Annotated in this window: 47 protein-coding genes and 1 tRNA gene (2 of these 48 only partly in view); 28 read left to right on the top strand and 20 right to left on the bottom strand. The window is 72.0% G+C overall.

The features are described from left to right. Positions 1-159, bottom strand: the beginning of a protein-coding gene (locus BLT82_RS08250; protein ID WP_093653200.1) for a hypothetical protein. Its footprint begins 741 nt before the window's first position; the window shows 159 of its 900 coding nt (coding positions 1-159); its start codon is at positions 157-159; its stop codon lies off the left edge, out of view. Between the two features lie 266 nt (positions 160-425). Here BLT82_RS08250 and BLT82_RS08245 point away from each other — a divergent pair, with 266 nt between their 5' ends. Further along, complete coding sequence (locus BLT82_RS08245; RefSeq protein WP_093653199.1) at positions 426-1,196, top strand: S1 family peptidase; 771 nt, start codon at positions 426-428, stop codon at positions 1,194-1,196. Positions 1,197-1,262: 66 nt separating this feature from the next. On the opposite strand, the gene BLT82_RS08240 is transcribed toward BLT82_RS08245, so the two are convergent. After that, the gene (locus BLT82_RS08240) at positions 1,263-3,122 is read right to left on the bottom strand and encodes a glycoside hydrolase family 35 protein (RefSeq protein WP_093653198.1); all 1,860 of its coding nucleotides are present in this window, start codon (positions 3,120-3,122) and stop codon (positions 1,263-1,265) included. Positions 3,123-3,295: 173 nt separating this feature from the next. Here BLT82_RS08240 and BLT82_RS08235 point away from each other — a divergent pair, with 173 nt between their 5' ends. From BLT82_RS08235 to BLT82_RS08215, 5 genes are all read left to right on the top strand, one after another. Beyond that, on the top strand, positions 3,296-4,183 hold the full coding sequence (locus BLT82_RS08235; RefSeq protein WP_093653197.1) for a helix-turn-helix domain-containing protein: 888 nt from the start codon (positions 3,296-3,298) through the stop codon (positions 4,181-4,183). Between the two features lie 11 nt (positions 4,184-4,194). Then, positions 4,195-4,530: a chorismate mutase gene (locus BLT82_RS08230; protein ID WP_093653196.1), complete on the top strand. Its 336-nt coding sequence runs from the start codon at positions 4,195-4,197 to the stop codon at positions 4,528-4,530. A gap of 44 nt (positions 4,531-4,574) precedes the next feature. Continuing rightward, complete coding sequence (gene pepN / locus BLT82_RS08225) at positions 4,575-7,073, top strand: aminopeptidase N (RefSeq protein WP_208867772.1); 2,499 nt, start codon at positions 4,575-4,577, stop codon at positions 7,071-7,073. Between the two features lie 439 nt (positions 7,074-7,512). After that, positions 7,513-8,826 (top strand): pyridoxal phosphate-dependent decarboxylase family protein, encoded by a 1,314-nt coding sequence (locus BLT82_RS08220; RefSeq protein ID WP_093653353.1) that lies wholly within the window; start codon positions 7,513-7,515, stop codon positions 8,824-8,826. Then, entirely contained in the window at positions 8,823-10,259 is a 1,437-nt protein-coding gene (locus BLT82_RS08215) for a lysine N(6)-hydroxylase/L-ornithine N(5)-oxygenase family protein (protein WP_093653195.1), read from the top strand. Before BLT82_RS08220 ends, BLT82_RS08215 begins: the two co-directional genes overlap by 4 nt. 60 nt (positions 10,260-10,319) lie before the next feature. On the opposite strand, the gene BLT82_RS08210 is transcribed toward BLT82_RS08215, so the two are convergent. Then, entirely contained in the window at positions 10,320-12,113 is a 1,794-nt protein-coding gene (locus BLT82_RS08210; RefSeq protein WP_093653194.1) for a bifunctional metallophosphatase/5'-nucleotidase, read from the bottom strand. A gap of 110 nt (positions 12,114-12,223) precedes the next feature. Here BLT82_RS08210 and BLT82_RS08205 point away from each other — a divergent pair, with 110 nt between their 5' ends. The 4 genes from BLT82_RS08205 to BLT82_RS08190 all read left to right on the top strand — a co-directional run bounded on the left by BLT82_RS08205 (position 12,224) and on the right by BLT82_RS08190 (position 15,922). Further along, the gene (locus BLT82_RS08205; protein ID WP_093653193.1) at positions 12,224-12,937 is read left to right on the top strand and encodes an SIMPL domain-containing protein; all 714 of its coding nucleotides are present in this window, start codon (positions 12,224-12,226) and stop codon (positions 12,935-12,937) included. A gap of 139 nt (positions 12,938-13,076) precedes the next feature. Then, positions 13,077-14,513, top strand: a complete 1,437-nt coding sequence (gene pyk, locus BLT82_RS08200) for a pyruvate kinase (RefSeq protein WP_093653192.1) — start codon at positions 13,077-13,079, stop codon at positions 14,511-14,513. Positions 14,514-14,627: 114 nt separating this feature from the next. Then, entirely contained in the window at positions 14,628-15,212 is a 585-nt protein-coding gene (locus BLT82_RS08195; protein ID WP_093653191.1) for a hypothetical protein, read from the top strand. 26 nt (positions 15,213-15,238) lie between these two features. Further along, the gene (locus BLT82_RS08190) at positions 15,239-15,922 is read left to right on the top strand and encodes a hypothetical protein (protein ID WP_093653190.1); all 684 of its coding nucleotides are present in this window, start codon (positions 15,239-15,241) and stop codon (positions 15,920-15,922) included. Between the two features lie 34 nt (positions 15,923-15,956). Here the strand turns inward: BLT82_RS08190 and BLT82_RS08185 are convergent, their stop codons facing one another. Then, positions 15,957-16,745 (bottom strand): hypothetical protein, encoded by a 789-nt coding sequence (locus BLT82_RS08185; protein WP_093653189.1) that lies wholly within the window; start codon positions 16,743-16,745, stop codon positions 15,957-15,959. 79 nt (positions 16,746-16,824) lie between these two features. Then, positions 16,825-16,907 (bottom strand) — tRNA-Leu (locus BLT82_RS08180). A gap of 93 nt (positions 16,908-17,000) precedes the next feature. On the opposite strand from BLT82_RS08180, the gene BLT82_RS37075 reads away from it, so the two are divergent. Continuing rightward, positions 17,001-17,669 carry an ANTAR domain-containing response regulator gene (locus BLT82_RS37075; RefSeq protein WP_167745984.1) on the top strand — a complete coding sequence of 223 codons (669 nt, stop codon included), beginning with the start codon at positions 17,001-17,003 and terminating at the stop codon, positions 17,667-17,669. Positions 17,670-17,777: 108 nt separating this feature from the next. Here the strand turns inward: BLT82_RS37075 and BLT82_RS08170 are convergent, their stop codons facing one another. The 6 genes from BLT82_RS08170 to BLT82_RS08140 form a co-directional block, all read right to left on the bottom strand. Further along, on the bottom strand, positions 17,778-18,494 hold the full coding sequence (locus BLT82_RS08170; protein ID WP_093653187.1) for an ABC transporter ATP-binding protein: 717 nt from the start codon (positions 18,492-18,494) through the stop codon (positions 17,778-17,780). Further along, on the bottom strand, positions 18,494-19,618 hold the full coding sequence (locus BLT82_RS08165) for an ABC transporter ATP-binding protein (protein WP_093653186.1): 1,125 nt from the start codon (positions 19,616-19,618) through the stop codon (positions 18,494-18,496). The genes BLT82_RS08170 and BLT82_RS08165 overlap by 1 nt, the downstream gene beginning before the upstream one ends. Before the next feature lie 2 nt (positions 19,619-19,620). Further along, positions 19,621-21,450: a branched-chain amino acid ABC transporter permease gene (locus BLT82_RS08160; protein WP_208867771.1), complete on the bottom strand. Its 1,830-nt coding sequence runs from the start codon at positions 21,448-21,450 to the stop codon at positions 19,621-19,623. Continuing rightward, positions 21,447-22,376 (bottom strand): branched-chain amino acid ABC transporter permease, encoded by a 930-nt coding sequence (locus tag BLT82_RS08155; protein WP_093653185.1) that lies wholly within the window; start codon positions 22,374-22,376, stop codon positions 21,447-21,449. Before BLT82_RS08155 ends, BLT82_RS08160 begins: the two co-directional genes overlap by 4 nt. Before the next feature lie 95 nt (positions 22,377-22,471). Further along, positions 22,472-23,710, bottom strand: a complete 1,239-nt coding sequence (locus BLT82_RS08150; protein ID WP_093653184.1) for a branched-chain amino acid ABC transporter substrate-binding protein — start codon at positions 23,708-23,710, stop codon at positions 22,472-22,474. 812 nt (positions 23,711-24,522) lie between these two features. After that, positions 24,523-24,951 carry a hypothetical protein gene (locus BLT82_RS08140; protein ID WP_093653182.1) on the bottom strand — a complete coding sequence of 143 codons (429 nt, stop codon included), beginning with the start codon at positions 24,949-24,951 and terminating at the stop codon, positions 24,523-24,525. A gap of 242 nt (positions 24,952-25,193) precedes the next feature. Between BLT82_RS08140 and BLT82_RS08135 the strand changes: the two genes are divergently transcribed. After that, a complete protein-coding gene (locus BLT82_RS08135) occupies positions 25,194-27,149 on the top strand; it encodes a Xaa-Pro dipeptidyl-peptidase (protein WP_093653181.1) in 1,956 nt (651 codons plus the stop codon). Between the two features lie 5 nt (positions 27,150-27,154). On the opposite strand, the gene BLT82_RS08130 is transcribed toward BLT82_RS08135, so the two are convergent. Together BLT82_RS08130 and BLT82_RS08125 are read right to left on the bottom strand one after the other, a co-directional pair. Next, positions 27,155-27,646: a PaaI family thioesterase gene (locus BLT82_RS08130; RefSeq protein ID WP_093653180.1), complete on the bottom strand. Its 492-nt coding sequence runs from the start codon at positions 27,644-27,646 to the stop codon at positions 27,155-27,157. 62 nt (positions 27,647-27,708) lie between these two features. Continuing rightward, on the bottom strand, positions 27,709-29,988 hold the full coding sequence (locus BLT82_RS08125) for an FdhF/YdeP family oxidoreductase (RefSeq protein WP_093653179.1): 2,280 nt from the start codon (positions 29,986-29,988) through the stop codon (positions 27,709-27,711). A 181-nt stretch (positions 29,989-30,169) separates the two neighbouring features. Between BLT82_RS08125 and polA the strand changes: the two genes are divergently transcribed. Beyond that, positions 30,170-32,827, top strand: a complete 2,658-nt coding sequence (gene polA, locus BLT82_RS08120; protein WP_093653178.1) for a DNA polymerase I — start codon at positions 30,170-30,172, stop codon at positions 32,825-32,827. Positions 32,828-33,158: 331 nt separating this feature from the next. Here polA and BLT82_RS08115 read toward each other — a convergent pair whose 3' ends face one another. Then, positions 33,159-34,010 carry a DUF4184 family protein gene (locus tag BLT82_RS08115; protein WP_093653177.1) on the bottom strand — a complete coding sequence of 284 codons (852 nt, stop codon included), beginning with the start codon at positions 34,008-34,010 and terminating at the stop codon, positions 33,159-33,161. Between the two features lie 225 nt (positions 34,011-34,235). On the opposite strand from BLT82_RS08115, the gene BLT82_RS08110 reads away from it, so the two are divergent. The 3 genes from BLT82_RS08110 (at position 34,236) to BLT82_RS08105 (ending at position 37,326) form a co-directional block, all read left to right on the top strand. Continuing rightward, the gene (locus tag BLT82_RS08110) at positions 34,236-35,945 is read left to right on the top strand and encodes a lytic transglycosylase domain-containing protein (RefSeq protein ID WP_093653176.1); all 1,710 of its coding nucleotides are present in this window, start codon (positions 34,236-34,238) and stop codon (positions 35,943-35,945) included. Between the two features lie 233 nt (positions 35,946-36,178). Further along, on the top strand, positions 36,179-36,316 hold the full coding sequence (locus BLT82_RS36255) for an SPW_0924 family protein (protein WP_107490235.1): 138 nt from the start codon (positions 36,179-36,181) through the stop codon (positions 36,314-36,316). Between the two features lie 17 nt (positions 36,317-36,333). Beyond that, positions 36,334-37,326 carry a cell envelope lipid trafficking protein PgfA gene (locus tag BLT82_RS08105; protein ID WP_093653175.1) on the top strand — a complete coding sequence of 331 codons (993 nt, stop codon included), beginning with the start codon at positions 36,334-36,336 and terminating at the stop codon, positions 37,324-37,326. A gap of 26 nt (positions 37,327-37,352) precedes the next feature. On the opposite strand, the gene hrpB is transcribed toward BLT82_RS08105, so the two are convergent. Together hrpB and BLT82_RS08095 are read right to left on the bottom strand one after the other, a co-directional pair. Beyond that, positions 37,353-39,842 (bottom strand): ATP-dependent helicase HrpB, encoded by a 2,490-nt coding sequence (hrpB, locus tag BLT82_RS08100; protein WP_093653174.1) that lies wholly within the window; start codon positions 39,840-39,842, stop codon positions 37,353-37,355. Position 39,843: 1 nt separating this feature from the next. Further along, positions 39,844-40,674 carry a class I SAM-dependent methyltransferase gene (locus tag BLT82_RS08095; RefSeq protein ID WP_093653173.1) on the bottom strand — a complete coding sequence of 277 codons (831 nt, stop codon included), beginning with the start codon at positions 40,672-40,674 and terminating at the stop codon, positions 39,844-39,846. Between the two features lie 381 nt (positions 40,675-41,055). Between BLT82_RS08095 and rpsA the strand changes: the two genes are divergently transcribed. The 4 genes from rpsA (at position 41,056) to BLT82_RS08075 (ending at position 44,952) form a co-directional block, all read left to right on the top strand. Further along, on the top strand, positions 41,056-42,549 hold the full coding sequence (gene rpsA / locus BLT82_RS08090; protein WP_017947549.1) for a 30S ribosomal protein S1: 1,494 nt from the start codon (positions 41,056-41,058) through the stop codon (positions 42,547-42,549). 200 nt (positions 42,550-42,749) lie between these two features. Continuing rightward, a complete protein-coding gene (locus tag BLT82_RS08085) occupies positions 42,750-43,688 on the top strand; it encodes a PAC2 family protein (RefSeq protein WP_093653351.1) in 939 nt (312 codons plus the stop codon). 91 nt (positions 43,689-43,779) lie between these two features. Then, positions 43,780-44,391, top strand: coding sequence for a dephospho-CoA kinase (coaE, locus tag BLT82_RS08080; protein ID WP_093653172.1), 612 nt, complete (start codon positions 43,780-43,782; stop codon positions 44,389-44,391). A gap of 198 nt (positions 44,392-44,589) precedes the next feature. Beyond that, on the top strand, positions 44,590-44,952 hold the full coding sequence (locus BLT82_RS08075; protein WP_093653171.1) for a tetratricopeptide repeat protein: 363 nt from the start codon (positions 44,590-44,592) through the stop codon (positions 44,950-44,952). Positions 44,953-45,017: 65 nt separating this feature from the next. Here the strand turns inward: BLT82_RS08075 and BLT82_RS08070 are convergent, their stop codons facing one another. Beyond that, positions 45,018-45,293, bottom strand: coding sequence for a DUF6343 family protein (locus tag BLT82_RS08070; protein ID WP_093653350.1), 276 nt, complete (start codon positions 45,291-45,293; stop codon positions 45,018-45,020). Positions 45,294-45,550: 257 nt separating this feature from the next. On the opposite strand from BLT82_RS08070, the gene BLT82_RS08065 reads away from it, so the two are divergent. After that, on the top strand, positions 45,551-46,024 hold the full coding sequence (locus BLT82_RS08065; protein ID WP_093653349.1) for a DoxX family protein: 474 nt from the start codon (positions 45,551-45,553) through the stop codon (positions 46,022-46,024). A 70-nt stretch (positions 46,025-46,094) separates the two neighbouring features. Here BLT82_RS08065 and BLT82_RS08060 read toward each other — a convergent pair whose 3' ends face one another. Further along, the gene (locus BLT82_RS08060; protein WP_093653170.1) at positions 46,095-46,430 is read right to left on the bottom strand and encodes a hypothetical protein; all 336 of its coding nucleotides are present in this window, start codon (positions 46,428-46,430) and stop codon (positions 46,095-46,097) included. 188 nt (positions 46,431-46,618) lie between these two features. On the opposite strand from BLT82_RS08060, the gene BLT82_RS08055 reads away from it, so the two are divergent. The 5 genes from BLT82_RS08055 to BLT82_RS08035 all read left to right on the top strand — a co-directional run bounded on the left by BLT82_RS08055 (position 46,619) and on the right by BLT82_RS08035 (position 54,139). Beyond that, positions 46,619-47,566, top strand: coding sequence for a slipin family protein (locus BLT82_RS08055; RefSeq protein WP_093653169.1), 948 nt, complete (start codon positions 46,619-46,621; stop codon positions 47,564-47,566). 187 nt (positions 47,567-47,753) lie between these two features. Then, positions 47,754-50,585 carry a DEAD/DEAH box helicase gene (locus BLT82_RS08050; RefSeq protein ID WP_093653168.1) on the top strand — a complete coding sequence of 944 codons (2,832 nt, stop codon included), beginning with the start codon at positions 47,754-47,756 and terminating at the stop codon, positions 50,583-50,585. Then, positions 50,582-51,910 carry an SWIM zinc finger family protein gene (locus BLT82_RS08045; protein ID WP_093653167.1) on the top strand — a complete coding sequence of 443 codons (1,329 nt, stop codon included), beginning with the start codon at positions 50,582-50,584 and terminating at the stop codon, positions 51,908-51,910. The genes BLT82_RS08050 and BLT82_RS08045 overlap by 4 nt, the downstream gene beginning before the upstream one ends. A 58-nt stretch (positions 51,911-51,968) precedes the next feature. Further along, positions 51,969-53,357, top strand: coding sequence for an amidohydrolase (locus BLT82_RS08040; RefSeq protein WP_093653166.1), 1,389 nt, complete (start codon positions 51,969-51,971; stop codon positions 53,355-53,357). Positions 53,358-53,497: 140 nt separating this feature from the next. Continuing rightward, positions 53,498-54,139, top strand: a complete 642-nt coding sequence (locus BLT82_RS08035; protein WP_244291881.1) for a chaplin — start codon at positions 53,498-53,500, stop codon at positions 54,137-54,139. A 157-nt stretch (positions 54,140-54,296) separates the two neighbouring features. Here the strand turns inward: BLT82_RS08035 and BLT82_RS08030 are convergent, their stop codons facing one another. Continuing rightward, positions 54,297-54,965, bottom strand: coding sequence for a DUF2293 domain-containing protein (locus tag BLT82_RS08030; RefSeq protein WP_208867769.1), 669 nt, complete (start codon positions 54,963-54,965; stop codon positions 54,297-54,299). Positions 54,966-55,072: 107 nt separating this feature from the next. Between BLT82_RS08030 and BLT82_RS08025 the strand changes: the two genes are divergently transcribed. Further along, positions 55,073-55,804, top strand: coding sequence for a DUF7873 family protein (locus BLT82_RS08025; protein WP_093653164.1), 732 nt, complete (start codon positions 55,073-55,075; stop codon positions 55,802-55,804). Positions 55,805-56,249: 445 nt separating this feature from the next. On the opposite strand, the gene BLT82_RS08020 is transcribed toward BLT82_RS08025, so the two are convergent. Continuing rightward, positions 56,250-57,461 carry a pyridoxal phosphate-dependent aminotransferase gene (locus BLT82_RS08020; RefSeq protein ID WP_093653163.1) on the bottom strand — a complete coding sequence of 404 codons (1,212 nt, stop codon included), beginning with the start codon at positions 57,459-57,461 and terminating at the stop codon, positions 56,250-56,252. 102 nt (positions 57,462-57,563) lie between these two features. On the opposite strand from BLT82_RS08020, the gene BLT82_RS08015 reads away from it, so the two are divergent. After that, positions 57,564-57,671, top strand: partial view of a winged helix-turn-helix transcriptional regulator gene (locus BLT82_RS08015; RefSeq protein ID WP_093653162.1) — the 5' portion only. The gene runs 639 nt beyond the window's last position; the window shows 108 of its 747 coding nt (coding positions 1-108); the start codon lies at positions 57,564-57,566; the stop codon falls past the right edge of the window.

The following is a 57,671-nucleotide window of genomic DNA, read 5'->3' as shown; positions in this document are numbered from 1 at the left end:
GAGGTCGTCGCCGTCGGCGAAGGCGACGTCGGCCGGGGCGACGCTGCTGTCGTAGGCGCGCACACCGTCGTACGAGAGCCGCTTGTGCAGCGCCGTGATCGCCGCCCGCACCGTGTCGAGGTGCGGGAAGCCGTGCACGACCTCGCTGCCGTTCGCCACGCCCGAACCCCCTGTGGGTGCTGTCCGCGGCCGGTTCACCACCGGCCGGGAGGACGGCCGGACCCTCCCAACTCTACGGCGCGCGACGGCACCTCGACGGTTGCCCGCGGTGCTGTCGAGGGGTCATGTCTGGCCGAAATGTGCTCCTTGTGGGGCTGATGTGACGCTCCCCATAATCCGAACACGCCTTGACGGGCCCATGTCACTACCCATGGCACGGGCCCGCTCGCGCGCACGCGTCAACCCCCCACGAAAGAAGGCAGACCTTGAACAAGTTCGTTCGCGCCCTCAAGAGATGCGCGGTCGTCGGTGCCGTCGTCCTCGCGGCCGTCAGCCTCCAGCCCAGCTCCGCGTCCGCCGCCGCCCCGCCCGTCGTCGGCGGAACCCGCGCCGCACAGGGAGAGTTCCCCTTCATGGTCCGGCTCTCCATGGGCTGTGGCGGCTCCCTGCTCACCCAGCAGATCGTCCTCACCGCCGCCCACTGCGTCGGCGCCTCCGGCAACAACACCAGCATCACCGCCACCGCCGGTGTCGTGGACCTCCGGAGCTCCAGCGCCATCAAGGTCCGGTCGACCAAGGTCCTCAGGGCCCCCGGCTACAACGGCGACGGCAAGGACTGGGCGCTGATCAAGCTCGCCCAGCCGATCAACCTGCCGACGCTGAAGATCGCCGAGACGACCGCGTACAACAACGGGACCTTCACCGTCGCCGGCTGGGGGGCGGCCCGCGAGGGCGGCGCCCAGCAGCGCTACCTGCTCAAGGCACAGGTCCCCTTCGTCTCCGACGCCTCCTGCCGCCAGTCCTACCCGAGCCTGATCGCGGGCGAGGAGATCTGCGCGGGCTTCCCCCAGGGCGGCGTCGACACCTGCCAGGGCGACTCCGGCGGCCCCATGTTCCGCCGCGACAACGCCGGCGCCTGGATCCAGGTCGGCATCGTCAGCTGGGGCCAGGGCTGCGCCCGGCCCGACTACCCCGGTGTCTACACCGAGGTGTCCACCTTCGCCTCCGCGATCAAGTCCGCCGCGGCGACGCTGTAACCCCGCCGCGCGCCCCTCGCGCCGCGCCGGCCGCGCACTGAAACCCTGAGCGCGGTGGGGAGGCCGTCACCCCAGGCGTAGGTCCTCCCCGCCGCGTTCCAGCTCCAGCACCCACACCTCGTTGGTTCCCGCGCGCAGCACCGGACCCGGGACGAACAGCGACTCCTGCGGCCCCGCCGACCAGTACCGGCCCAGGCAGAAACCGTTCACCCACACGAATCCCCGTGTCCAGCCCGGCAGTTCCAGCGCCGCGTCCCCCGGAGCGGCGATCTCCGCGACGGCCCGGTACAGCCCGGGCACACCACGGCCGGCACTCCCGAGGCCCGGCCCGCCCAGGGACCCCACCGCACCGGTGACTTCGCCCCGCGCAGCTCCGGAGCCCGCCCCGTCCTCGCCCCCGCCCTCCGCCGGTGCGTCCGCCGTCCGAGGCTCCACAGCGCGGAACGCGACCTTCCCGCCGCCCTCGCCGACCGCGTCCAGCCGCAGCCCCCGCGCCCGGAACCCGTGCAGATACTGCCGCTCGTGCCGCACCCCACCGGTGATGCCCTTCGGCTCCGCCAGCCGCGGCCCGTAGTTGACCCGGCCCAGCGACTCCACCCACAGCTCCACCGCGGCGGGTCCTGCGACCGGCTCCGTCAGCACCGCCTCCTCCGCCGCGAGCACCCCCGCCCGGACCCCGTCCACCGTCACCACCGCAACATCCCGAAGCCCGCTCACCGACAGCGGGTACGGCCGCCGCGGCCCCGGCACGTCCACCCGGTACCGCACCAGACCCCGGTCCACGCCCAGTTCCTCGAACGTCGGCGGAACCGGCGCGGTGACCTCCTCGTCCCCGAGGACCTCCAGCACCTCCGCCAGCGGAACCCACCCGTCCACCACCGCGGTCACCGAGCCCCCGATCCGCACCGGCGGCGCCGGCACCTCAGGCAGCGGACCCTCCGCGTACCGCGCCAGCACTTCGCGGAAGCGCCTGAACTTCTCCGTCGGCAGCCCTGCCTCGTCCACCGGCGCGTCGTAGTCGTACGACGTCACCGTCCCGCGCAGCGCCCCGTCGTGCAGCTCGCCCGAGCGGTTCGCGCCCGCCCAGCCCCCGAAGTTCGAACCCCCGTGCGCCATGTAGATGTTGACCGACGCCCCGCACTCCAGGACCTCCCGCAGCGCGTCCGCCGCGTCCCCGGGCTCCCGCACCGCACGCTCCGCACCCCAGTGCTCGAACCAGCCGCACCAGAACTCCATGCACATCAGCGGACCCGACGGCCGATGACGCCGCAGCACCGCGAAGGCCTCCCGCGCGTCCGACCCGAAGTTGGCCGTCGCGAGCACCCCCGGCACCGAGCCCCCCGTGAGCATGTGGTCCTCCGGCCCGTCCGACGTGAACAGCGGCACCGTCACCCCGCAGGCGTGCAGCAGATCCACCACCCGCCGCAGATACGCCCGGTCCGAGCCGTAACTCCCGTACTCGTTCTCCGCCTGCACCAGGACCACCGGGCCGCCCCGGTCGATCTGGCGCGCCACGACCTGCGCAAGCAGCCGCCGGAACCAGCGCTCCACCTGCCCCATGAACTCCGCGTCGTCCGTCCGCACCCGCCTCCCCAGCGGACCCGTCACCCAATGCGGCAGGCCCCCGTTCTCCCACTCGGCGCAGATGTACGGGCCCGGCCGCACGATCGCCCACATCCCGGCCGCCGCGACCGCGTCCAGGAACCGGCCCACGACATCGACGTCGGCGAACGCGCCCGGAGCCCGCTCGTGCAGATTCCACGGGACGTACGTCTCCACGCAGTTGAGCCCCATCGCCCGCAGCATCGCCAGCCGGTGCCCCCACTGCCCCTCGTGCACCCGGAAGTAGTGCAGGGCCCCCGACAACAGCCGCACCGGCCGCCCGTCCAGCAGAAAATCCCCGTCACCGACCGCGAACCCAGCCAACGCCCCGCCCTCTTCCACCCACCCGGCCCGAGACCGGGCGTCCGCACCGGCACCGCGGCCGCCCTCACTCGTACCCCGCCCGGCCACGATCGCCTCTGGCGGTACGGCGGTCCATGGACAAAGATCGGCGCTGTTTGGACACAAAAGCGATCCGGACCGGGAGGCCAGGGGGCATGTACCACACCTGGATGCGCTACTTCACGCCCAGCCCCGTCCACCACCGCCTCGGCCTCGTCTGCCTCGGCGTCGGACTCCAGCACGGCGCCCTCCCCACCGTCGGCCCCCGCACGCTCGACCACCACGTCGCCGTACTGATCAGCGGCGGCGGAGGCTGGTACCGCGGCACCGACGGCAGACGTCTCACCGTCACCGCACCCGCCGTGCTCTGGCTCACCCCCGGCGTCCCCCACCACTACGCCCCCGACCCCGCCACCGGCTGGGACGAGAGCTTCGTCGACTTCGCCGGCCCCGCGACCGCCACCTACACGGAACTCGGCTACATCGAACCCGACCGGCCCGTCGTCCCCCTCTCCGACGCCGCCCCCGCCCGCGCCGCCGTCGGCCGCATAGCCCGCGCCGCCCGCCGCGGCAACCCCCTCCTCGAAGTCGAGACCGGCGCCGCCGTCCACGAACTCCTCGTCGCCCTGCGCCGCGCCCGCGCCGGCGTCGGCCCCGACGGCGACCCCGTCCTCCAGGCCCTCGCCCGCGACGCCTTCACACCGCTGTCCGTCGCCGAGCACGCCGCCCGCCACGGCATGACCCCCGCCGAGCTGCGCACCGCCGTACGCCGCGGTGCGGGCTGCAGCCCCAAGGACTACCTCCTGCGCATCCGGCTCGGCCGGGCCAAGGAACTCCTCGCAGCCACCGACCTCCCCGTCGCGGCCGTCGCCCGCCGCGTCGGCTACGACGACCCCGCCTACTTCTCCCGCCTCTTCACCCGCCGTGTCGGCGCCGCTCCGATCCGCTTCCGCGAACAGCAGGGCCGCTCCGTCCCCGGCGGCTGGAGCAACCGCATCCCGGATCCCGAACACCCCCCGACCATCACCGCGCGGCCGACGTAAGCTCCCACCCCATGACCACCAGCGAGACGAGCGGTACCGACGACTCCGTCCTGGCCGAGCTCACCAGGCTGCGCGAAAGCATCGACAACATCGACGCGGCAGTCGTCCACATGCTCGCCGAGCGCTTCAAATGCACCCAGCAGGTGGGCCACCTCAAGGCCGAACACCATCTCCCGCCCGCCGACCCGGCCCGCGAGTCCCGCCAGATCGCCCGGCTGCGACAGCTCGCGGAGAGCGCGAAGCTCGACCCCGGCTTCGCCGAGAAACTACTGAACTTCATCATCGCCGAGGTCATCCGCCACCACGAGCAGATCGCCGACGCCCCCGGCACCGCCGGAAAAGGCTGATCAACCGACATACCCCGTGTACGGGACCGGGGCCATCAGGCAGCATGGCCCCCATGCCCGTACTCACGCATGACGAAGCGCAGACCCGAGCCCAGCTCCTGGACGTCCGCCGCTACTCGGTCGAACTCGACCTCACCACCGGCGAGACCTTCGAGTCACGCACCGTGATCGGGTTCACCGCCCGCGCCGCCGGCGACACCTTCGTCGAGCTCAAGCCCGCCACCCTGCGCTCCGTCACCCTCGACGGACGGCACCTCGACCCGGAGAAGCTCGCCGACAACCGGCTCCCGCTCACCGGACTCACCGAGGGCGATCACGAACTGTGCATCGACGCCACCATGCACTACTCCCGCACCGGCGAGGGCATGCACCGCTTCACCGACCCCGCCGACGGCGAGACGTACGTCTACACCCAGCTCTTCCTGGACGACGTGCAGCGCGTCTTCGCCGCCTTCGACCAGCCCGACCTCAAGGCGGTCTTCGAACTGTCGGTGACCGCGCCCGAGGGCTGGACCGTCCTCGCCAACGGCGTCACCACCGACCACGGCGACGGCCGCTGGACCGCCGCCCCCAGCCCCCGCATCTCCACCTACCTCGTCGCCGTCGCCGCCGGCCCCTGGCACTCCGTACGCACCGAGCACCGGGGCCTGCCCTTCGGCATCCACTGCCGCCGCTCCCTCGCCCCCCACCTGGACGAGGACGCCGACGAGATCCTCGACATCACACGGCAGTGCTACGACCGCTACCACGAGAAGTTCGAAGAGCCCTACCCCTTCGACTCCTACGACCAGGCCTTCGTACCCGAGTTCAACGCCGGCGCCATGGAGAACCCCGGACTCGTCACCTTCCGCGACGAGTTCGTCTACCGCTCCGCCGTCACCGACACCGAACGCCAGACCCGCGCCATGGTCATCGCCCACGAGATGGCCCACATGTGGTTCGGCGACCTCGTCACCCTCCGCTGGTGGGACGACATCTGGCTGAACGAGTCCTTCGCCGAGTACATGGGCTACCAGACCCTCACCGAGGCCACCCGCTTCACCGACACCTGGACCGACTTCGGCATCGGCCGCAAGTCCTGGGGCTACGACGCCGACCAGCGCCCCTCGACCCACCCCGTCGCACCCGACCCGGACAAGGTCCCCGACACGGCCTCCGCGCTCCTCAACTTCGACGGCATCTCCTACGCCAAGGGCGCCTCCGCGCTCCGCCAGCTCGTCGCCTGGCTCGGCGAGAAGGACTTCCTCACCGGCATCAACATCCACTTCGCGCGCCACCGCTTCGGCAACGCCACCCTCGCCGACTTCATCGACTCCCTCGCCGAGGCCACCGACCGCGACGTGCACACCTGGGCCGCCGCCTGGCTGCGCACCACCGGCGTCGACACCCTCACGCCGCGGATCACCGCGGACGCCGGCACCTGGCGCCTCGACATCGACCAGGACGGCAGCCGCCCCCACCGCGTCGCCGTCGGCACCTACGACCGCGACCCCGTGGACGACCGCGCGCTCCTCCTGCGCGAACGCTTCGAGATCGACGTCCCCCAGAGCGAGAGCGGCACCGTCCGCACCGGCCGCCGCCCCGACCTCGTCGTCCTCAACGACGGCGACCTCACCTACGCCAAGATCCGCCTCGACGCCGCGTCCGAGGAACCGGCCCTGCGCAGCCTCTCCGGCATCCCCGACGCGCTCACCCGCGCCGTCGTCTGGAACAGCCTCCGCGACATGGTCCGCGACGGGCAGCTCGCACCCGCCGCGTACCTGGAGACCGCCCGCGCCCACCTCCCGCACGAGCGCGACCTCGCCGTCGTCCAGGGCGTCCTCGCCTTCGCCGGCACCCAGATCGCCGACCGCTACCTCGCGCCCGGAGACCGCCCCGCCGCGCTCGCCCTGCTCACCGACCTCACCCGCGACCTCATCCGCCGCACCGAGGACGGCAGCCATCCCGACCTGCGCCTCACCGCCGTACGCCACTTCATCGACGCCGCCGCGCAGCCCAACGGGCTCCACGACTGGCTCGCCGACGGCAGCGTGCCCGGCGGCCCTGCCCTCGACGCCGAGCTCCGCTGGCGCGTCCTCGGCCGGCTCGCCGTCCTCGGCGCCACCGACGAGGCCCAGATCGCCGCGGAACTCGACCGCGACCCCAGCGCCACCGGGCAGGAAGGAGCGGCCCGCTGCCGCGCCGCACTGCCCACCCCGGAGGCCAAGGCGGCCGCGTGGTCCCGGCTGTTCGAGACCGACGACCTGTCCAACTACGTCTTCGCCGCGACCGCGCAGGGCTTCTGGCAGCCCGAACAGGCCGAACTCGTCAGCGAGTACGTGCCGCGCTTCTTCCCGGCGGCCGTCGCCCTAGCTGACCGGCGCGGGCCGGCGATCGCGGAGGCGGCCGGGCGCCACGCCTTCCCGCTCCACGCCGTGGACGCGCAGACGCTGCGCCTCGGTGAGGAGTGCCTCCGCGACGCGACGATGATCCCGCTGCTGCGGCGCAAGCTGGTGGACCAACTGGACGACCTGCGCAGGGCACTGGGGGTGCGGGGCGCGTAGCCCGCCCGCACCGCGCACGGCCCGGTCGCCCAACCCCCGGGCCGTGCGCCTGAGAAGTGCCCGCCGACCGCTGCGGGAGCCCGCGCACGGACACACCCTCCCCGCGGCCCGCGCGCATCCCGTCCGGCGGCGCCCCGCGCGGGCAACGCCGCACCACGGTGAACGCGTCCCCGGGCGGGCACGCCACGGCCCCAACGCCCCACAACAGAAAACGCGTACCACTTTCGGGTTCCGATCGTTGAGTCTGCGGGCAGTCCACCCCGACCCCCGTACACCCTGGCGGAGGCCCGTCCGCGCTCCGCAAGGGCCACGCCGACGTCCCCGAAGGACCCGCATGACGACGCCGCCGCGCCTGACGTCGAGCCGCAGCCCCGGCGAGGGCCTCCCGCCGCTCGCCGGGGGCATCGACGGGCCCGACGCGCTGCGGCCCCTCCTCGGTGTGGTCCTGGACGCCCTCCGCGCGGGGGCCGTGGCGCGAGGCGGGCCGCTGCCGCCCGGCGGGCCCGAACTCCTGACCGCGGCCGTGGCCGAGACCGTCGCCCCCGCCATCCCCGACCACGGCCACGGCGCCGAGGAAGCCCTCCGCAGCCTCGTCGAGGCCCTGGCGTACGGCGCCGCCGACCCCGCCGACCCCCGCTGCGCCGCCCACCTCCACACCCCGCCCCTCGCGCTCGCCGCCGCCGCCGACCTGGCCGCGTCCGCGCTGAACCCGTCCCTGGACTCCTGGGACCAGGCACCCGCCGCATCCGCGCTGGAGGCCGAGGTGACCCGCGCCCTGGCCACCGAGGTGTACCCGCGCGCCGCTCGCCCCGACGCCCTCGTCACCACCGGCGGCACCGAGGCCAACCAGCTCGCCGTCCTCCTCGCCCGCGAGCGCCACGGACCGGTCCGGATCGTCTGCGGCACCGGCACCCACCACTCCGTACGCCGCTCCGCCTGGCTCCTCGGGCTGCCCGAGCCCGTCACCGTCCCCGCCCCGGACGGCACCACCGACCTCGCCGCCCTCGACGACGCCCTCACCGCCCTGCACGGCAGCCCCGCGCTCGTCACCGCCACCGCCGGCACCACCGACGCCGGACTCGTCGACCCGCTCCCCGGCATCGCCGACCTCTGCGAACGCCACGGGGCCGAACTGCACATCGACGCGGCCTACGGCGGCCCGCTGCTGTTCAGCCCCCGCCACCGGCACCTGCTGCGCGGCCTGGACCGCGCCCACTCCGTCACACTCGACCTGCACAAACTGGGCTGGCAGCCGGTCGCCGCCGGCATCCTCGCCGTCCGCGACGGCACCCGGCTCGCGCCGCTCGCCCACACCGCCGACTACCTCAATCCGGACGACGACACCGAGGCCGGCCTGCCCGACCTCCTCGGGCGCTCCCTGAGGACCACCCGCCGTCCCGACATCCTCAAGATCGCCGTGACCCTGCGGGCCCTCGGCCGCGACGGCCTCGCGGACCTCGTCGACCGCACCTGCGCCGCCGCCCAGGAGTGCGCCGACCTGATCGAGAAGCACCCGGCCCTCGAACTCCACCGCCGGCCCGTGCTGACCACGGTCCTCTTCCGGCCCCGCGGCGCGAGCGACGCCACCGTCGCCCGCCTGCGCCGCCGGCTCCTGCACGACGGCCGCGCCGTCCTCGGCCGCGCCCACGCGGACGGCAGGCTCTGGCTCAAGGCCACCCTGCTCAACCCCCACACCACCGCGCACGACCTCGACACCCTCATCGCACTCGTGGAAGGCAGCAGCACCCGATGACCGGCACGCCCGCCCCCGGCGCCCACCCGACCGACCGGCCCCACGACCTCGTCGGCATCGGCATCGGGCCCTTCAACCTCTCCCTCGCCGCCCTCGCCCACGGGCTGCGGACCGGAGGCGACGCGGGCGGCCTCTCCACCGCCTTCTACGACCAGCGCCCCGCGTTCCACTGGCACCCCGGACTGCTCATCGACGGCACCACCCTCCAGGTCCCGTTCCTCGCCGACCTCGTCACCCTCGCCGACCCCGCCAGCTCCTGGTCGTTCCTCAGCTACCTCAAGGACCGCGACCGCCTCTTCCCCTTCTACTTCGCCGAGCGGTTCCACCTCGAGCGCGCCGAGTTCGACGCCTACTGCCGCTGGGTCAGCGAGCGGCTGCCCGGCCTCCACTTCGGACACCAGGTCGACGCCGTCCGCTGGAACCCGGAACGCTCCCTGTTCGAGGTCGACTTCACCCGGCTCGACCCGCACGGGGGAGCGGAGTCGCTGGGGCGCGCCCACGCCCGGCACATCGCCGTCGGCATCGGCACCGAACCCCACGTACCCGAATCGCTGAAGCCCCTCGTCGACGCCCACGGCGTCCCCGTGATCCACTCGGCCGACTACCTCGAACACCGCCAACGGCTCCTCGCCGCCGGGCACATCACCGTCATCGGCTCCGGCCAGTCCGGCGCCGAGGTCTTCCTCGACGTCCTGCGCGCCCGCCCCGCCGGCGCCGAGCGGGTCCACTGGCTCGCCCGCACCGAGGCGTTCGCGCCCATGGAGTACTCGAAACTCGGCCTGGAGCACTTCACCCCCGACTACACCCGCTACTTCCACGCCCTGCCCGAGACCGTGCGGGACGGCCTCGTCCCCCGGCAGTGGCAGCTCCACAAGGGCATCGACACCGACACCATCGCGGCCATCCACGACGAGCTGTACCGCCGCGCCCTGCACGCCGGCTGGCCCGACGCCGTCCTCACCCCCGGCGTGCGGGTCCGCACCGCCGGCCGCGTCGCCACCACCAAGGTCGAACTGCACCTGGAACACCTCCAGCAGGGCACCCGCTCCCGGCTCACCACCGACGCCGTCGTCCTCGCCACCGGCTACCGCGAACGCCCCCTCGACCGGCTCCTCGTCGGCCTCGACCCGTACATGCGGCGCGACGCCTCCGGCAGGCCCCGCATCGACGAGCACTTCCGGCTCGTGCTGGACCCGGCGGTCAGCGGCTCCGTGTACGTGCAGAACGCGGAGCGGCATACCCACGGGGTGGGCGCACCCGACCTCGGGCTGGCCGCCTGGCGCAGCGCGACCATCCTGAACTCCCTCACCGGCAAGGAGCCCTACCCGCTGCCCCGCCGCACCGCCTTCACCAGCTTCGGCCTCGAACGGCGCGAGGCGCCCGGCATCCCCGGCCAGGCGCCCCGGCTCACCCCGCTCGAGGAACGGCGCTGAAGCACGTTGCGAAAGCGGCCCGTCCGCCCGCAGGGCGGGTCGGGAGGGACTCTCACAGCACTAGAAGACCGGAACTCCGTCCCGGGTCAGCTTCCAGCCCACGGACGCGAACGCCGCCGGATCCACCGTGCCCTTCGCCTGCACCCACTGGATGATCGTGTTGCGGATCTCGTCCGAGTTCGACCACAGCTGCCGGGCCCCGGCGACGTGCGGGAACGCACCGCCGCCACTGGCCCGGTAGTTGTTCACCGCCAGCACGAACTCCGCCGCCGGGTCCAGCGCCTCGCCGCCGAACGCGAGGTTCACGATCCGCGACCCGGCGGGCTTCGAAATGTCGATCTCGTACGTCAGACCCGCGACGGCGTCGTAGTTGTAGTCCGGAATACCGTCGGCGTTCGTCAGCTTCGCCGTGTCCACCGGCGCCCCGGCCGGCGTCTGCACGTAGTACCGCGCCGAGTACTCCAGATAGTCCTTCAGCTGGGCACCGGTCATCAGCCGCGCCTCCAGCGTGTTCTCGAACGGGTAGAGGCCGGCCGCGTCCCGGATCGTCACCTGCCCGGCCGGTATGGCCGCCGTGCGCGAGAAGCACGACGCCTGCGACAGCACCGGCAGCGCCGCCCACTGCCCGCCCGCCAGCGCGGCCTTCACCGTCTCCGCCTGCACATGGTTGATCAGGTCGATGATCGGCTCGTCCTTCCACGGCGCGTCCGCCGTGGCCATCGCCGCCGTGGACGTGCCGATCACCTGGTTGACGTACGCGACGACCTTCTCGTGCTCGTCCCCCAGCAGCCTCGTGATCCGCGGGTCCTCCGCGACGGCGTTGGAGTTCAGGACCTTCGCCCCCACCTTCGCCACCGACCACCGGCCCCGCTCCCACACGAGGTCGAAATCGAACAGGGTCAGCCGCTGGCCCCACTTCAGAGGCTCGGACAGCACGACCGGCCTGCCCGTCTCCTCGTTGGTGACCGTGTACTCGGCGATCTCGGTGTGCGCGTGCCCCACCAGGATCGCGTCGATCCCCGGCACCTGCTCGGCCACCAGCGCCGCGGCGTTCTCGATGTACGGCAGCTGGTCGCCGTACGAGGACGTACCGCTGGAGCCGGAGTGCGCCGACACGATCACCACGTCCGCGCCCATCGAGCGCAGCTTCGGCACCCACTTCGCCGCCTGCTCCTCCAGGCCGGGGAACACCATCCTGCCACTGACGTTGGCCTTGTCCCAGATCGCGATGCCCGGGTTCGTCAGCCCCAGGACCGCCACCCGCACATCACGCCCGTGCGGCGTGCACAGCCGGTGCATGCTGAACGGCGGGAACGCGGGCCGCAGCGTCCTCGCGTCCAGGGCGTTGGCACCGAGCAGCGGGAAGTCGCACTGCTCCTGGAACTTGCGCAGCACCGGGATGCCGTAGTTGAACTCGTGGTTGCCGAGCGCGGCGGCGTCGTAGCCGATGGCGTTCATCGCCTGCGCCATGGGGTGCACCGGACCGCGGCGGGCGGTGATCGGGTCGACCTTCGCGTAGTAGTACGACAGCTGAGTGCCCTGGATCGTGTCACCGGCGTCGATGAGGAGCGTGTTGCGCCGGCCCTTGTCCTTGCGCACCTGCTCCACCAGCGTGGAGATCTTCGCCAGGCCGACGTCGTTGTGGGCCTTGTCGTCGAACTCCCGGTCGGTGAAGTAGTCCCAGTTGAAGACGTTCCCGTGCAGGTCGGTCGTGCCCATCACGGTGAACGAGTACCGCTTCTCCCGCCCGCCCCCGCCATGGGCCGCGGCGGGCGCCGCGGCACCGCCCGCGATGGCGACCCCGGCCCCGGCGGCGGCCGAACGGCCCAGGAACGTCCTGCGATTGAGCGGCATGTGCTCTCCCTCGTTCAAGTGACACTACGCGCGTGGAACAACGCGCGTAGAGTCTGGCGCAGGGCGGCCCCGTGCGAAAGTGTCGGAGACGGATCAGCGAGGGAGCCCACATGACCGGTGACAAGCCGCAGCCCGTCCACCCGCCCTTCGGCACCCCCGAGATGCCGAGGGTCGCGGTACGAGGGGAGGCCCGGCTGGAGGTCGACCCCGAGATCGCCACGATCGGTGTCACCGTCGGCGCGCGCGGCACGGACCGGCGCACCGCCCTCGAGGACCTCACCCGACGCAACGCCCAGGTCCTGGACCTCGTCAAGTCCTACGGCGACGCCGTCGAGAAACTCGAGACCGGCGCCTTCTCCATCAGCCCGGAACCGGCCCGGCACGGCCGCGGCGACCGCGTCCGCGCCTACCACGGCCGCGTCCACATCACCGCCGTCCTCGCCGACTTCACCGCACTCGGCGAACTCACCACCCGCCTCGCCGACCTCGAACTCACCCGCGTCGACGGCCCCTGGTGGGCCCTGCGCCCCGACTCGCCCGCCCACGGCGAAGCCCGTCGCCAGGCCGTCCTCGGAGCCGTCCAGCGCGCCCGCGAATACGCCGGCGCCCTCGGCGCCCGCCTGTCCGCCCTCGTAGAGCTCGCCGACCTGGGCGCCGAGGCCCCGGCCCCCTACGCAATGCCCCCGGAGCCCGGAACGCTGCGTTCGGCCGCCTTCGCCGGCACCACCCCCGAAGCCGCCCCGGCCCTCGATCTCGAACCCCAGCGGCAGACCGTGTACGCCCAGGTCAATGCCCGCTTCACGATGACGGCCCCCGAGCTCTGACCACGCCCGGAACGCCGAAATGCTCAGAAGAGCGCCCCCATGCACAATTCAATACTTGTCAATAAGGCTTCATCGAAAGGTTGTTGAGTAGTCACGCACGGCCAATTCTCTACCGGTGGGTAAGACATAGGCTCGGACCATGCGCCGAGCAAAGATCGTCTGCACACTTGGGCCCTCCACCGACTCGTACGAGCAGATCAAAGCCCTCGTGGACGCCGGAATGGATGTCGCCCGCTTCAACCTCAGCCACGGCACCTACGCCGACCACGAGGAGCGCTACCACCACGTCCGCAAGGCCTCCGACGAAACCGGCCGCAGCGTCGGCGTCCTCGCCGACCTTCAAGGCCCGAAGATCCGCCTCGGACGCTTCCAGGAAGGCCCCGTACTCCTTGAACGCGGCGACGAATTCACCATCACCGTCGAACCCGTCGAAGGCGACCGCGACATCTGCGGCACCACCCACGCCGGACTCGCCTCCGACGTCACCCCCGGAGAACGCATCCTCGTGGACGACGGCCGCGTCTCACTCGAAGTGACCGCCGTCGACGGCCCCCGCGTCCGCACCACCGTCGTCGAAGGCGGCGTGATCTCCGACCACAAGGGACTCAACCTCCCCGGAGTCGCCGTCTCCGTCCCCGCCCTCTCCGACAAGGACGTCGACGACCTCCGCTGGGCCATCAGAACCGGCGCGGACATCATCGCCCTCTCCTTCGTCCGTACCGCCCGGGACATCGAGGACGTCCACCGCATCATGGACGAGGAAGGCCGCCGCCTCCCCGTCATCGCGAAGATCGAGAAGCCCCAGGCCGTCGACAACATCGACGACATCGTCGCCGCCTTCGACGGCCTCATGGTCGCCCGCGGAGACCTCGGCGTCGAAATGCCCCTGGAACAGGTCCCCCTCGTCCAGAAACGTGCGATCAAACTCGCCCGGCGCAACGCCAAACCCGTCATCGTCGCCACCCAGATGCTCGACTCGATGATCGAGAACTCGCGGCCCACCCGCGCCGAGGCCTCCGACGTCGCCAACGCCGTCATCGACGGCACCGACGCCGTCATGCTCAGCGGCGAGACCAGCGTCGGCAAACACCCCGTCGAAACCGTCCGCACCATGAGCCGCATCGTCGAAGCCGCCGAACAGGAGATCCTCGCCAAGGGCCTCCCTCCGCTCACCGAACGCAACAAACCCCGCACCCAAGGCGGTTCCGTCGCCCGCGCCGCCGCCGAGATCGGCGACTTCCTCGGCGCCCGGTTCCTCGTCGCCTTCACCCAGTCCGGCGACACCGTCCGACGCCTCTCCCGCTACCGCTCACCCATCCCCCTCCTCGCCTTCACCCCCGACCCCGCAACCCGCTCCCAGCTCAACCTCACCTGGGGCGTCGAGACCTTCCTCGGTCCCCGCGTCGAATCCACCGACGCGATGGTCGCCCAAGTGGACGAGGAACTCCTCCGCATCGGCCGCTGCGAGCGCGGCGACACCGTCGTCATCACCGCCGGCTCCCCGCCCGGAGTCGCCGGCTCCACCAACCTCGTACGTGTCCACCACATCGGCGAGGACGACTCCCCGCGCCCCTGACGGCGACCCCACCCGGCGACGCGGTGTTTGTGCGGACAGGTCCTGGGCAGTCGGCCCCACAAGAGGCCCCGACAGCAGGGCTCCCGCCGACAACGGACACATGCGGAGGTCCGGATGTCCACAGGAACACTCATCGCCATCATCGTCCCGATCGTGGTCGTCCTGCTCCTCATCGCGGTGGGCGCATGGCTCGTCACGCGCCGGCGCCACCTCCAGGAGCGCTTCGGCCCCGAGTACGACCGCACCGTCGAATCCGGTGACAGCAGGCGCGACGCCGAACGCGAACTGCGCTCCCGGGAACAGCGGCACCGCGACCTCGACATCAAGGAACTGCCCGCGGAAGCCAAGGACCGCTACAGCGCGGAATGGAACGGCGTCCAGGAACGCTTCGTCGACGAGCCCTCGCGCTGCGTTGACGACGCCGACCGGCTCGTCACCCGGCTCATGAGCGACCGCGGATACCCCACGGAAGGCTACGAGCAGCAACTCCGGGACCTCTCCGTCGAACACGGAAGCACCCTGGAGCACTACCGGGCCGCCCACGACGTCGGCCTGCGCAACAGGGAAGGCCGCGCGACCACCGAGGAACTGCGCGGAGCGATGGTGCACTACCGCGCCCTCTTCCAGGAACTGCTCGGCGACCCCCACACCAGCCCGGGTCCGACCACCGACACCCGACGACGTCACGACGCCGCCTGACACCGCGACGCACGAGGTGAGTTGACATGCGCGACCCCAAGAGCACGCACGACACGACCAGGAGCGGCCTCACCACCGACGACCTGGCACACCCCCGCACCGGCGCGCCGCCCCCCGACGCAGAATCCGGCGAACGCCCTCCGCCCATGTTCCCCGGCGAGGCGACGGACATCCCCGGGACCGGGAACAGGACGGAGGCGGCCCCCACGGAACGGCGGGACCGCCCCACGGAACCCTCCGGCGCCGAGGCGCCGACCGGACGCGGAGCCACCGCGACGGACCGGGAACCCGCACCGGAAACCGGACCCGCACGGGAGACGGAAGCCGCACGGGAGACGGAAGCCGAACGGGACACGGAAGCCGCACCGGACATGCAAGCCGCACCGGAGGCGGAACCCGCCGCCCCCGCAGCCGCGGAGGAGCGCCCCACGTCCGAACGCGGCACGCCCCTGATCGCCGGTGAGGACGCCGAGAGCTACCGGGACCGCTGGCAGCAGATCCAGACGAACTTCGTCGACGACCCCCGCGACTCCGTCCGCGCCGCCGACTCCCTCGTCGCCGACGTGATCCAGTCCCTCGCGGCGACGTTCGCCGACCACAAGCAGGACCTCGAGTCCCAGTGGAGCCGCGGCGAGGACACCCAGACCGAGGAGCTCCGCCTCGCCCTTCAGCACTACCGGGTCTTCTTCAACCAGCTCCTCGACGCCTGACCGGCCCCGCCGGTCGTCCGCACATCGGGCCCGCTCAGTACTTGGGCCCGATGTGCGCGTCCATGAGGGCGACGGACTCACGCCGGGCGACGGATATGTTGTACGGCCTGCCGTACCGGGTGCACTCCTTCCACTCGACCCCGAGCCGGTCGAGCGTGTCCGTGTAGAGCCGGCGGATGTCGTCGGAGACGTTCGTGAACCAGTAGCGCGGGTACTCGTACCGCTTCCGCACACCGCCGACGAGTCGCGTCGTCCAGTTGATGTTCCGGCACCCGTCGGAGTGAACCAGCCCGCGGACGAACTCCCACGGGTGGGTGTCCACGATCTGCCGCTGCCACGGCTCCAGGGCGATCCGGCGCTCGTGCTTCCTGCCCGGCCCGTGCTGGGGGAAGACGCACGGCAAGTGGTTCGAGTACACCTTGACGTTGCGACAGCTCTGCTTGCGCACCCGGCAGACGGAGTTGTCCGGGAAGACCGCGCGCAGGGCGGCCTCGCACTCGTCCATGAGGCCGGGCCACTCCTCCGCACACGTGATCATGAGACTGGGCACGCGGTGCCCGGAGTAGCGGATGATGTGCCCGTCACCGAGATGCAGCCCGAGCAGATAGGCGTAGGCGGCTCCGTCGAGTTCCCGGCCGTCGCATCTCGGACAGGGAGGCGCGTGCCTCCCCGGGCATGCGCCGCGCTCCGCCGGGTCCCGGTGGCGCCAGTAGGCGACGGTGCCGGCGGGGATCCCGAGCGTCCGGCCCACGTCGGCGTTCCGGGCGCCGCCGCGCAGCAGGGTCAGCGCCTTCTGTCGCACGTCCGTGCCGTGGAATTTCATGCGACCACATTGCGTAATGATTCATCGCCATGGGTGAGGAAAAGCGGATGTTCACGAGAAGGTGAACATCCGCTTGCTGTGCCGGGTGCGGGATTCGAACCCGCACGCCCTTTCGGACAGATGTGTTTGAGACATCAGCGTCTGCCATTCCGCCAACCCGGCAAGGTCGCTGGTGGGAGTGTACCGGGTGAAGGTCGGCGGCCTCAGCTAGGTAGGCTTTCCAGTGCAGCACCGGCCCCGCAACGAGGAGCTCCCGTGACCGCCCCCGAGTCGCCCCAGCCCGTCGCCGACGACGGCAACGCGTCGCACGTCCCGCCGCTGACGACCCGCGTCGTCATCGCAGAGGACGAGGCCCTCATCCGCCTCGACCTGAAAGAGATGCTCGAAGAAGAGGGGTACACGGTCGTCGGAGAGGCCGGTGACGGGCAGCGGGCCGTCGAGCTCGCCCGGGAGCAGCGTCCGGATCTGGTGATCCTGGACGTGAAGATGCCGGTGCTGGACGGGATTTCCGCCGCGGAGAAGATCGCGGAGGAGTCGATCGCGCCGGTCCTGATGCTGACCGCGTTCTCGCAGCGCGATCTCGTCGAGCGTGCGCGGGACGCCGGTGCGATGGCGTACCTGGTGAAGCCGTTCAGCAAGAGCGACGTGGTGCCGGCCATCGAGATGGCGGTGTCGCGGTTCGCGGAGCTGCGGGCGCTGGAGAAGGAGGTCGCCGATCTTGCGCAGCGGCTGGAGACGCGCAAGCTGGTGGACCGGGCGAAGAGCATCCTGCAGACGCAGTACGGGCTGACCGAGCCGGCCGCGTTCCGGTGGATCCAGAAGACGTCGATGGACCGGCGGCTGTCGATGCAGCAGGTCGCGGAGGCGGTCATCGAGGACGCCGAGGAGAAGAAGGCGGCCAGGGACGGCCAGGACCAGAAGTAGTCCGGCGGCGGTCCGCCGTCCGGTGGTGGGTACCGGCGGTCGGAGTCCGTGGACGGAGGAGGCCCGCACCCCCCGAGGGTGCGGGCCTCCGGTGTTCCGGGGTGCGGGTCAGTCCTCGCCGAGGTACGCCTTGCGGACGGACTCGTCGTGGAGCAGGTCCTGTCCGCTGCCGGAGAGGACGATCTTGCCGATCTCCATGACGTGACCGTGGTCGGCCAGGGAGAGCGCGGCCTGGGCGTTCTGCTCGACGAGCAGGATGGTGGTGCCCTCGGCCTTGAGTTCGGCGATCGTCGCCATGATCTTCTGCATCATGATCGGCGAGAGGCCCATGGAGGGCTCGTCGAGCATGAGCAGTTTCGGCTGGGACATGAGTGCCCGGCCCATGGCGAGCATCTGCTGCTCACCGCCGGAGAGCGTGCCGGCTGCCTGCTTCCTGCGTTCGCCCAGAATGGGGAAGAGGTCGTAGGCGCGCTGGACGTCCTTGGCGATGCCTTCCTTGTCGTTGCGGAGGAAGGCGCCGAGGAGGAGGTTGTCCTCGATCGTCATGCGCGGGAAGATGTGCCGGCCCTCGGGGGAGTGGGCGAGTCCGAGCGAGACGATCTGGTGGGCGGGGACCTTGCGCAGCGACTTGCCGTTGAACTTGACCTGTCCGCCGACGGGCTTGAGGAGCCCGGAGAGCGTGCGCAGGGTGGTGGTCTTGCCGGCGCCGTTGGTGCCGATGAGGGTGACGACCTCGCCCGCTTCGACCTTGAACGAGATGCCCTTGACGGCCTCGATCTTGCCGTAGGCGATGCGCAGGTCCTCGACCTCGAGAAGTGCGGTCATCAGTCGTTCTCCTTGCGGGTGCCGGAGGCCTGGGCGGTGTCGTCGTCACCGTCGTCGGTTGCTTCCGGCGCGTCGGCGCGGGGTGCGGCCGGTGCGTCGTCGGTGCCGTCGCCGTCGCCGGCGTCGTCGGCCTCGGTCTCGTCGGCACCGGTCTCGTCGGCACCGGTCTCGGCGGCGGGTGCGTCGGTGGCCTCGTCGGTCGCTCCGTCCGTGGCTCCGGCCGGGGAGGCCTCCGTCTCCGTCTCCGGCTCGGTGGCGGTTGCGGCGGCGGCTTCGGCCTGGGCGACCTCGGCGGCCTCCTCCTCGCCGGGTGCGCCCTCGAAGGGCTCGCCCAGGTAGGCGGCGATGACGCGCTCGTCGTTCTGCACGGTCGCGCTGTCGCCCTCGATGAGCTTCTCGCCCTGGACGAGTACGGCGACCCGGTCGCAGAGGTTCATGATGAAGCGCATGTCGTGCTCGATGACGAGGACGGCGATGCCCATGTCGCGGATGGCGAAGACCAGTTCCTCGGTGGCCCGGGTCTCCTGCGGGTTCATGCCGGCGGTGGGCTCGTCGAGGAGGAGGAGTCCGGGCTCGCTGGCGAGTGCCCGGGCGATCTCCAGCTTGCGCTGCTCACCGTAGGGCAGGTTGCGGGAGAGGTGTTCGGCCTTGCCCGCCAGGCCGACGAACTCGAGGAGTTCCATGGCCCGTTCCCGGGAGGCGGCTTCGGCCTTGTGGAAGCCGGGGCCGCGCAGGAGGGCCGACCAGAGGCCTTCCTTGGTCCGGGTGTGCCGGCCGACCAGGACGTTCTCCAGCACGGTCATGTTGCTGAAGAGACGGATGTTCTGGAAGGTGCGGGCGATGCCGGCCGCGGTGACCTTGAAGGACTTCGGCGGCAGGATCGTGCCCTTGTACCGGACCTCGCCCTCGGTGGGGATGTAGAGGCCGGTGAGGCAGTTGAAGAACGTGGTCTTGCCGGCACCGTTGGGGCCGATGAGACCGACGATCTCGCCGCTTCTGACGGTCAGGTCGACGGAGCGCACGGCGGTCAGGCCGCCGAATCGCATGGTGACGCCGCGGGCGTCGAGTACCGGCTCACCGGTGGGAGCGGCTGCGGTCGCCTTCGTGATCGTGTCGGTGGTCATGTTCAGGCACCTGCCTTGGTGAGGGTGGCGGGCGCTTCCTCGTTCTCGTGGAACTCGAGCTGGCGGCGACGGTTGGCGATGAGGCCCTCGGGGCGGAAGCGCATCAGGAGGACGAGCGCGAGGCCGAATGCCAGGAGCTGGAGGTCGCTGAGGAACTGCAGCTTGGCGGGGATGAGGAAGAGCAGTGCGCCGCCGACGAGCGGGCCGCTGATGGTGCCCATGCCGCCGAGGACGACCGCGGCGAGCAGGAATGCCGAGTTCGGCGGGACGACGTGGGCGAACTGGTACTGCTCCGGGGTCACGGTGTACGTGACGTGGGCCTGCACCGTGCCGGCGAGGCCGGCGAGCGCGGCGCCGAGCGCGAAGGCGATGAGCTTGACGCGGAAGCCGTTGATGCCCATGGCGAGCGCGGCGGTCTCGTCCTCGCGGATGGCGATCCAGGCGCGGCCGATGCGTGAGTCGGCGCTCCTGCGGAACACGACGACGACGATCAGCGTGACGAGCAGCATCAGGAAGAAGTAGTTCGCGAAGCGGCCGATGGTGAAGCCGCCGATGCTGTGCTCGGCGCCGAAGTCGAACCCGAAGATGTTGAGGTTCGGGATCGAGGAGATGCCGTTGGATCCGTTGGTGATGTCGGGGCCGGAGGTGCCGTCGAGGTTCAGCACGGCGATGCGGAAGATCTCACCGAAGCCGAGGGTGACGATGGCCAGGTAGTCGCCGCGCAGTCGCAGGGTGGGGGCGCCGATGAGGACGCCGAAGACCATGGAGGCGGCGGCGCCGACGAGGATCGCTCCCCAGAAGGGGAGGTGGATGCCGAACGGCGAGGAGGGTGAGCCGGAGACCATGGCTGCGGCGTACGCGCCGACACCGAGGAACGCGACGTAGCCGAGGTCGAGGAGGCCGGCCAGGCCGACGACGATGTTCAGGCCCAGGGCGACGGTGGCGAAGATGAGGATGTTGACGCCGATGGTGGCGTACTGGTCGTCGCTCTGGGTGAAGGGGAATGCCGCGGCGGCAGCGAACGCGCCGGTCAGGGTGACGTTGCGGTGGCGTGCGGTCAGTGCGGAGATGCGGGCGATGAGGCCGGCCTTGGTGAGCGCGGCGAACCCGAAGCCTGCGGTGAGCAGGAAGCCGATGAACAGTTCGTCGTACTCGGTGGTGATGCCGTAGGTGAAGACGGCGAGACCGAGGGCGAGGAAGCCGGTGATGATGAGGATCTCGGCGTAGCCGGGGAGTTTGCGCGCCGGCGGAGGGGCGTCGGCGGCGAAGCCGGCCTTGAAGCCCGTCCAACGGTTGCCGAGATCGTGCTTGAACCGCTGCCAGCCGCTGTCCTCGGGGTCGGCGGGGGGGAGTTCGGGGCGCTCGTACGGCAGGGACTGGGCGCCGACGAGGGCGGCCAGGCCGGCCAGGGCGGCGACGTAGGCGCCCGGTTCGAGGTTGATGAGGCCGCCGAGCTGGGCGCTGATGGCGATGACCGTGTACCAGGTGGTGGCGAACACGGCGTAGGCGGCGAGCTTGAGGGCGGCGTCCCCGCCGGCCGGGGTGAGCCAGCGCAGGCCCTTGACACCGTAGGAGGACAGGCCGAAAAGCAGGGTCAGGGCGCCGCCGACGAGGACGAGCCACTGGAGGCCGCCGGGGTATCCGTAGACGGTGAGGTCGCCGGGGAAGGCGGCCGTCCAGGTCCAGGCGGTGAAGGCGGAGAGGGCGGCGAGGGCGCCGCCGGCGGTTGCGGTGGCTCGGGCGATGCGCGGGGGCAGGAGCCCGGAGCGGGCCTCGGGGGACGCGGTCTCGGTGGTGGCCGTGGTGCTGGTCTGTGTGGTCATGGTGGTCACGCCCTGTCCGCGACGCGCTCGCCGAGGAGGCCCTGGGGCCGGAACAGGAGCACGAGGATGAGGAGTACGAAGGCCCAGGCGTTGGCCCAGGACTGGCCGCCGAGCTGCTGCATGCCGGGGATTTCGGAGACGTATGCGGCCGCCATGGTCTCGGCGACGCCGAGGACGAGGCCGCCGATCATGGCGCCGTAGATGTTGCCGATGCCGCCGAGGACGGCTGCGGTGAAGGCCTTGAGGCCGAGCAGGAAGCCCATGCGGAACTGGACTTCGCCGTACTTGAGGCCGTAGGCGACGGCTCCGATGGCGGCGAACGCGGCGCCGAGGGCGAAGGCGACCACGATGATGCGGTCGGTGTTGATGCCCATGAGCTTGGCGGTGTCGGGGTCCTGCGCGGTGGCCTGCATGCCGCGGCCGGTGCGGGTCTTCATGACGAAGTAGCCGAGGACGGCCATGGAGATGGGGGCGGCGATGAGCAGGAAGATGTCACCGGTCTGGATGGTGACGTCGCCGATGTGGAAGGGGCCGCCGGGGATCTCGGGGAAGGTGCGGGACGACTTGGCGCCGGGGTACCACGCCCACACGGCCTGCTGGAGCGCGAGGGACAGGCCGATCGCGGTGATGAGCGGGGCGAGTCTCGGCCCCCCTCGGAGAGGCCGGTAGGCGAAGCGTTCCGCTCCCACGGCAATGGTGGTGGCGACGATGATCGCGCCGATGATCATGAGCGGCAGGGCCACCCACATGGTGGTTCCGCCGGGAAGTATCAACCACACGGTGAGGGCGCCGAAGCCCCCCGTCATGAAGATCTCGCCGTGGGCGAAGTTGATGAGCTGGACGATGCCGTAGACCATTGTGTAGCCGATGGCGACGAGCCCGTACATCGATCCGAGTAGCAGGCCGTTGACCAGCTGCTGCGGCAGTTCGTTCACCGCATGTCCTCCGAAAGTCTTGCGCCGGATATGACACCGCGCGGGGCGCTTGATGCAGCGCCCCGCGCGGCTGTGGATGTGCTGCGGAGTGTTGGTCAGCCTGAGAAAGTACCGGACTTGACGGGCGCCCAGGCGCCGCCCTTGTACTGGTAGACCGTCAGCTGCTTGTTGGTCGTGTCGCCGTACTCGTCGAAGGCGACCTTGCCGGTCACGCCCTCGAAGGACACGCTCTTCAGAGCGTCGATGACCTTGGAGCGGGCGTCCTTGGACTCGGGCAGCTTGCCGCCGTTGTCGTCGACGACCTTCTTGACGGCCTCGATGATCGACCAGGCGGCGTCGTAGGAGTAGCCGCCGTAGGCCTCGAAGGCCTCCTTGTAGCCGGCCTTCTTGTAGTTCTCGACGAACTCCTTGGCGGACGGGAGAGTCTCGATCGGCGCGCCGACGGAGGTGGCGAGGTCGCCCTCACCCTCCTTGCCCGAGAGCTTGATGAAGTCGGCGCTGTAGATGCCGTCACCGCCGACGAGCGGGATCTTGGCACCGGCCTTCTTGATCTGCTTGCTCAGCGGGCCGGCGGCCGGGTACTCGCCGCCGTAGTAGACGACGTCGGCCTTGGAGCTCTTGATCTTGGTGACGACGGAGGAGAAGTCCTTGGTCTCCGGGTCGACGTGGTCCTCGCCGGCGACCTTGCCGCCCAGCTTGGTGAACTCGGCCTTGAAGGTGGCCGCGAGTCCGGCGCCGTAGGTCTTCTTGTCGTCGATGACGAAGACCTTGGTCTTCTTGGCCTCGTTGAAGAGGTACTGCGCCGCGAACGGGCCCTGGATGGCGTCCGTGGTCGACGTGCGGAAGTACGAGTTGAACGGGCGCTTCTTGGTGCCGCCGTTCCAGTCCGGGCCCTGGCTCAGCGCCGGGGCTGTGTTGGCCGGCGAGACCTGGGCGAGCTTCGCGTCGTCGAAGACCTTCTGCATCGACTCGGCGACGGAGGAGTTCAGCGGGCCGACGACGCCGAGGACGTTCTTGTCGGCGACGAGCTTGGTGGCGTTCTGCTGACCCGACGACGGCTGGGCCTGGTCGTCGAGCGCCTCGATCTTGAAGGTGACGCCCTTGACGTACTTCTTCTCGTTGGCCTGCTTGGCGGCGAGGTCCACGGAGTTCTTGATGCCGAGACCCAGCGCGGAGAGGTCGCCGGTCAGCGGCGCGTCGACACCGATGACCACGGTGGTGTCGCCACCGGCCGCCGAGTCTCCGCCCTTGTCGTCGCGCGAGCCACAGGCGGTAAGGGTGAGTGCCCCCGCAGCCAGAGCAGCGGTTATGGCTATGAGCGAACGTTGACGCACGAATCTGGTCCTTTCACCTGGCACGGCTGCTCCTCCGTGGAGCGCCGAGTCGAGCGCTGGAGCCTTACTGGCAAGGAATCCGGTGGCGCGGTGACTGGCCGTGACTCTAAGCGGCTAAATGGAAATTAAGCACTGGTCTGACTGATGCTGTGACGCTCTTGTTATCCCGAACGGATTTGCGGCATCGAGTGCATGACTGTTTCCCCATTTTGGTCATGACAGCCGTGGTGGTCGCTCGCAGTAGTCGGCCACGACCCGTGCCAGGTCTCGGGCGTAGCGGTCGCCGAGGATGAAACTCTGGTCCTGTTTTGCGCGCGCATTACGGAGCGTTACATCCAGGAAAGGCAGTCCGGCATTTCGGGGAGCTCTTTTGCAGTCGCGTACGGCAACGACGATCACTACGGTGCGGCTGGACCCGTTTTTGACCGTAACGGGAGGGTTCGGGGATGCCGTCAGGCCCAGTGCCGGGGACGGCTGGCGGATGCTCTCGACCGTCACCGGCGGCCCGGCGTCGACGCGGATCCCCAGCGAGAAGCGGAGCGCCCCGCCGGTGCGGCCCGCCCCCGGGACGGCACCCCCGTACGACACGGAAACCGCCTGGGCCGGCCAGGGGCCGGGGTCCGGACGGGGGCGGGTGCCCCACAGGGAGACGGAACCCGCGGCGACCGCCGAGGCGGTCACGGCCACGATCGCGAAGCGGCGGTGCCGGACGGCGAGTTGCGCCCACTTCCCCCTCCGTGCCCGGCGTGGCGGGCGAGCGGCCGGTTCGACCGCATACGTGTACTCACCGGGCTCGACGGGGCCGACGCCGCTCACTGCCACGGCCCTCCGGTCGGAACTCCGCCGCGGTAGCGCTCCGTACAGCTCCGCTCTGCCAGCCGATCGGTCAACTCCCCTGCGGCATCGGGCCCGTTGCTCCGTTGCTCGGCGCGGGCGGCGTCCAGGACGGTGCGCAGGACCTCGTACTGGCCGTTGGACAGGCCCATGGACTGGTAGTCGCCGTAGCCGCTGCCGCCGTCGGCCAGGAGCCGGTGCGCCCACTGGGTGACGAGACGGGTGCACAGTTCCTGGGGCGGCGTCGTGCGAGGGGACGGGGACGGCCGGGGGGCCGTCCCGGAGCCGGGATCCGCGCAGCCCGCCAGGGCGGCCAGTGCGGCCACGAGCACGGTGGCCCGCGCGACGGACGGGGCGAGCCTGCGCGGCAGGCCGCACCGCCGGCGGGACGGTGCGCCGTCGGTCATGCGTCGACGCTAGACCCGTCCCGCCGCCGCGGCAACGGGGGCGGACCCGGGTGGAAGGTCCACGCCCGCCGGGGGTGCGCGGCCGGGGACGGCACCGGGCAGGTGACGGCCCCGGGACAAGAGGGCCTGGCGGCAGCCGTGTTGGGTCTGGTGCCCCTGGGGCGCACAGGGTGGAATGTGTCCGCGCTACCCGCGTGATCGTCACCCGTGATCGTCACCAACCCCGGCCCTGGAGGGCACGAATGGCGAGATCCACCCGAACAGGCGCGGCCCACAAGGCGCGTGCTCGCACGGCGTACCGATGGGGTACGGCCGCGCTGGCCGCGTCGCTGCTGTCGGCACTGCCGGCACCGGCGGCGCAGGCGGACGACCCGGCGCTGAGCATCGTGGGCAACCGGACCCAGCCGGTCTTCTCCCGCGCCGACGCGATCCACCAGCAGGTCGACATCGAGACGGAGGTGGACAGCGACGGCGACGGCCGGCGCGACACGGTGCGGATGAGGATCCTGCGCCCCAAGGAGACCGATGCGGGGCTGAAGGTCGCCACCATCGTCGAGGCCAGCCCCTACTGGGCGGGCGGCAACGACGTCCGGAACCACGACGTGGACGTGGACGTCGACGGTCTGCCCGCGCACGGCCGGCCGGCCGGGAGCGAGCGGGTCCCCGGGCTGGTGACCCCGTACGAGGAGTCGGGATCCGCCGGGCTGTCCGCCTCGTCGGTGCCCTGGTCCGGCTACACGGACAACTACTTCCTCCCGCGCGGCTATGCGGTCGCACAGGTCGACAGCCTCGGCACGGGGGGCTCGACGGGCTGCCCGACCTCCGGCGGCCGCAACGAGACCCTCGGCGCGAAGGCGGCCGTCGACTGGCTGAACGGCCGCGCCCGCGGCTGGGACCCCGAGGGCAGGCCCGTGGGCGCCGCCTGGTCGACGGGGGACACGGCGATGATGGGCATCTCGTACAACGGCACCCTGCCGACGGCCGTCGCCACGACGGGGGTCGAGGGGCTCAAGGCCATCGTGCCGATCTCCGGGATCTCGTCCTGGTACGACTACTACCGCGCGGGCGGCGGTGTGGTGGCGCCCGGCGGCTACCAGGGCGAGGACGCCGACGTCCTGGCCGAGTACGTGCACACGCGCGCCGACCGGGAGGTCTGCCGGCCCGTCATCGACCGGCTCACCGCCGAACAGGACCGGGTGACGGGCGACTTCACCCGCTTCTGGAAGGAGCGGGACTACCTCCGCGACGTCGGCAGGATCAAGGCCGGGGTCTTCCTGGTCCACGGGGGCAACGACTGGAACGTGAAGACGCAGCACTTCGGGCAGCTGTGGGACGCCTTGAAGAAGCACGGCGTCCCGCGGAAGCTGTGGCTCCATCAGGCCGGCCACGTCAACCCGATGCCGCTGCGCATGGAGGAGTGGCTGGGGCAGCTGCACCAGTGGTTCGACCACTGGCTGTACGGGCTGGACAACGGCGCTCTCACCGCGCCGCCCGTCGAGGTCGAGCAGTCGGACTTCAGCTGGAGGCAGCAGTCCGACTGGCCCGCCCGCGGCACGCGTGACGTCCGGCTGTGGCTGAACGAGGGCGGGCTCACGCCGCTGCCCGGGAAACCCGCGCGGCAGAAGGCCACCGACCAGGGCCGCACCGTGCCCGCCGAGCAACTCGTCGCGGACCCCGGCACGGCACGGCCGGACCGGCTCGTGTACACCACCGGCCCGCTGCCGGCCGATCTGCGGGTCAACGGGGTGCCGGAGATGTCCGTACGGGCCTCGCTCGCCGGTACGTCGCCGTACGTGACCGCGCTGCTGGTCGACTACGGGACCGACACCCGGGCGACGGCCGGCACGGTCACGGACACCACGCAGCAGGTCTGTTACGGCGAGGGCATCCCCGGGGACACCGGATGCGCCTACCGCACCCGGCACCGCACCGAGACGGCCGACTTCAAGATCGTCTCGCGCGGCTGGCTGGACATCCGCAACCGGAACTCCCTCGAACGGCAGAGCCCGGTCGTCGAGGGCCGCGAGTACCGGCTGGAGTGGGCGATGCAGCCCCAGGACCACGTCTTCAAGAAGGGACACCGGCTGGGGGTCGTGCTGATCTCGACCGACCACGACTACACGCTGCGCCACCCGGCCGGGACGGAACTCGCCGTCCGGGCCGGGATCAGCAGCGTCACGCTGCCGGTCGCCCGGTAGCGGTGTCAGCCCGCCGTCCCCAGGACGTGGTCCGCGTCCTGGGGGCGGACGTCCCGCAGCAGGCAGGTCAGACGGGCCGTGCAGACCCGCTTGTCCTGTTCGTCGGTGATCACGATCTCGTACGTGGCGGTGGAGCGGCCCCGGTGCACGGGCGTGGCCACGCCCGTGACCTGGCCGGAGCGCACGCCCCGGTGGTGCGTGCAGTTGAGGTCCACACCGACCGCGATCTTCGAGCTGCCGCCGTGCAGCATCGAGCCGACCGACCCGAGGGTCTCGGCCAGGACCGCGGAAGCCCCGCCGTGCAGCAGTCCGTAGGGCTGGGTGTTGCCCTCGACCGGCATGGTGCCGACGACGCGCTCCGCGGAGGCCTCGACGATCTGCACGCCCATCCGGTTGCCGAGGGTCCCCGCCGAGAACAGCGCGGGCAGGTCGACGCCGAGCGCGGCGTACTCGTCGATGACCTCCTGCGGGAACTTCACCGTCGTCTGCTCACCCATGGGCCGGCTCCGATCGTCGTGCGTGTGTGGTGTCCTGGGTCTTCCGTCGCCTGAGCGAACGCTTAGGCGGACGGTGATTGTTCCAGACGCACGATCACGGACTTGCTGGCGGGGGTGTTGCTGGTGTCCGCGGTCGCGTCCAGCGGCACCAGGACGTTGGTCTCCGGGTAGTACGCGGCGGCGCAGCCCCTGGCGGTCGGGTAGTGCACCACGCGGAAGCCGCTCGCCCGCCGCTCCACACCGTCCGTCCACTCGCCGACGAGATCCGTGTACGCGCCGTCCGCGAGCCCCAGCTCCGCCGCGTCCTCGGGGTGGACGAGGACGACGCGGCGGCCGCCCCTGACGCCCCGGTAGCGGTCGTCGAGCCCGTAGACCGTGGTGTTGTACTGGTCGTGGGAGCGCAGCGTCTGCAGCAGCAGCCGGCCCTCGGGAACCTCCGGGTACTCCACCGGTGCCGCGGTGAAGTTCGCCCGGCCCGTCGCGGTGGGGAAGCGGCGCTCGTCGCGCGGTGCATGGGGCAGGGTGAATCCGCCGGGGCGGGCGATCCTCGTGTTGAAGTCCTCGAATCCCGGCACCACCCGGGAGATCCGGTCCCGGATCGTGGCGTAGTCCTTCTCGAACTCCTCCCACGGCGTCCTCGACCGCGGGCCGAGCACCGCACGCGCCAGCCGGGCCACGATCGCCGGCTCGGACAGCAGGTGCGGGCTCGCCGGCGGCAGATTGCCGCGGGACGCGTGCACCATGCCCATGGAGTCCTCGACCGTCACGAACTGCCGGCCGCTCTGCTGCTCGTCCCGGTCGGTCCTGCCGAGCGTGGGCAGGATCAGCGCCCGGGTTCCGGTCACCGCGTGCGAGCGGTTGAGTTTCGTCGACACGTGCACCGTGAGCCGGGCGCGGCGCATCGCCGCCTCGGTGACCTCCGTGTCGGGGGAGGCGCCCACGAAGTTGCCGCCCATCGCGAAGAACACCTTCGCCTCGCCGTCGCGCAGCGCCCTGATGGCCCGGACCGTGTCGAGGCCGTGGTGCCGCGGCGGCGCGAAGCCGAACTCCTTCTCCAAGGCGTCGAGGAAGGCGTCCGCGGGCCGCTCGAAGATGCCCATCGTGCGGTCGCCCTGCACGTTGGAGTGACCGCGCACCGGGCAGACGCCGGCGCCGGGACGTCCGACGCAGCCGCGCAGCAGCAGGAGGTTGACGACCTCGCGGATCGTCGCGACGGCGTGCTTGTGCTGGGTCAGGCCCATCGCCCAGCAGACGATCGTCCGCTTCGAGGCGAGCACCATGCGGGCGGCGCGCTCGATGTCCTCGCGGTCGAGGCCGGTCGCGGCGAGCGTCTCGTCCCAGTCCGCGGTGCGCGCCGCTGCGGCGAACTCCTCGTAACCGTGCGTGTGCTCCCGCACGAACGACTCGTCGACCCCGCCCGGAGCCTCCAGGACCAGCTTGTTGAGGAGCCGGAAGAGGGCCTGGTCGCCGCCTATGCGGATCTGGAGGAAGAGGTCGGTGAGGGGGACGCCCTTGATCATGCCCCGCGCGGTCTGCGGGTTCCTGAACCGCTCCAGCCCGGCCTCCGGCAGCGGATTCACAGAAATGATCTTCGCTCCGGACCGCTTGGCCTCCTCCAGCGCGGACAGCATCCGCGGGTGGTTCGTCCCCGGGTTCTGCCCGGCGACGACGATCAGGTCCGCTTGGTGCAGATCCTCCAGGGACACACTGCCCTTGCCCACGCCCAGCGTCTCGGTCAGCGCCGAGCCCGAGGACTCGTGGCACATGTTGGAGCAGTCCGGCAGGTTGTTCGTGCCGAACTCGCGGGCGAAGAGCTGCAGCAGGAAGGCCGCCTCGTTGCTGGTGCGGCCCGAGGTGTAGAAGAGGGCCTCGTCCGGGGAGCCGAGCGCCGTGAGCTCCTCGGCGACGATCGCGAAGGCCCGCTCCCAGGTCACGGCCTCGTAGCGGTCGGCGCCCTCCGCCAGGTACACGGGCTGGGTGATGCGGCCCTGCTGCCCCAGCCAGTACCCGCTGCGGGTCGCCAGGTCGGCGACCGGGTGCGCGGCGAAGAAGTCCGGCGTGACCCGGCGCAGCGTCGCCTCCTCGGCCACCGCCTTCGCGCCGTTCTCGCAGAACTCCGCCACGTGACGGCGCTCGCCCTCGGGCCAGGCGCAGCCCGGGCAGTCGAAACCGTCCTTCTGGTTCACCCTGAGGAGGGTCCGCGCGGTGCGCGCCAGTCCCATCTGCCGCTGCGCGACCCGGAGCGTGTGCCCGATCGCGGGAAGGCCGGCCGCGGAGTGGTGGGGTGGCTCGACCCTGGGCGCGTCCTGCACCGGGTCCCCTTCGGGCGGCTTGGTGGCCATCGTGCTCCCCTTCGAGCGCGGACGAGAAGACGTGCTGTGCGCCACGATCCTGTCACGCGTCCGCGGTGGCCGGCCCCGGCGGCCGTGGGCGGCTTTGTCGGTGGTCCGTGGCAGGATCGTGTGCGTGGCAGAGACAGCGTCGAAGAAGACCTCAGAGGAAACCCGTCCGCGCCTGCTCCTCATGGACGGGCACTCGCTCGCGTACCGGGCGTTCTTCGCGCTGCCCGCGGAGAACTTCACGACCGCGAGCGGCCAGACGACGAACGCGATCTACGGCTTCGCGTCGATGCTGGCGAACACGCTCCGCGACGAGGCGCCCACGCACTTCGCCGTGGCCTTCGACGTGTCCCGCAAGACCTGGCGCTCCCAGGACTTCCCCGAGTACAAGGCCAACCGCTCCTCGACCCCGGACGAGTTCAAGGGCCAGGTCGAGCTGATCGGCGAACTGCTCGACACGATGAACGCGGTGCGGTTCGCCGTGGACGGGTTCGAGGCCGACGACGTCATCGCGACCCTCGCCACCCAGGCCGAGGCCGCCGGCTTCGAGGTCCTGATCGTCACCGGTGACCGGGACTCCTTCCAGCTGGTCTCCGACCACGTCACCGTGCTCTACCCGACCAAGGGCGTGTCCGAGCTGACCCGCTTCACCCCGGAGAAGGTCCAGGAGAAGTACGGGCTGACCCCGTCCCAGTACCCGGACTTCGCCGCCCTCCGCGGCGACCCGTCCGACAACCTCCCCGGAATCCCCGGCGTCGGCGAGAAGACCGCCACGAAGTGGATCAACCAGTTCGGCACGTTCGCGGAGCTGGTGGAGCGCGCCGACGAGGTCAAGGGCAAGGTCGGCCAGGCGCTCCGCGACCATCTGGAGGCCGTCAAGCTCAACCGTCACCTGACGGAACTGGTCCGTGACGTGGAGCTGCCGAAGTCCGTCGCCGACCTCGAGCGCGCCGCCTACGACAGGACCGCGCTGAAGGGCTTCCTGGAAGTCCTGGAGATCCGCAACCCGAGCCTGCGCGAGCGGCTGCTCGCCGTCGACCCGGGCGCCGCCGAGGAGGAACCGCCGGCCCCGGCCGCCGGCGTGGAGCTGGACGGCAGCGTGCTCGGTGCCGGCGAGCTGGCGCCCTGGCTGGAGCGGCACGGCGCCCAGCCCCTCGGCGTCGCCACGGTCGCCGCCTGGGCGCTGGGCGTCGGCAGCGTCAGTGAGATCGCGCTCGCCGCCGCCGGGGGAGAGGCGGCCTGGTTCGACACCACCCAGCTCGACGAGGCCGACGAGCGGGCCTTCGCGGCCTGGGTCTCCGACCCGGACCGCCCGAAGATCGTGCACAGCGCCAAGGAGGCGCTGCGGGTCTTCCCCGAGCACGGCTGGGACCTCAAGGGCATCACGATGGACACCGCGCTGGCCGCCTACCTGGTCAAGCCCGGCCGCCGGTCCTTCGCGCTGGACGCCCTCTCCGTCGAGTACCTCCACCGCGAGCTGGCCCCGGCCGCCGCCGACGGGCAGCTCGCCTTCGGCGCCGAGGACGAGCAGGCCGAGGCCGACGCGCTGATGGCGCAGGCCCGTGCAGTCCTCGACCTGGGCGAGGCCTTCGGGGGCAAGCTCGACGAGGTCGGCGCCAGCGAGCTGCTGCACGACATGGAACTGCCCACGTCGCTGCTGCTGGCCAGGATGGAGCGGCACGGCATCTCCGCCGACCGGGCCCATCTCGAAGCCATGGAGCAGCAGTTCGCCGGAGCCGTGCAGCAGGCCGTGAAGGAGGCGCACGCCTCCGTGGGCCACGAGTTCAACCTCGGCTCGCCCAAGCAGCTCCAGGAGGTCTTCTTCGGGGAGCTGAACCTCCCCAAGACGAAGAAGACCAAGACCGGTTACACGACGGACGCCGACGCGCTGGCCTGGCTCGCCAACCAGACCGAGCACGAACTGCCGGTCATCATGCTGCGCCACCGTGAGCAGGCCCGGCTGCGCTCGACGGTCGAGGGCCTGATCAAGACCATCGCCGCGGACGGCAGGATCCACACCACCTTCAGCCAGACGGTGGCCGCGACCGGACGGCTCTCCTCCACCGACCCGAACCTGCAGAACGTGCCGGTGCGCACGGACGAGGGCCGGGCGATCCGCCGCGGCTTCGTCGTCGGCGAGGGCTTCGAGTCCCTGATGACCGCCGACTACAGCCAGATCGAACTGCGCGTCATGGCCCATCTCTCGGAGGACGAGGGCCTGATCGAGGCGTTCACCTCGGGCGAGGACCTGCACACGACCGTGGCCTCCCAGGTCTTCGGCGTCGAACGGTCCGCGGTCGACGCCGAGATGCGCCGCAAGATCAAGGCGATGTCGTACGGACTGGCCTACGGCCTCTCCGCGTTCGGGCTCAGCCAGCAGCTGAACATCGAGGCGGCCGAGGCGCGAGCGCTGATGGACACCTACTTCGAGCGGTTCGGAGGAGTCCGCGACTATCTGCGCCGGGTCGTGGACGAGGCGCGTGCCACGGGCTACACGGCGACGATGTTCGGCCGCCGGCGCTACCTCCCGGACCTCAACAGCGACAACCGCCAGCGCCGCGAGGCGGCCGAGCGCATGGCGCTCAACGCGCCGATCCAGGGCACGGCGGCGGACATCGTCAAGATGGCGATGCTGCGGGTGGACGCCGCGCTGCGGGAGGCGGGGCTCGCGTCCCGGATGCTGCTCCAGGTCCACGACGAAATCGTTCTCGAGATCGCCCCGGGCGAGCGCGAGCGGGTGGAGGAGCTCGTCCGCCGCGAGATGTCCGCTGCGGCGGAACTGCGGGCGCCGCTGGACGTCTCGGTGGGCGTGGGCGCGGACTGGGAGTCCGCGGCGCACTGAGCCGATCGGGCGCGGGGAGCCACGGGTACCTCCGGGGCGCGCCCGGCGTCCGCGCGGTGGCCGCCGTCGTTCCCGTGGGGCGCGGCGCGTCTGCGTGCACCCGTGCGGGCGTCGTGCGTCCGCGGCATCGTTCCCGTGAGCCGTTCCCGCGCGGCGCGTCGCGCGTCCGTGCACCTGTGCGGCGTTGGACGTCCGTGCACCCGTACGGGCGTTGTGCGTCCGTGCCGTCGTTGCGGCGCGGGCGGACGTCGGGGCGCGTCAGCCGGGCGCCGGCCCGTCGCCGGTGCCCGGTTCCCCCGGTTGCGTCCGGGGAGCAGGACCGCGGCGGGCGTCAGGACACGCCCGCACGCTCCCGCGAGGGCTCCGCGTCCGGGAGCGTGCCGCGTCGTGACCACAGCCGGATGGCGGCGCCGTACAGCACGACGCCCGCCGTGAGCCCCGCCCCCGCCCCGAAGCACGCGGTCGGGATGACGTCGAGCGGCGTGTCGATCCGGCCCCAGTACTGGTACCAGCGCACGGTGCGGTGCACCGTTCCCGCGAGGACGCACAGTGCCAGCAGCGCCACGCCGGCCCACCGCCCACGCCGCCCGAGCGGGGGCACGGGCACCGGCCCGGTGACCCCCTCCGTGCGCCTCCACGCGGAACCCGTGAACCAGGCCAGCGCCACCAGCGCCAGGATCGAACTCCCGTACTGCGTGTACGTATAGAGGGGGAATCCGGCGACGGATTCCGCCAGCACCGGCAGCACCCGCGTGCCCCATCGGTCGAAGTGGGTGAACGCGTCCCACACGACGTGCGTCGCCGACCCGATCGCCGCCGAGACGCAGAACCACAGAGCCAGCGACGCCCGCGTCCGTTCGCGGTGAGCGGCCCCGCCGCGCACGAGGGCGTGGGCGCGTGCCCGGAGGCGCTGCGGCAGTAGTGCCAGCAGCGGTTCACGCACCATCAGCCAGAGCCCCACCAGCCCCGCCGCGATGACGACGTCGACCGTGACCACTCCCAGCGGCCCGTGCGTGACTTCCCCGAACCACATCCCGCTGGGCAGCACGCTCGCCGCGAAGTAGGTCGTGTCCGGCGCGAACGAGCCCGCCACGAGCGCCGACGCGACCAGCGGGCCACGCGCCGTACCGTTCCTGCGGATGCCGGGCAGGACCGCCGCGGCGTGGCTGAGCGTGAATGGCATGGTGCCGCCCCGTGAACTCGTGATCCGACCAACGCGGCCCAGTATGCGGGAACCCGGCGGTGCGTCATGCGAACCGGAGGCTCCGCATCCCGTCTGTGGACGCGGGGTGAACAGTGGGCGAGAGCGGCCGGGGTGCCTGTTCTGCGGCGCCGGGAGTTGCCGTAGTGTCGCACGAGACATTGCGCGGGGAGCGCGAACAGCCGCCTATGGGGAGGGGTCAGGGGTATGGCAGCGCAATTCGGCCGCCGGCTGCGCAAGGGGGCCACCACGACGGCGGTGGCCGCGGTCGCGGTGGCCGCGCTCTCCGCGTCGCAGGCGCCGGGCGTCGCGCCTGCCGCCACCGGCGGCGATGCGCAGGCCTCCGGGCCGACCCCGCCGTCGGGCTCCTCGGCGACCGGGAACTCCCCTTACTTCACGGACCTGCCGCCGCTCAACAGCCCCAACAAACCGGGCGCGTCACCCCATCTGCCCGCGGTCGGCCCGGCGGAGGCCGGCATTCCGGCCACCGTGCTGGCCGCGTACAAGCAGGCCGAGCAGGCCGTCGCCGCCAGCGACCCCGGCTGCAGGATCCCCTGGCAGCTGCTGGCCGCGATAGGCAAGGTGGAGTCGGGCCAGGCACGCGGCGGGCGGGTCGACGCCAACGGCACGACGTTCTCCCCGATCCTCGGCCCGGTGCTGAACGGTGTCGGGTTCGCCAACATCTCCGACACCGACAACGGTGCCTACGACGGCGACCGCACGCACGACCGTGCCGTCGGCCCCATGCAGTTCATCCCGTCGACCTGGGCCACCTGGGGCCAGGACGCCAACAACGACGGCCGCAAGGACCCGAACAACATCTACGACGCGGCGCTCGCCGCCGCGAAGTACCTCTGCGCCGGCGGCCGCGACCTGTCCGTCAAGGAAGACCTCGACAAGGCGATCCTGAGCTACAACCGCTCGCGTGAGTACCTGCGGACGGTTCTCTCCTGGTTCGAGTACTACAAGCGGGGCACGCACCAGGTCCCCGACGGTACGGGGGTCCTGCCGGCCGAGCGCAGCGACAGCGGCTCCGACGGTGCGGGCCCCACACCGGCCGCGCCGGCTGCCACGCCCGGCCCGTCGCCGTCCCCCACCGCCCCCGGCGGCTCGACCGGGGGCCCTGCACCGGCCCCGTCGAATCCGGGGACCGGCGGCCCCTCTCCGGACCCGTCGAAGCCGACCACCCCGCCCCCGACGCCGACCCCTCCGCCCGCCGCGACGGTGTTCGGCATCGAGAACGCGGGCGGCGGTCGTCCCACCGCCACTGCCGGCGAGGACTTCGCCGTGCTGCCGAAGGTCCGGGCGAAGAGCCGCTCGGGTCAGTCCGTCGTCGGTGCGGACCTCGTCTTCGAGATCGTCGGCGGGACCGACGCCCGGTTCTCCGGCAACCGCACGACCGCGGTCGTGCGCACCGGAGCGGGCGGTGTCGCCGTCGCGCCCGCCCTGAAGGCCGGTGAGAAGACGGGGGACTTCACCATCCGGGTCACCGTGGTCGGCCGGGCGCTGCCCCGGCTCGACTACGCCGCGACCGTCACCCCCCGCGAGGCCGACGCGCTCGCGCGGACCGGTGACAAGGAGCTGACCACCGCGCCGTCCTCGGAGTTCGCCGATCAGGTCGAGGTCAAGGCCACGTTCAAGGGCGAGGCGGCCTCGGGTGTCGCGGTCACGGCCACGATGGTCACCGCGGCGGACGTCCCGGCCGAGAACACCCTGGGCCCCTACTTCAAGGACGCCGAGGGCAAGCCGGTCCGGACCCTCACCGAGCTGAAGACCGGAGCCGACGGCCTGCTGGTGCTGCCGAAGATCTTCTCCGACGACCAGTCCGGTACGTTCCTGCTGCGCCTGGCGACCGAGGGCGGCGCGACGCTGACCATCGAGCTGAAGGTCGCTGCCCCGGAGGCCCCGCCCGCCTGAGCCGCCGTGGCGGGCCCCGCCGCCCGGCTGCCCCGTAGGGCCGCCTCCCGGGACGGCGACACCCGCCGGACACCGCCCCTCCACGCGTATCGCGTGGAGGGGCGGTGCCGTGTGCGGTGGGGCGGGTGCGCATCCCGCGGGTGCGACGTGTTCTCATCTTCGGGCCGCGTTGCTACGGTGCCCCCGCCCGCTGTTCTGACGCTTCATCAGATCGCGTACCAGGGAGGCCGACCATGCGCGCCCTCGTCGCCGCCGCCGCAGGACTGGCCCCTGTGCTGCTCGTCGTGCTGCTCATCGCCGCCCTCGACGTCCCGCCCGGGGAGACCTCGCCCAGACCGCTCCTCACCACCGTCCCCGGCCCCAAGAAGTAGCGGGAGGAGCAGCCGTCATGCGCCGCAGAGCCAGTCTCGTGCTCCTGTCCTTCGCGGTCCTCTTCGCGGCGCTGGCGCCCGTGCTGCGCTGGTACGCCTTCCCCCGGCTGGCGAAGATCCCGCCGGGCCAGTACCAGGAGATGGTGCTCGAGGCGAGGCCCGCGACCCTGCTCCAGTACGACACCATGCAGGCGAAGCGGGTCGAGAAGGTCACCATCGTGCAGACCCTCAAGGGCAACGTGGAGGAGTCGGAGCGCATCGAGCGCGACGCCGGCAGGGACGTGGTGGTCTGGGACTCGCTCTCCTACGTCCAGGGGCCGGACGGGAAGACGGTCTCGCAGATCCCCGAGCGGTACATCTTCGACGCCCACACCCAGGCACCCGTGCACGCCACGGGGGAGTCGGTCGACGGGGACCCGGTCCGGCGCGAGGGCATCGAGTTCAAGTGGCCCTTCCTCACCGAGAAGCGCGACTACGCGTACTTCGACGCCCAGACCCGGACCTCGGCCCCCATCCACTACAAGGGAACCCGCACCTTCCGCGGCCTGGAGGTCTACTACTTCGAGCAGACGGTCCCGTGGACCAAGGTGCCCTACCCGAAGAAGATGCCGATGCACGGCATCGACGCGACGACGCTGGAGAAGCAGACCGGCACCACGCGCTGGTACACCACCAAGCGCATGTTCTGGGTCGAGCCGGTCACCGGAGCGCCCGTCAACGGCGAGGAGATCCACACCGAGGAACTGCGCGGGGGGTCGCTCCTCGGCGGCCGCGACAAGGTGACCGCGTTCTCCGGGCACGTGAAGATGCGCGAGGACTACGTGGACCACACCGTCGCCCTGGTGTCGTCCAACCGCACGCTCGTGCTCCTGCTGGTCTCCCATCTGCCGTGGACGTTCCTGACCCTCGGCGCGGGCCTCCTCGCGCTCTCCCTCCTCCTCGAGGCGCGCTCACGCCGGCCCGAGGGAGAGGCCGCGGCCGAGCGCGAACCCGAACCGACCGGGGTGTGACCGGGGCCCGGCCGGCCGGCCGCCCCTCAGCGCTTCACGCCCCGCGTGGGCTCGGCCGTCGCCGGGTCCTCGGGCCAGGGGTGCTTCGGATAGCGTCCGCGCAGCTCCGCACGGACCGCCCGGTACCCCTCGCGCCAGAACGAGGCCAGGTCCGCGGTCACCGCGGCGGGCCGTCCCGCGGGGGACAGGAGGTGGACGAGCACGGGCACTCCGGCGAGGCGCGGGGTCTCGTGCAGACCGAACAGCTCCTGGAGCTTCACGGCCAGCACGGGCTGCTCGCCCGCGTAGTCCACCCGGATCCGCGACCCGCTCGGCACCTCGACCCGCTCCGGGGCCAGTTCGTCGAGCCGCGCCGCCTCGCCCGTGGCCCAGGGGAGCAGCCGCCGAAGGCACTGCCCGGCGTCGATCCTCGCCAGATCGGCCCGGCGCCTGGCCCGGGACAGCTCGGGCTCCAGCCACTCCCCGGCGTGATCCAGCAGGGCCGGGTCCGACACGTCGGGCCAGGGCGCGCCCAGCACCCGGTGGAGGAAGCCGAGCCGCTGCCGCAGTGCCTCGGCGTCCCGCGACCACGCGAGCAGCCCCGGACCCTCGCGCCTGAGCCCCTCCAGCAGCGCGTCCCGGACCAGACCGGGCCCCGGCTGCGGCAGCGGGCGTACGGACAGTTCCACCGCGCCCAGCCGCTCCACCCGCCGGGCCACGACGTCACCGTCCTCCCAGTGCACCTCCTCGCCCCGCGCGAAGAGGTGCGCCGCCGCCGCGCGGGCGGTGTCCTCGTCCACGACGGCGGCGAGCCGCACCCGTGCGGACGCGGCCTGCGCCTGCCGGTCGGCCACCGCCACCGCCAGCCACGGGGCGCTCCGCAACGGCGACCCCTCGCCGAGTTCCGCACCGGTCCCCGAGGCCATCAGGTACGACGTCCCGCCCCTTCCCCGTGCGATCCGCTCGGGGAAGGCGAGCGCGGTCACGAAGCCGGCCACCGTGTCGTCGGAGGCGGCGGCCGCCGGACGGGCCGGGGCGTCCCCGCCGCGGCCGAGCGAACGGGCCAGCCGGTCCGCCTCCGCGCGCCAGCGCGCACCGTAGGCGTCGCCGCCGCGCCTGGCCGTGCGCCAGGCGGCCGCCAGGTCGTCCCCGTACTCACGCGGGGGCTCCTCGCTCAGCAGCGCGACGACCTCCGCGGCACGGCGGGAACCCACCTCGGGCGCGCCGTCGACCAGGGCCCGCGCGAGGCGGGGGTGGAGGCCGAGACGGGCCATGCGGCGTCCCCGGTCGGTCGCCCGTCCCGAAGCGCCGACCGCCCCCACGGCGGTGAGGACCGAGCGGGCCGCGGCCATCGCACCCGCGGGCGGCGGATCCAGCAGGGACAGCCCGGACGCGTCCGGGTCGCCCCAGCACGCCGTCTGCAGGGCGAACGCCGTCAGGTCCGCCACCTGGATCTCCGGCGCGGGGAAGCGCGGCAGCCTGGAGTCCTCCGCCTCGGTCCAGCAGCGGTAGACCGTGCCGGGCGCCTCCCGCCCCGCCCGGCCCGCCCGTTGCCGGGCCGCGGCCCGGGAGGCCCGCACCGTCGTCAGCGTCCCGAGGCCCCGGGCGTGGTCGGTGCGCGGTTCCCGGGCCAGTCCCGAGTCGACGACGATCCGCACACCGGGGACGGTCAGCGAGGACTCCGCGACGGAGGTCGCCAGCACGACCCTGCGGTGCCGCCCGGGGGAGAGCACCGCGTCCTGGACGGCCGCCGGGGCCCGCCCGTGCACCTGGAGAACCTCGGTCCCGGTGTCCCCGAGCAGCCCGGCGACCCGCGCGATCTCCCCGGCCCCCGGCAGGAAGCACAGCACGTCCCCGGTCCGCTCGGCCAGCGCGCCGCGGACCACCGACGCCACGTGCGCGAGCAGCGCCGGGTCGACCCGCATGCCGTGCGGCGGGCGCACCGGCCGCGCCGGCGGCGCCCACACCACTTCCACCGGGTGGACGACCCCCTCGGCCTCGACCACCGGCGCGCCGCCGAGGAGCCGGGCCCACCCCTCCGCGTCCGTCGTGGCCGACGCCGCCACCAGCCGCAGCTCGGGCCGCAGCGTCTCGCGTACGTCCAGCAGGAACGCCGCCACCGTGTCCGCGTCCAGATGCCGCTCGTGACACTCGTCGAGGACCACGACGTCGACCCCGGCGAGCTCCTGGTCGCGCTGGAGCCGCTGGAGCAGCACGCCCGTGGTGACGACCTCGATCTCGGTGTCCGGCCCCACGACTCGCTCGCCGCGCACCGTGAAGCCGACCCGTCCGCCCACCTTCTCGCCCAGCAGCCACGCCATCCGCCGTGCCGCCGCCCGGGCCGCGATCCGCCGCGGCTCGGCGACCACGACCCGGCCGCCGCCCGGGCGCCCGGCGAGCGCGATCGGCACCAGCGTGGTCTTGCCCGTCCCGGGCGGTGCGCACAGCACGGCGGCGCCGTGCGCGTCCAGGGCCCGTTCCAGCGCGGGCAGGGCGGTGCGTACGGGAAGCCGGGCCAGGGCGTCCTCGCGGATCACGTCACCCGTCCCCCGCCCGGGGGTCCGTGTCGCTCCGCTCGCAGACGAAGATCGCCGTACCGGGGATCAGGTTCCCGCGCAGGGGGGACCAGCCGGCCCACTCCTGGCTGTTCCACGCCGGCCACTCCGGCTCGACCAGGTCCACCAGCCGGAAGCCGCCCGCCACCACGTCGCGGACCCGGTCGCCGATCGTCCTGTGGTGCTCCACGTAGACGGCGCGGCCCTCCTCGTCCTGCTCGACGTACGGGGTGCGGTCGAAGTACGAGGCGGCGACGCCCAGCCCCTCGGGGCCGGGCTCGTCGGGGAACGCCCAGCGGATCGGGTGCGTGACGGAGAAGACCCACCGCCCGCCCGGCCGCAGGACCCGCCGCACCTCCCGGAACACGCCCACCGGGTCGGCCACGAACGGCACGGCTCCGTACGCGGAGCAGGCCAGGTCGAAGGAGGCGTCGGCGAAGGGCAGCGCGCCGGCGTCCGCTTCGACCAGCGGGAAGCCGGTGCCGAGGCGCAGGGCGTGCTGGAGCTGGCGGTGCGAGAGGTCGAGGGCCACCGGCCGCGCGCCCTGGGCCATCAGCCAGCGGGAGCACTGGGCCGCGCCGGCGCCGATCTCCAGCACGTCGGCGCCCCGCAGCGACTCCGCCGGGCCGAGCAGCCGGGCCTGCTCCTCGTCCAGGCCCTCGGGCCCCCAGACGAACCGGTCGTCCCCGAGGAAGGAGCCGTGCTCGGTCTGGTACTCGTCGGCGTTGCGGTCCCACCAGCCGCGGTTGGCGCGGCTGCTCTCCGCGCCGCCGGCGTCACGCCGGGTCGCCTCCGGTTCGTACTCTTGGATCATCTCGCCCGTCGTTGTACGTTGCTGGTACCTCGCCCGGAGCGCCGCGACGGCCCTGCGGCCGTGTCGTGGAGGAGCGAGGCGCGGCCATCATGGCCTCGGCAAACCTTAGTTGTGCCGGGTATGCGGCGTTCCGCCCCGGGTGGGGGCCTTCGCGCATTGACCGTGCCCTGCCGTCCCCGTATGCTAAAGGTTGCGCTGCGGGCTTGCGCGCCTCAGACGGAGCAGGCCGCGCTCGCATCTGTTGTATGTCCCCTCGGTTTTCGAGGCGCCATTCCTCTCGGGTTGGCGCTTCCTTGGCTGTCCGGCTTCTTCAGCTGCGATACGGGCTCACGGCGTAGCAGTACCTACGACTTCAATGTCCGTACCGGAGCCCTTTCCCACATGACGAGCAGCACCGAGACCACCGCCACCACCCCGCAGGTTGCGGTCAACGACATCGGTAACGAGGAAGCCTTCCTCGCCGCGATCGACGAGACGATCAAGTACTTCAACGACGGCGACATCGTCGACGGCGTCATCGTGAAGGTCGACCGGGACGAGGTCCTGCTCGACATCGGTTACAAGACCGAAGGTGTCATCCCGAGCCGCGAGCTCTCGATCAAGCACGACGTCGACCCCAACGAGGTCGTCGCCGTCGGTGACGAGATCGAGGCCCTGGTCCTCCAGAAGGAGGACAAGGAAGGCCGCCTGATCCTCTCGAAGAAGCGCGCCCAGTACGAGCGTGCCTGGGGCACCATCGAGAAGATCAAGGAAGAGGACGGCATCGTCACCGGTACCGTCATCGAGGTCGTCAAGGGTGGTCTCATCCTCGACATCGGCCTCCGTGGCTTCCTCCCGGCCTCCCTGGTCGAGATGCGCCGCGTCCGCGACCTCCAGCCGTACGTCGGCAAGGAGCTCGAGGCCAAGATCATCGAGCTGGACAAGAACCGCAACAACGTGGTCCTGTCCCGCCGTGCCTGGCTGGAGCAGACCCAGTCCGAGGTCCGCCAGACGTTCCTCACCACCCTGCAGAAGGGTCAGGTCCGTTCCGGCGTCGTCTCCTCGATCGTCAACTTCGGTGCCTTCGTGGACCTGGGTGGCGTCGACGGCCTCGTGCACGTCTCCGAGCTGTCCTGGAAGCACATCGACCACCCGTCCGAGGTCGTCGAGGTCGGCCAGGAGGTCACCGTCGAGGTCCTCGACGTCGACATGGACCGCGAGCGTGTCTCCCTGTCGCTGAAGGCGACGCAGGAAGACCCGTGGCAGCAGTTCGCCCGCACGCACCAGATCGGCCAGGTCGTCCCGGGCAAGGTCACGAAGCTGGTTCCGTTCGGTGCGTTCGTCCGCGTGGACGAGGGCATCGAGGGTCTGGTCCACATCTCCGAGCTGGCCGAGCGCCACGTGGAGATCCCGGAGCAGGTCGTCCAGGTCAACGACGAGATCTTCGTCAAGGTCATCGACATCGACCTCGAGCGTCGCCGGATCTCGCTGTCCCTGAAGCAGGCCAACGAGTCCTTCGGTGCCGACCCGGCGTCGGTCGAGTTCGACCCGACCCTGTACGGCATGGCCGCGTCCTACGACGACCAGGGCAACTACATCTACCCCGAGGGCTTCGACCCCGAGACCAACGACTGGCTCGAGGGCTACGAGAAGCAGCGCGAGGAGTGGGAGCGCCAGTACGCCGAGGCGCAGCAGCGCTTCGAGCAGCACCAGGCGCAGGTCATCAAGTCCCGCGAGGCCGACGAGGCCGCCGCTGCCGAGGGCGGCCAGGCCGCTCCGGCCGCCGCGCCGCAGGGCGGTTCCTACTCCTCGGAGTCGGACGACAACTCCGGCGCCCTGGCGTCGGACGAGGCCCTCGCCGCGCTCCGCGAGAAGCTGGCCGGCGGCCAGAGCTGAAAGGCTCCCCGTTAGCCACCAGGCAACTGGCACGGAGGCCCGCCCCTTTCCGGGGGCGGGCCTCCGTCGTTGCTCCCAGGCCGTCCCCGGCGCGCCGCGGCCCGCACCTTCCTGGCTCTCCGGAGCCGATCCGGTACCGGCGGGAATGATCGCGTCGCCCGTGAGGTTGACACCGGAGACACGGAGAAGGGGCGGTAATGGTGCGAGATCCGCAGAGTCTGTACGAGTGGGAGCCGAAGGGCCTGGCGGTAGTCGACGTGGCGCTGGCGCAGGAGTCGGCCGGACTCGTCATGCTGTACCACTTCGACGGGTACATCGACGCGGGCGAGACGGGCGAGCAGATCGTGGACACCCTGCTGGAGTCCCTGCCCCACCAGGTGGTGGCCCGTTTCGACCACGACCGGCTCGTCGACTACCGCGCCCGCCGCCCGCTGCTGACCTTCCGCCGCGACCGCTGGACCGGTTTCGAGACCCCGTCCCTGGAGGTCCGGCTGGTCCAGGACGCCACCGGCGCCCCCTTCCTGCTGCTGGCCGGTCCGGAGCCCGACGTCGAGTGGGAACTGTTCGCCGCCGCCGTACGGCAGATCGTCGAGCGGCTCGGTGTGCGCCTCTCCGTGAACTTCCACGGCATCCCCATGGGAGTCCCGCACACCCGCCCCGTCGGCATCACCCCGCACGGCAACCGCACGGACCTGATGCCCGGTCACCGCAGCCCCTTCGACGAGGCGCAGGTGCCGGGAAGCGCCGAGTCCCTCGTCGAGTACCGGCTGGCACAGTGGGGCCACGACGTCCTCGGCGTCGCAGCCCACGTGCCGCACTACGTGGCCCGGTCCTCGTACCCGGACGCAGCGCTGACCGCCCTGGAGGCGATCACCGCCGCGACCGGCCTGGTGCTCCCCGCCGTCGCCCACACCCTGCGCACCCAGGCCCAGCGCACCCAGACCGAGATCGAACGGCAGATCGGCGAAGGGGACGAGGAGCTGACGTCGCTGGTGCGAGGGCTCGAGCACCAGTACGACGCCATCGCCGGTGCCGACACGCGCGGCAGCCTGGTCGCCGAACCGGTGGAGCTGCCGTCCGCGGACGAGATCGGCAGGCAGTTCGAGCGGTTCCTGGCCGAGCGCGAGGGCGACTCCTAGACCGTGGCCGAAGGGATCTGCCGGACCCGGCCCGGGTGGGCCCCGGAGCCCGGCCGACCGCCGCACCCGGCACACGCCTAAGCTTCCGCACATGCTGAAGGTGGGCCTGACCGGCGGTATCGGCGCCGGCAAGAGCGAAGTGTCCCGGCTCCTCGCGTCGTACGGCGCGGTGCTGATCGACGCCGACAAGATCGCCCGGGAGGTCGTCGAGCCAGGCACGCCCGGCCTGGCGGCCGTCGTCGAGGCGTTCGGCCCCGGCATCCTCACCCCGGAGGGCACCCTCGACCGACCCGCACTCGGAGCGATCGTCTTCGGGGACGCGGAACGGCTGGCGGAACTCAACGCCATCGTGCACCCCCTGGTCGGGGCGCGGTCGGCCGAGCTGGAGGCCGCGGCCGGCCCGGACGCGGTGGTCGTCCACGACGTCCCACTGCTCACGGAGAACGGCCTCGCCCCCCTGTACGACCTGGTCGTCGTCGTGGACGCGGCCCCCGAAACCCAGCTGGACCGGCTCGTACGGCAGCGCGGCATGACCGAGTCGGAGGCGCGCGCCCGGATGGCCGTGCAGGCGACGCGCGAGCAGCGCAGGGCCATCGCCGATCTGCTCGTCGACAACGACGGACCGATCGAGGCGCTGGAACCCCGCGTCCGCAAGATCTGGGCGGAGCTGAACGAGCGGGCGCGGCGTCGTCGCGCCGAGTGACCGACCGGCCCCGGCCCGCCGGGGCGGGCGCGGGTGCGGCGTGCGGGGGGCCGCCTGGCCGTCCCGTGGGGCGGGCGCGGGCGCGGGCGCGTGCGGGACCGTCCGGCCGCCCCGGCGCGTCCGTTTGGTGCCGGGGCGCCGGGAATCCCCCGCGGCCCGGGACGTTGAATACGTGAGGGGGGAGGGAAGGATGCCAGCGTGCCCGAGACCACCCCGGAGACCCACGTCATCGACTTCCGCGCGGCCGAGCAGCTGCTCGCCTCGCGGGACCCGCGCGGAGCGATCAAGCTCCTCGACTCGGTCATCGCCGCCCACCCGGAGAGCAGGGCGGCCCGTCTGCTGCGGGCGCGCGCCTACTTCGCGTCCGCCCAACTGCGCGCGGCCGAGCGCGAGTTCCAGCACATAGTCGACCACGAACCCGACAACGCCTTCGCTCACTTCGCGCTGGCCCGCACCTTCCAGCGCTCCGGCCGGCCGGACCAGGCGCTGCGGCACTTCCGCCTCGCCGCCGCGCTCGATCCCAAGCCCGAGTACCTCGAAGCGGCCCGCTTCGATTCCTGATACTCGAGCGTGCTGCGCAGTGGCTCCGTGCGCCCGCAGGTCACGAGGGACCTGCGCAAGACGCTTCAGCGACGTCGCCGATTGTCCCCGCGGTCCGGCTCGTACGGCGGGATGCCGGGCCCGGGCTGGTAGTGGGGCCCCTGGTGCAACCGGTGCACCACGATCATCAGGTCGGTCATGACGACCAGGCTCAGCACCGCGCAGGCGATCGCCCACCCGGGGCGTGCGGCGAGCGCGAACAGAGTCGTGCCCGCGACCGCCCACAGCAGTCCCCACACACTCAGCCAGAACCGCATCCGCAGCGGACTGCGCGCCGTGGCCGGCTCGTTTCCCGTACGCATGGACATCGCCTCTTCCCCTTCCAGGATCCACCCGGGAGCCGGGGACGGGACCGTGTCCGCGCGGATTCGTGCGGGCCGGCTTCCGCGGGCCGGCTTCCGCGGGGCGGGCGGCTGCGGGTTGCCGGGCGAAGGCTCCGGAGGAACGGGCCGTCGAGCGGGCGATGAGTTCGCGGCGTGTTCCGGGTCTGACCCTGTGCGAGCGCCGCGAGGCGCCTGTACGGATCGCCGACACGGCACAGCCCGCAGAGGAGAACTCCATGTCCGCCACCGCCCCGCGCACCCCCGCCGGCGCCCCCGTCCCCGCCGCCGCGGCAGGCGCCCCCGCCGCGACCCACGGCGCCGGTACCGGCCGCCGCGCGCATCTGACGGCGCTGACGCTCCAGGTGCTGCTCGCCCTGTTCCTCGGCGGTGCCAGCGCCTTCCCCAAGCTGATCGGGCACTCCTCGGCCGCGGAGTCCTTCGACAGGATCGGATTCGGGGACTGGTTCATGTACACCGTCGGCGCGCTCGAGCTGGCCGGGGCGGTGGCGCTGCTCATCCCCGTTCTCGCCGGGGTCTCGGCGCTGGCGCTGATCGGCCTGATGGCCGGGGCGTTCGTGACGCAGATGACCGTGTTCGACGGGCAGTACGCCCTCACGCCCGTGCTGGTGGCGCTGCCGCTCGCGGTGATCGCCCGCGTCCGGTGGCACCGCAACGCCGAGCTCGTGGCACTCCTCCGCCGCCGCCGGTGAGCCGGACGCCTCCCGCCGCCGGGCGGTGCTCAGCGGCCCGCGCCGGGTTCCCCGCGGCCGCCGCGAGTGCTCAGTGGACCCAGCTGTAGCTGCGCCAGGGCTGGGTGCCGGGAGCGATGTTGTCGAAGAGCGTCGTCGCGATGTACGTCGTGTCGCCGCCCGTGCAGTTCGGTGTGCGGTAGGCGATGAGGTCGATCAGGGTCGCGTTCTGGATGCGTACCGCTCCGGCCGGCAGGAGCTTGTGGCAGCCGGTCACCACGGGGTTGGACACCGTGACGACCCGGTCCTCGCCGGCCTCGTAGGTCACCGTGCCCACGGCGGTCCGGCCCAGGCCGGAACAGCCGGTGAGGGCGGCGGTCAGAAGCACTGCCCCGGCGGCGATGCCGAGGCGCCGGTGATCGGCCATGACTGGTCCCCGTCTGTGGTGCGGACTCCTGCAAAGACCCTGCCGGACGTCCTCGGGGTCCGCACGCCGGATGCGCCCGCTCAGGGGACGCCTGTCCGTGCACGGCGCTCGACCGCCGCAACGGACAGGAATACCGTTGCATCACAGACCGAACCTCCCCGACGCGTGAAACAGCAGGGGGTGCCGTGATGGTTGTGGATCTCGTGGCGATCGGTGTCGCGGCGGGTGCCGCGTGCACCGCCTATGTCGTGGCCGCGGCCAAGGTCGTGAAGCAGTACGAGCGGGGCGTGGTCTTCCGCCTCGGCCGGCTGCGCGACCGGGTCCGCGAACCCGGATTCACCATGATCGTTCCGTTCGTCGACCGGCTGCACAAGGTCAACATGCAGATCGTGACGATGCCCGTGCCCGCGCAGGAGGGCATCACCAGGGACAACGTCACGGTCAGGGTGGACGCCGTCGTCTACTTCAAGGTGGTCGACGCGTCGGACGCCCTCGTGAAGGTCGAGGACTACCGCTTCGCCGTCTCCCAGATGGCCCAGACGTCCCTGCGCTCGATCATCGGCAAGAGCGAGCTGGACGACCTCCTGTCCAACCGAGAGAAGCTCAACCAGGGTCTCGAACTCATGATCGACAGCCCGGCGCTCGGCTGGGGCGTGAGCGTCGACCGGGTGGAGATCAAGGACGTGTCGCTGCCGGAGACGATGAAACGCTCCATGGCACGCCAGGCGGAGGCCGACCGGGAGCGCCGGGCGCGCGTCATCAACGCGGACGCGGAACTCCAGGCGTCGAAGAAGCTGGCCGAGGCGGCGCACCAGATGTCGGAGACACCGGCGGCCCTGCAACTGCGCCTGCTGCAGACGGTCATGGCGGTCGCCGCCGAGAAGAACTCCACCCTGGTCCTGCCCATCCCGGTGGAGCTCCTGCGCTTCCTGGAACGCGGTTCCGCCCCCGCCCGGGAAACGGAACCCGATCACGAGGAACACGCGGTGAAGCCGCCGCTGAACGCACCGGTGACCAACCCGACGGCCGTTCCCGCCATGCCGAACGCCCCGATGCCCGTCGTACCCGAGAGCCCCGCGGCCCTCGGCGACCAGGCGCACGGCGGGCACGAGTCTCTGGGCGACGGAAGGAGATGAGCCGCCGGCCGCGCGTCGCCGGGCGGTGGGACACGCCCCGCGCCACCGCCCGGCGAACCCCCGCACGGCACCCGGCCGCGACGCGGGCCGGGGTCGGTGTCAGACCCTCCCCGTAAGGTCGTTCACCGATGGCGCGGTCCGCGACGCGCCGCCCGTTACGACCGAGGGGAAGGGAGACGGACCGGGCATGCTGCACACCCTTGCCGCCGTCTTCCTCCCCGCGGCGCTGCCCCGCGACGGGCGGGTCGCCTTCTGGAGCCCCGACGGGGAGCCGCTGCCCGGCCCCGCCGCGGCGGAGGAAGCCGTCGCCCCCGGCACACCCGGCGAGATCACCGTCGTCCGCGGGCACGGCGCCGGGGTCCGCAGCCGTACCGTGCCCGCCCTGCTCCTCCCGCTCGCCGCCGCCGTGCCGCTGCTCGCCGGCGCCCGCCACGACGCCGCGGCCCACCCGGCCACCGCCTGCTGGGGGGCCGCCGCCCTGCACGCCCTCCAGCTGGTCGCCCGGGGCAGGCTGCTGCCCGGCCTGACGCCGACGGACCACGACGCCTGGCGCGCCGGACCACTGGACGCGGACGACATCGCCCAGCTCCGGGCCATCGCCGCCGCCATGCCGCCCGAGGCGCACGCCACCCCCCTCCCAGGGCTGCGGCCGCTCCAACTGCCCGAGCCCGAGGCCCTGGTCAGGGCGTTCCTCGACGCCGTCGCCGACAGCCTGCCGCGCACCCCGGCGGCCGAGCACGCCGCGGGCAGGCCCTTCGCCGCCACGGCGCCGCAGCATCTGCCGCACGCCCGCGAGTGGGCGGCCCAGGCCGCGGCCGGAATGGACGCGGGCGTGCGGATCTCCCTGCGTCTCGACCTGTCCGCCTACGAACTCTTCGACGAGTCCGAGGAGGGCGGCGAAGCCCGGCAGGCCGCTGCGGCCCTCGTCCAGGTGCACAGCCTCGCCGACCCGACCCTCGTGGTCGACGCCGCGCGTCTGTGGGCGGGGGAGGGCGACGAGCACTTCGGCCCCCGCGCCCGCATCGACGCCGTGCTGGCCCTGCGCCGCGCCGCCCGCGTCTGGCCCCCGCTGGGCCGGCTCCTCGAGCGCGAGGTGCCCGACGTCCTGTCCGTCACCGAGGAAGAGCTGTACGAGCTGCTGGGGCCGGCCGCCACCCGCCTCGCCGACGCCGGGATCGCCGTCCACTGGCCCCGGGAGCTCGCCAGGACCCTCAGCGCCACGGCGGTCGTCCGCGCGCCCGCCCCCGGCTCCGCCACGGACGGCACACCGTTCTTCGAGAGTGAGCAGCTCCTGCGGTTCGACTGGCGGCTGGCGCTGGACGGGGACCCGCTCACCGAGCAGGAGATGGACGAACTCGCCGAGTCCCACCGGCCCGTCGTGCGTCTGCGCGACCAGTGGGTGGTCGTCGACCCGGATCTCGTGCGAAAGGCCCGCAAGCGGGAACTCGGCCTGCTGGAACCGGTGGACGCCCTGGCCGTGGCGCTGACCGGCACCGCCGAGGTCGACGGAGAGACCGTCGAGGCCGTCCCCGAGGGCGCGCTGGCCGCCCTCAGGGACCGGCTCGTCCACGGCCCCGTCGCCCTCGCCCAGCCCGCCGCTCTCGCCGCCACCCTGCGCGACTACCAGCTGCGCGGGCTCGCCTGGCTCGATCTGATGACCTCGCTTGGCCTCGGCGGCTGCCTCGCCGACGACATGGGCCTCGGCAAGACCGTGACCGTCATCGCGCTCCATCTCCACCGCGCCGAGCACCGGGGCCACACGGCACCCACCCTCGTCGTCTGCCCGGCGTCCCTGCTCGGCAACTGGCAGCGGGAGATCACCCGCTTCGCCCCCGGAGTGGCCGTACGGCGCTTCCACGGCCAGGAGCGCAGCCTCGACAGCGGCCCCGGCGGCTTCGTCCTCACCACCTACGGCACGATGCGCACGAGCGCCGCGGAGATCGCCGCCCGGCGATGGGGCATGGTCGTCGCGGACGAGGCCCAGCACGTCAAGAACCCCTTCTCGGCGACCGCCAAGGCCCTGCGCACGATCCCCGCCCCGGCCCGCGTGGCCCTCACCGGCACCCCCGTCGAGAACAACCTCTCCGAGCTGTGGTCCCTCCTCGACTGGACCACACCGGGACTCCTCGGCCCGCTGAAGGCCTTCCGCTCGCGTCACGCCCGCGCCGTCGAGAACAACGAGCACGTCGGCAACGAGGAGGCGGTCGAGCGCCTCTCCCGACTCGTCCGCCCCTTCCTGCTGCGGCGGAGGAAGAGCGACCCCGGCATCGTGCCGGAGCTTCCCCCGAAGACCGAGTCCGACCACCCCGTCCCGCTCACCCGGGAACAGGCCTCGCTGTACGAGGCGGTCGTGCGGGAGACCATGGCCCGGATCGAGACCGCCGAGGGCATCGCCCGCCGCGGACTCGTCATGAAGCTGCTCACCTCGCTCAAGCAGATCTGCAACCACCCGGCGCAGTTCCTGAAGGAGGACCGCCCCCGCCTCACGGCGCGGTCCGGCAAGCTCGCGCTGCTGGACGAACTGCTCGACACGATCCTCGCCGAGGACGGATCCGTGCTCGTCTTCACCCAGTACGTGGCGATGGCGCGGCTCATCACCGACCATCTGTCCTCCCGCGCCGTCCCGTCCCAGCTGCTGCACGGCTCCACCCCCGTGCCGGAGCGGGAGAGGATGGTGGACCGCTTCCAGTCGGGCGAGATCCCCGTCTTCGTCCTCTCCCTCAAGGCGGCCGGCACCGGACTCAACCTGACCCGCGCGGGCCACGTCGTCCACTACGACCGCTGGTGGAACCCCGCGGTCGAGGACCAGGCCACCGACCGCGCCTACCGCATCGGACAGACCCAGCCCGTCCAGGTCCACCGGCTGATCGCCGAGGGCACGGTCGAGGACCGCATCGCCGAACTGCTGCTGTCGAAGCGGGCGCTGGCGGACGCGGTCCTCGGCTCGGGCGAGGCCGCGCTGACCGAGCTCACCGACCGGGAGCTGGCCGACCTGGTGTCCCTGAGGAGGCCCTCGTGACCCCCCGCCGCACCGGACCGGCCGGACCGAACCGCGCCGACCGCCCCGGCCGCGAGACCCCGCGCCGGCCGGACGACCGGCGGCGCACGTTCCCCGCCCTCGCGCCCCGCGCGGGCCAGGAGGACTTCGCCGCCTCCTGGTGGGGCAACGCCTGGGTGGACGCCCTGGAGGACACCGCCCTCGACCCCAACCGGCTCGCTCGCGGCCGGGCGTACGCGGGACGGGGCCACGTCGACGCGATCACCGTGACCCCGGGCAGGGTCGTCGCGTACGTCCATGGCACCCGACCTCGCCCCTACCGCGCGGAGATCCGGCTGCGCACCCTCGGCGAGGACGACTGGGAGCGGCTGCTGGACGCGGCAGCCGCCCGCCCCGACCACATCGCGGCCCTGCTCGACAAGGACGTCCCGCACGCGCTCGCGGCCGCCGCCGACCTGCTGCCCGCCCCCGGTGACCTGATCCCCGACTGCTCGTGCCCCGACGACGGATTCCCCTGCAAGCACGCCGCCGCGCTCTGCTACCAGACCGCCAGGATCCTCGACGAGGACCCGTTCGTGCTGTTCCTCATGCGCGGCCGCGGCGAACAGGAGATCCTCGCCGAACTTACCCGGCGCAACGCCGCCCGCTCCGCGGCCGAACGCGGCGCGGCCCGGCACGAGGCCGCCCCCGCGGGACGACACACCGGCGCCCCCGCCCTCGCCACGGTCCGCGCCCGCGACGCCCTCACCCCGCGGACACGCCCCCCGCTCCCGCCCCCACTGCCCGTACCGCAGCAGCCCGGGCGTCCTCCCGTGTACCCACAGGCCGTCGGCGCGCCCGACCCGCTCGCCCTCGACCTCCTCGCCGGTGAGGCCGCGGCCCGTGCCCATGCCACCCTGCACACGGGCAGGGACCCGGTCGGCGGGCTCAGCCTCTGGCAGGACGCGGTCCGCCTCGCCGCCGCCCACCCCGGATCAGGGCTGACCGCCTCCACCCGCGCGCTGTACACCGCGCTGGCCCGCGCGGGCGGCCGCAGCACCACCGACCTCGCGCGCGCCGTGGCGGCCTGGCGCCAGGGCGGGCTCGCCGGACTCGCGGCCCTGGAGGAGGAGTGGGATCCGCCGGCCGGCCCCTTCGACCGCGCCCGCCCCGCCCTGACCGCCGCGGACTTCCCGCACTTCCGCCCCTGGCGCAATCGCCTCTCCACCCCGTCCCTCCAACTGCGCCTGGGCCGGGACGGATTGTGGTACGGATACGAGTCCGACCCCGGCCGCGACGACTGGTGGCCGCGAGGCGTCCCGGACGAGGACCCGGTGGGGGCGCTCACGACCCTGCTGGGCCGCTGAGCCGGGCGGAGGCGCCGCCGGGACCGGCCGCGCCGACCACCCACTCGAAGGGGTACCGATGGCCGAACCCGTCGATCCCGCACAACCGCCGCACCCCGCGGACGTCGCGGATCTCGTCGTCGAAGGGTGCACGGTCCTGGCCCACGACCCGGACGGCACGATCCGGTTCCTGGAGGACCACACCGTGGTCGTCCGCGACGGGGCCGTCGCCGACGTCACCCCGGCTGCCCGCGCATCGGACCTGCCCGCCCGCGAACGCATCGACGCCCGAGGGCAGCTGGCGATGCCCGGACTCATCAACTGCCACACCCACACGCCCATGACGGCCCTGCGCGGAATCGCCGAGGACATGCCCGTCGAGGAGTGGTTCAACGACTGGATCTGGCCCATCGAGAGCAACCTGACCGAGGAGGTGGTCGAACTCGGAGCGCTGCTCGCCTGCGCCGAGATGATCCGCGGCGGCGTCACCGCCTTCGCCGACCACTACTTCGCCATGGACCGGGTCGCCGACGCCGTCGTCCGCAGCGGGCTCAGGGCCGCGCTCGGCTGGACCTATTTCTCCGGCCAGGGCTCCGAAGGACGCGAGCGCTCCCTCGACTTCGCCCTGCGGCGGGCGGGTGACGCGGACGGCCGGATCACCACCATGCTGGCGCCGCACGCCCCGTACACGGTCGAGGACGCCGACCTGGCGGCCACGGCGGAACTGGCCCGAGAGCACGGACTGCCCGTCCACATCCACGCCGCCGAGAACAGGGCCCAGACCGACGGCAGCCTGGAACGGCACGGCCGTACGCCCGTCGAGACACTCCACCGGACCGGGCTGCTCGATGTGGACCTCCTCGTCGCGCACGGCACCGGCCTCGTGGGGAGCGATTTCGAGGTGCTCGGGCGGGCGACCGGCCGGATCGGGTTCGCGACGGCGCCCAAGGGCCATCTCAAGTTCGGCTGGGACACGACACCGATCAGGGCGCTGCGCTCCCTCGGCATCCCCGTCGGCCTCGCCACGGACGGAGCGGCGTCCAACAACACCCTCGACGTGTGGGAGAGCATGACGCTCACCGCGCTCGTGCAGAAGTCCGCGGAGAAGGACCCGCGGTGGCTGACCGCGCGCCAGGCACTCGACCACGCGACCGTCCAGAGCGCACAGGTGACCGGGCTCGGCGAACGGGCGGGCGCCCTGACACCGGGCCGTCGCGCCGACCTGATCCTGGTGGACCTCACCGGACCGCACGTCCGGCCGCTCCACGACGTCGCCGCGGCGCTGGTCTTCAGCGCGCGCTCCGCGGACGTGCTGACCACGATCGTCGACGGCCGGGTCCTGATGCGGGACCGCCGGCTGCTGACGCTCGACGTCGACGCCGTCGCGACCGAACTCGCGCAGAGGCTCCCCAAACTGACCGACCGCGCACACGGGCGCCGTATCCAGGACTACGACGTCGGGCGCTGAGCACGCGGACGCCGCTGAACAGTTCCGTCCCCGTCCACTCTTGGGGGTGAAACGATTCGCGGCCATAACCCGATCGGCTTCATGGCGTTATTTTCGGTGCGGGTGAGCACCCGTGTTCATCCACCGGAAGGCAGGAATCCATGAGGCAGATTCGCCGAACAGGTCTGGTCGCAGCGATGGTGACGGGCGGCGCGCTGGCCGCGGCCGGGGCCGCTCACGCCGACTCGGGCGCGCAGGGGAGCGCGGCCGGATCACAGGGCCTGCTGTCCGGCAACACGGTGCAGATCCCGGTCCATGTACCGGTGAACGTGTGCGGCAACACCGTGAACGTGGTCGGTCTGCTGAACCCGGCGGTCGGCAACAGCTGCGAGAACGAAGGAAACGGCACCGGAGGCGGGACCGGCTCCGGCGGAGCGGTCGCCGAGACGAGCACGGAGGACTCCCCGGGCGTCCTCTCCGGGAACGCGGTGCAGCTGCCCGTCGACGTCCCGGTGAACGTCACCGGCAACTCCGTGAACGTCGTCGGCGTCGGCAACGCGTCGGTCGGCAACTCCTCCTCGAACACGTCCAACCCGCCGGCCCGGCCCCGTCCGGTGACCCCGCCGAAGACGGTCACGCCGTCGGAGGTCCTTCCCGCCTCGCGCGGCCTGGAGCCCCAGCAGGGCCCGGTCCGGCTGGCCGAGACCGGCACGCCGTCCTCGCTCGGCCTCACCCTCCCGGCCGGCGCCGCCCTGGTCCTGGGCGGTGCGTTGCTGTACCGCAGGGCGCGCGCCGCGGCGTAGACGCGCGCGCGTCCGGGCCACGGGGCCGCGTCCCGTGCCCGCCCTCCGGCCCGAGCCCCGCGGTCGGGGACCGCGCCACCGTGCCGGCGTGCGTCGCGGAAGCGCTCCGCACCGTACCGCCGCGTCCCATGGGCATCGTCCGGGACGGCGGATCCCGTCACGGCGGCGTCGTCCGCCAGGCCGTGAGTGTCGCCTCGATGGCCGGGGCGACACGTCGTCGCGCCTCGTGGCGGGGGACGCCCCGCATCAGCAACGCGTCGTACCCCGTGTCCAGATGACGCACCGAAGCCCGTACCGCCGCCGTGACCGCGCCCTCGTCCAGGGCGCGGCCGGCCGCGGTGCGGCCCACGCGCCCGCTGCCCCGCACGGAGGTGTGCGCCGCCACGTCCAGCGCGCGGTCGAGCGGGCAGGACGGGAAGAGCCGCAGGATCTCCGCGGTCAGCCGGGCCGTGAAGCGGACGTCCTCCGCCGCCCGCCGGGCCGCGTCCCGCTCCCGCCGGCGAGCCCGCGCCTCCGCATCGGCGAGACACGCCGCCTCCGCACCCGCCAGTGCCCTCTCCTCCACCAGCAGGCCCTGCCGTTCGTACCGGGTGCGCTGTCTGTTGTGCCGTACGACGACGGCCCACAGGGAACTCGCCTCGCGCGCCCGCCGGGTCAGCGCGGCGTTGCCGCGCGGCAGGAACACCAGATGGCCGAGGTCGGCGCAGTCCAGACAACGCGGTGCGTTGAACTCCAGCACCAGGCGTTCCAGCGGCCCCCGCCGGCACTCCGCGCAGTGCCGCCGCTTCAGCGGCTCGACGACGACGAGCGGATCCACCCGACGCATCGCCCCCTTCCCGCGGAACGGCTCACGGACGGCGGACGGCACCTGACGGCTGCGCCCGTCCAATAATCGTTCGAGAAAAGGACATTGGGCTTGGTAACTTCCCGGACGTGGCGAAACTCAATCAGATCATCGCAGTGGAGAAGGGCGTCAAGTCCAGGGCGCACCAGGACCTGACGACGGCTCATCACGGCCTCCAGAAGCCGGCCCTGCTCGCCGGGATCGCCCGTACCTACCAGCCCAAGGACGAGGAGGGCGAACAGCTTCCGCCCGAGTCGACGCTGGTGCAGGTCAAGGCCGAGGACGTGCTGCGCGACACCGCGAAGACGCTGACCCGGCTGTTCGACGTGACCGCCACCAAGGACTGGGCGAACTGCGCGGCCCGCGCGGACGTCACCGTCGACGGACGGGTGCTGGTCGCCGACGTGCCCGTCGCGTACCTCCTTTTCCTGGAGAAGCAGCTCACGGACATCAACACCTTCGTGCGTAAGCTCCCGGTGCTGGACGCCGCCGAGTCCTGGACCCAGGACCCCTCCACCGACTCGTGGAAGACCGAGCCGGTGAAGACGGTCCGTACGAAGAAGGTGCCCCGCAACCACGTGAAGGCGGAGGCGACCGAGAAGCACCCCGCGCAGGTCGAGGTGTACTACGAGGACATCCCGGTCGGGTACTGGACCACCGTGAAGTTCTCCGGTGCCCTTCCCGCCCGCCGGGTCAACGAGCTGCTGGACCGGGTGGAGAAGCTCCAGCAGGCGGTGAAGTTCGCCCGCGAGGAGGCGAACGGCGCCGAGGTCACCGACCAGCGGGTCGGCGACGCGGTGTTCGGCTACCTCTTCGGGTAGCCCCCATGGACTCCCCGGCCACCACGCACCACGGCCGGGGTGCGCGAGGAGCGCAAAGCTGAAGCTGAAGCTTGTCGTGAACCGCGCGACCGGCAGGAGACCGGTCGCGATGAATCTCAGACTCTCGCTCCAGACTCAGCATTCGCCGCTCATCGCCGGATCGACCGGGCCCGGGCCCTGGTGCGTCGAAATGCCGGTTCAAGTCCGGCCCGCGGAGCTCGGTCCGCGGTGGTCCAAAGGAAGGACGCGGCGCAATGACGACTGACCCGGGTTCTCAAGCGTGCCGGCGTGTGAATGTGAGCGGCACCAACAGGGCCCGGAGGCCGGCTACGCCTCCGGGTCCGCTCCCGTCTCCCGCCCGCGCCCGTGATCGCCCGGTTCACCTGCGCGCCCCGCCGTCGCCGACGTGACGCCACGGCCTCGGACCGCGTCTGACAGACACGGCCTACTGGCGGTACCCGCTCAGGAAGCGCCCGATCCGGCTGATCGCGGCGTCCAGGTCGTCCGCGTGCGGAAGGGTCAGGATGCGGAAGTGGTCCGGGCGCGGCCAGCTGAAGCCCGTGCCCTGAACCACCTGGATCTTCTCCCGCAGCAGCAGGTCCAGGACGAACTTCTCGTCGTCGTGGATGGGGTGCACCTCGGGGTCGAGGCGCGGGAAGGCGTACAGCGCCCCCTTGGGCTTCACGCACGACACGCCGGGGATCTCGTTCAGCCGCTCCCACGCCCGGTCGCGCTGCTCGCGCAGCCGCCCGCCCGGTGCGGTGAGTTCACGGATCGACTGGCGGCCGCCGAGCGCGGCCTGAATGGCGTACTGCGCGGGCGCGTTGGGGCACAGCCGCATCGACGCGAGCATGGTGAGCCCCTCCAGATAGCTGCGCGCGTGCTGCTTGGGGCCGGTGACGACCAGCCAGCCGGAGCGGAAGCCCGCGACCCGGTACGTCTTGGACAGCCCGCTGAACGTGAGGACGACGAGGTCCGGAGCGAGGGCGGCCGCGGTGTGGTGGACTGCGTCGTCGTAGACGATCTGGTCGTAGATCTCGTCGGCGAAGACCATCAGCTGGTGGCGGCGCGCCAGGTCCAGGATCCCCTCGACGATCTCGCGCGGATACACCGCTCCGGTCGGGTTGTTGGGGTTGATGATCACGACGGCCCTGGTCCGGTCGGTGATCTTCGATGCCATGTCGTCCAGGTCGGGGTACCAGTCCGCCGACTCGTCGCAGAGATAGTGGACGGGCTTTCCGCCGGAGAGGGTCGTGACGGCGGTCCACAGCGGGAAGTCGGGTGCGGGAACGAGCACTTCGTCGCCGTCCTCCAGCAGCGCCTGCACCGCCATGGACACGAGTTCGGACACGCCGTTGCCGAGGAACACGTCGTCGACGGAGACGTCCGTCAGCCCGAGGCCCTCGTAGCGCTGGGCAACGGCACGCCGGGCGGAGAGGATCCCGCGGGAGTCCGTGTAGCCGTGGGCCTTCGGCAGCATCCGGATCATGTCCTGGACGATCTCCTCCGGCGCCTCGAAGCCGAAGAGCGCGGGGTTGCCGGTATTGAGCCGCAGCACGCTGTGGCCCGCCTCCTCCAGCGCGTTGGCGTGCTCGATCACCGGGCCGCGGATCTCGTAGCAGACCTCGCTGAGCTTGCTCGACTGCCGGAACTCCATGCGGAGGCCTCCCCAGGACTGGCGCGACGTTGGTACTCGATGTCACTTGGTTTTACCAAGTGACAGCTTGGAAAGTCCAACAACAGGTCTAGACTGACCCGCATGCCCCGTCCTCCGCGCCGCCGAAGCTACGACCAGTACTGCGCCGTCGCCCGTGCCCTCGACTCCGTCGGCGACCGCTGGACGCTGCTGATCGTGCGGGAACTGCTG

Source organism: Streptomyces wuyuanensis (assembly GCF_900103455.1).
Lineage (GTDB): Bacteria > Actinomycetota > Actinomycetes > Streptomycetales > Streptomycetaceae > Streptomyces > Streptomyces wuyuanensis.
The sequence above is the reverse complement of the archived record's forward strand: the minus strand, read 5'-3'. Positions and strand labels throughout refer to the sequence as shown.

Coding starts and splice junctions, on each gene's coding strand:
- BLT82_RS08235 (WP_093653197.1), top strand. CDS start 3,296: ATGTACCACACCTGGATGCGCTACTTCACGCCCAGCCCCGTCCACCAC.
- BLT82_RS08230 (WP_093653196.1), top strand. CDS start 4,195: ATGACCACCAGCGAGACGAGCGGTACCGACGACTCCGTCCTGGCCGAG.
- pepN (WP_208867772.1), top strand. CDS start 4,575: ATGGCCCCCATGCCCGTACTCACGCATGACGAAGCGCAGACCCGAGCC.
- BLT82_RS08215 (WP_093653195.1), top strand. CDS start 8,823: ATGACCGGCACGCCCGCCCCCGGCGCCCACCCGACCGACCGGCCCCAC.
- BLT82_RS08210 (WP_093653194.1), bottom strand. CDS start 12,113: ATGCCGCTCAATCGCAGGACGTTCCTGGGCCGTTCGGCCGCCGCCGGG.
- BLT82_RS08205 (WP_093653193.1), top strand. CDS start 12,224: ATGACCGGTGACAAGCCGCAGCCCGTCCACCCGCCCTTCGGCACCCCC.
- pyk (WP_093653192.1), top strand. CDS start 13,077: ATGCGCCGAGCAAAGATCGTCTGCACACTTGGGCCCTCCACCGACTCG.
- BLT82_RS08195 (WP_093653191.1), top strand. CDS start 14,628: ATGTCCACAGGAACACTCATCGCCATCATCGTCCCGATCGTGGTCGTC.
- BLT82_RS08190 (WP_093653190.1), top strand. CDS start 15,239: ATGCGCGACCCCAAGAGCACGCACGACACGACCAGGAGCGGCCTCACC.
- BLT82_RS08185 (WP_093653189.1), bottom strand. CDS start 16,745: ATGAAATTCCACGGCACGGACGTGCGACAGAAGGCGCTGACCCTGCTG.
- BLT82_RS08170 (WP_093653187.1), bottom strand. CDS start 18,494: ATGACCGCACTTCTCGAGGTCGAGGACCTGCGCATCGCCTACGGCAAG.
- BLT82_RS08165 (WP_093653186.1), bottom strand. CDS start 19,618: ATGACCACCGACACGATCACGAAGGCGACCGCAGCCGCTCCCACCGGT.
- BLT82_RS08140 (WP_093653182.1), bottom strand. CDS start 24,951: ATGACCGACGGCGCACCGTCCCGCCGGCGGTGCGGCCTGCCGCGCAGG.
- BLT82_RS08135 (WP_093653181.1), top strand. CDS start 25,194: ATGGCGAGATCCACCCGAACAGGCGCGGCCCACAAGGCGCGTGCTCGC.
- BLT82_RS08130 (WP_093653180.1), bottom strand. CDS start 27,646: ATGGGTGAGCAGACGACGGTGAAGTTCCCGCAGGAGGTCATCGACGAG.
- BLT82_RS08125 (WP_093653179.1), bottom strand. CDS start 29,988: ATGGCCACCAAGCCGCCCGAAGGGGACCCGGTGCAGGACGCGCCCAGG.
- polA (WP_093653178.1), top strand. CDS start 30,170: ATGGACGGGCACTCGCTCGCGTACCGGGCGTTCTTCGCGCTGCCCGCG.
- BLT82_RS08115 (WP_093653177.1), bottom strand. CDS start 34,010: ATGCCATTCACGCTCAGCCACGCCGCGGCGGTCCTGCCCGGCATCCGC.
- BLT82_RS08110 (WP_093653176.1), top strand. CDS start 34,236: ATGGCAGCGCAATTCGGCCGCCGGCTGCGCAAGGGGGCCACCACGACG.
- BLT82_RS36255 (WP_107490235.1), top strand. CDS start 36,179: ATGCGCGCCCTCGTCGCCGCCGCCGCAGGACTGGCCCCTGTGCTGCTC.
- BLT82_RS08105 (WP_093653175.1), top strand. CDS start 36,334: ATGCGCCGCAGAGCCAGTCTCGTGCTCCTGTCCTTCGCGGTCCTCTTC.
- BLT82_RS08095 (WP_093653173.1), bottom strand. CDS start 40,674: ATGATCCAAGAGTACGAACCGGAGGCGACCCGGCGTGACGCCGGCGGC.
- rpsA (WP_017947549.1), top strand. CDS start 41,056: ATGACGAGCAGCACCGAGACCACCGCCACCACCCCGCAGGTTGCGGTC.
- coaE (WP_093653172.1), top strand. CDS start 43,780: ATGCTGAAGGTGGGCCTGACCGGCGGTATCGGCGCCGGCAAGAGCGAA.
- BLT82_RS08070 (WP_093653350.1), bottom strand. CDS start 45,293: ATGCGTACGGGAAACGAGCCGGCCACGGCGCGCAGTCCGCTGCGGATG.
- BLT82_RS08065 (WP_093653349.1), top strand. CDS start 45,551: ATGTCCGCCACCGCCCCGCGCACCCCCGCCGGCGCCCCCGTCCCCGCC.
- BLT82_RS08060 (WP_093653170.1), bottom strand. CDS start 46,430: ATGGCCGATCACCGGCGCCTCGGCATCGCCGCCGGGGCAGTGCTTCTG.
- BLT82_RS08055 (WP_093653169.1), top strand. CDS start 46,619: ATGGTTGTGGATCTCGTGGCGATCGGTGTCGCGGCGGGTGCCGCGTGC.
- BLT82_RS08050 (WP_093653168.1), top strand. CDS start 47,754: ATGCTGCACACCCTTGCCGCCGTCTTCCTCCCCGCGGCGCTGCCCCGC.
- BLT82_RS08040 (WP_093653166.1), top strand. CDS start 51,969: ATGGCCGAACCCGTCGATCCCGCACAACCGCCGCACCCCGCGGACGTC.
- BLT82_RS08035 (WP_244291881.1), top strand. CDS start 53,498: ATGAGGCAGATTCGCCGAACAGGTCTGGTCGCAGCGATGGTGACGGGC.
- BLT82_RS08030 (WP_208867769.1), bottom strand. CDS start 54,965: ATGCGTCGGGTGGATCCGCTCGTCGTCGTCGAGCCGCTGAAGCGGCGG.
- BLT82_RS08020 (WP_093653163.1), bottom strand. CDS start 57,461: ATGGAGTTCCGGCAGTCGAGCAAGCTCAGCGAGGTCTGCTACGAGATC.